General features: G+C 70.2%; 46 protein-coding genes, 8 tRNA genes and 1 pseudogene (1 of these 55 running past the window's edge). 33 read left to right on the forward strand and 22 right to left on the reverse strand.

The annotated features are described in order from the left end of the window. The 5 genes and pseudogenes from ACFWXC_RS41260 to ACFWXC_RS41280 form a co-directional block, all read left to right on the forward strand. Positions 1-749: pseudogene (locus ACFWXC_RS41260) on the forward strand (DNA polymerase III subunit gamma and tau); the annotation flags it as partial. A gap of 122 nt (positions 750-871) precedes the next feature. Beyond that, the gene (gene purD / locus ACFWXC_RS41265) at positions 872-2,143 is read left to right on the forward strand and encodes a phosphoribosylamine--glycine ligase (RefSeq protein ID WP_384487341.1); all 1,272 of its coding nucleotides are present in this window, start codon (positions 872-874) and stop codon (positions 2,141-2,143) included. A gap of 278 nt (positions 2,144-2,421) precedes the next feature. Next, complete coding sequence (locus ACFWXC_RS41270; RefSeq protein WP_384487343.1) at positions 2,422-4,185, forward strand: hypothetical protein; 1,764 nt, start codon at positions 2,422-2,424, stop codon at positions 4,183-4,185. Between the two features lie 327 nt (positions 4,186-4,512). Further along, positions 4,513-6,006 (forward strand): N,N-dimethylformamidase beta subunit family domain-containing protein, encoded by a 1,494-nt coding sequence (locus ACFWXC_RS41275; protein ID WP_384487345.1) that lies wholly within the window; start codon positions 4,513-4,515, stop codon positions 6,004-6,006. A 96-nt stretch (positions 6,007-6,102) separates the two neighbouring features. Next, positions 6,103-7,002 carry a phosphoribosylaminoimidazolesuccinocarboxamide synthase gene (locus tag ACFWXC_RS41280; protein ID WP_384487347.1) on the forward strand — a complete coding sequence of 300 codons (900 nt, stop codon included), beginning with the start codon at positions 6,103-6,105 and terminating at the stop codon, positions 7,000-7,002. 71 nt (positions 7,003-7,073) lie between these two features. Here ACFWXC_RS41280 and ACFWXC_RS41285 read toward each other — a convergent pair. The 8 genes from ACFWXC_RS41285 to ACFWXC_RS41320 form a co-directional block, all read right to left on the reverse strand. Further along, positions 7,074-7,146: transfer RNA gene (locus ACFWXC_RS41285), tRNA-Gly, on the reverse strand. 22 nt (positions 7,147-7,168) lie between these two features. After that, the gene (locus ACFWXC_RS41290) at positions 7,169-7,783 is read right to left on the reverse strand and encodes a response regulator transcription factor (protein ID WP_351744512.1); all 615 of its coding nucleotides are present in this window, start codon (positions 7,781-7,783) and stop codon (positions 7,169-7,171) included. Continuing rightward, entirely contained in the window at positions 7,780-9,036 is a 1,257-nt protein-coding gene (locus ACFWXC_RS41295) for a sensor histidine kinase (RefSeq protein WP_384487349.1), read from the reverse strand. Before ACFWXC_RS41295 ends, ACFWXC_RS41290 begins: the two co-directional genes overlap by 4 nt. Before the next feature lie 32 nt (positions 9,037-9,068). Continuing rightward, positions 9,069-9,893 carry an ABC transporter permease gene (locus ACFWXC_RS41300; RefSeq protein ID WP_384487351.1) on the reverse strand — a complete coding sequence of 275 codons (825 nt, stop codon included), beginning with the start codon at positions 9,891-9,893 and terminating at the stop codon, positions 9,069-9,071. Next, entirely contained in the window at positions 9,890-10,816 is a 927-nt protein-coding gene (locus tag ACFWXC_RS41305) for an ABC transporter ATP-binding protein (protein ID WP_384487445.1), read from the reverse strand. The genes ACFWXC_RS41300 and ACFWXC_RS41305 overlap by 4 nt, the downstream gene beginning before the upstream one ends. Before the next feature lie 138 nt (positions 10,817-10,954). Then, a tRNA-Gly gene (locus ACFWXC_RS41310) sits at positions 10,955-11,030 on the reverse strand. Positions 11,031-11,111: 81 nt separating this feature from the next. Further along, positions 11,112-11,183 (reverse strand) — tRNA-Gly (locus ACFWXC_RS41315). A gap of 136 nt (positions 11,184-11,319) precedes the next feature. Continuing rightward, positions 11,320-11,637 carry an Lsr2 family protein gene (locus tag ACFWXC_RS41320; RefSeq protein WP_351695523.1) on the reverse strand — a complete coding sequence of 106 codons (318 nt, stop codon included), beginning with the start codon at positions 11,635-11,637 and terminating at the stop codon, positions 11,320-11,322. 358 nt (positions 11,638-11,995) lie between these two features. Here ACFWXC_RS41320 and purS point away from each other — a divergent pair, with 358 nt between their 5' ends. The 4 genes from purS (at position 11,996) to ACFWXC_RS41340 (ending at position 15,778) form a co-directional block, all read left to right on the forward strand. Continuing rightward, complete coding sequence (purS, locus tag ACFWXC_RS41325) at positions 11,996-12,259, forward strand: phosphoribosylformylglycinamidine synthase subunit PurS (protein WP_093501106.1); 264 nt, start codon at positions 11,996-11,998, stop codon at positions 12,257-12,259. After that, on the forward strand, positions 12,256-12,936 hold the full coding sequence (gene purQ / locus ACFWXC_RS41330) for a phosphoribosylformylglycinamidine synthase subunit PurQ (RefSeq protein WP_384487353.1): 681 nt from the start codon (positions 12,256-12,258) through the stop codon (positions 12,934-12,936). Before purS ends, purQ begins: the two co-directional genes overlap by 4 nt. Then, positions 12,933-15,191 carry a phosphoribosylformylglycinamidine synthase subunit PurL gene (gene purL / locus ACFWXC_RS41335; RefSeq protein WP_384487355.1) on the forward strand — a complete coding sequence of 753 codons (2,259 nt, stop codon included), beginning with the start codon at positions 12,933-12,935 and terminating at the stop codon, positions 15,189-15,191. Before purQ ends, purL begins: the two co-directional genes overlap by 4 nt. An 89-nt stretch (positions 15,192-15,280) precedes the next feature. Further along, on the forward strand, positions 15,281-15,778 hold the full coding sequence (locus tag ACFWXC_RS41340) for a GNAT family N-acetyltransferase (protein WP_384487357.1): 498 nt from the start codon (positions 15,281-15,283) through the stop codon (positions 15,776-15,778). Positions 15,779-15,784: 6 nt separating this feature from the next. Here the strand turns inward: ACFWXC_RS41340 and ACFWXC_RS41345 are convergent, their stop codons facing one another. After that, entirely contained in the window at positions 15,785-17,239 is a 1,455-nt protein-coding gene (locus ACFWXC_RS41345; protein WP_384487359.1) for an MFS transporter, read from the reverse strand. Between the two features lie 95 nt (positions 17,240-17,334). On the opposite strand from ACFWXC_RS41345, the gene ACFWXC_RS41350 reads away from it, so the two are divergent. The 7 genes from ACFWXC_RS41350 (at position 17,335) to purM (ending at position 24,627) form a co-directional block, all read left to right on the forward strand. Beyond that, positions 17,335-17,973 carry a TetR/AcrR family transcriptional regulator gene (locus tag ACFWXC_RS41350; RefSeq protein ID WP_384487361.1) on the forward strand — a complete coding sequence of 213 codons (639 nt, stop codon included), beginning with the start codon at positions 17,335-17,337 and terminating at the stop codon, positions 17,971-17,973. Positions 17,974-18,074: 101 nt separating this feature from the next. Then, positions 18,075-18,446, forward strand: coding sequence for a hypothetical protein (locus tag ACFWXC_RS41355; RefSeq protein ID WP_384487363.1), 372 nt, complete (start codon positions 18,075-18,077; stop codon positions 18,444-18,446). Next, entirely contained in the window at positions 18,443-20,470 is a 2,028-nt protein-coding gene (locus tag ACFWXC_RS41360) for an esterase-like activity of phytase family protein (protein WP_384487365.1), read from the forward strand. The genes ACFWXC_RS41355 and ACFWXC_RS41360 overlap by 4 nt, the downstream gene beginning before the upstream one ends. A gap of 14 nt (positions 20,471-20,484) precedes the next feature. Then, positions 20,485-21,282: a sterol carrier family protein gene (locus ACFWXC_RS41365; RefSeq protein WP_384487447.1), complete on the forward strand. Its 798-nt coding sequence runs from the start codon at positions 20,485-20,487 to the stop codon at positions 21,280-21,282. 18 nt (positions 21,283-21,300) lie between these two features. Continuing rightward, positions 21,301-21,774 carry an META domain-containing protein gene (locus ACFWXC_RS41370; RefSeq protein ID WP_384487367.1) on the forward strand — a complete coding sequence of 158 codons (474 nt, stop codon included), beginning with the start codon at positions 21,301-21,303 and terminating at the stop codon, positions 21,772-21,774. A gap of 221 nt (positions 21,775-21,995) precedes the next feature. Next, positions 21,996-23,525, forward strand: a complete 1,530-nt coding sequence (gene purF, locus ACFWXC_RS41375) for an amidophosphoribosyltransferase (protein WP_382543162.1) — start codon at positions 21,996-21,998, stop codon at positions 23,523-23,525. Positions 23,526-23,556: 31 nt separating this feature from the next. Continuing rightward, the gene (gene purM / locus ACFWXC_RS41380) at positions 23,557-24,627 is read left to right on the forward strand and encodes a phosphoribosylformylglycinamidine cyclo-ligase (protein ID WP_384487369.1); all 1,071 of its coding nucleotides are present in this window, start codon (positions 23,557-23,559) and stop codon (positions 24,625-24,627) included. Between the two features lie 86 nt (positions 24,628-24,713). Here the strand turns inward: purM and ACFWXC_RS41385 are convergent, their stop codons facing one another. Together ACFWXC_RS41385 and ACFWXC_RS41390 are read right to left on the reverse strand one after the other, a co-directional pair. Further along, positions 24,714-24,974: a DUF3073 domain-containing protein gene (locus tag ACFWXC_RS41385; RefSeq protein WP_384487449.1), complete on the reverse strand. Its 261-nt coding sequence runs from the start codon at positions 24,972-24,974 to the stop codon at positions 24,714-24,716. A gap of 300 nt (positions 24,975-25,274) precedes the next feature. Next, a complete protein-coding gene (locus ACFWXC_RS41390) occupies positions 25,275-26,366 on the reverse strand; it encodes a Leu/Phe/Val dehydrogenase (protein WP_384487371.1) in 1,092 nt (363 codons plus the stop codon). Between the two features lie 247 nt (positions 26,367-26,613). On the opposite strand from ACFWXC_RS41390, the gene ACFWXC_RS41395 reads away from it, so the two are divergent. Then, positions 26,614-27,456 (forward strand): hypothetical protein, encoded by an 843-nt coding sequence (locus ACFWXC_RS41395; RefSeq protein WP_384487373.1) that lies wholly within the window; start codon positions 26,614-26,616, stop codon positions 27,454-27,456. 643 nt (positions 27,457-28,099) lie between these two features. Then, positions 28,100-28,306, forward strand: a complete 207-nt coding sequence (gene bldC, locus ACFWXC_RS41400; RefSeq protein ID WP_003949541.1) for a developmental transcriptional regulator BldC — start codon at positions 28,100-28,102, stop codon at positions 28,304-28,306. Positions 28,307-28,819: 513 nt separating this feature from the next. On the opposite strand, the gene ACFWXC_RS41405 is transcribed toward bldC, so the two are convergent. From ACFWXC_RS41405 to ACFWXC_RS41445, 9 genes are all read right to left on the reverse strand, one after another. After that, positions 28,820-29,011 (reverse strand): DUF6274 family protein, encoded by a 192-nt coding sequence (locus ACFWXC_RS41405; RefSeq protein WP_384487375.1) that lies wholly within the window; start codon positions 29,009-29,011, stop codon positions 28,820-28,822. 392 nt (positions 29,012-29,403) lie between these two features. After that, positions 29,404-29,478, reverse strand: a tRNA-Asp gene (locus tag ACFWXC_RS41410). Between the two features lie 93 nt (positions 29,479-29,571). Continuing rightward, entirely contained in the window at positions 29,572-33,543 is a 3,972-nt protein-coding gene (hrpA, locus tag ACFWXC_RS41415; protein ID WP_384487377.1) for an ATP-dependent RNA helicase HrpA, read from the reverse strand. A gap of 249 nt (positions 33,544-33,792) precedes the next feature. Continuing rightward, positions 33,793-34,176, reverse strand: a complete 384-nt coding sequence (locus ACFWXC_RS41420; RefSeq protein ID WP_384487379.1) for a hypothetical protein — start codon at positions 34,174-34,176, stop codon at positions 33,793-33,795. A gap of 72 nt (positions 34,177-34,248) precedes the next feature. Further along, the gene (locus ACFWXC_RS41425) at positions 34,249-37,107 is read right to left on the reverse strand and encodes a PKD domain-containing protein (RefSeq protein ID WP_384487381.1); all 2,859 of its coding nucleotides are present in this window, start codon (positions 37,105-37,107) and stop codon (positions 34,249-34,251) included. A 396-nt stretch (positions 37,108-37,503) separates the two neighbouring features. Further along, a tRNA-Phe gene (locus ACFWXC_RS41430) sits at positions 37,504-37,577 on the reverse strand. 24 nt (positions 37,578-37,601) lie between these two features. Further along, positions 37,602-37,676 (reverse strand) — tRNA-Asp (locus ACFWXC_RS41435). 36 nt (positions 37,677-37,712) lie between these two features. Further along, positions 37,713-37,785: transfer RNA gene (locus ACFWXC_RS41440), tRNA-Glu, on the reverse strand. Positions 37,786-37,865: 80 nt separating this feature from the next. Further along, positions 37,866-39,410: a metallophosphoesterase gene (locus ACFWXC_RS41445; RefSeq protein WP_384487383.1), complete on the reverse strand. Its 1,545-nt coding sequence runs from the start codon at positions 39,408-39,410 to the stop codon at positions 37,866-37,868. A gap of 104 nt (positions 39,411-39,514) precedes the next feature. Here ACFWXC_RS41445 and ACFWXC_RS41450 point away from each other — a divergent pair, with 104 nt between their 5' ends. The 9 genes from ACFWXC_RS41450 to ACFWXC_RS41490 all read left to right on the forward strand — a co-directional run bounded on the left by ACFWXC_RS41450 (position 39,515) and on the right by ACFWXC_RS41490 (position 51,230). After that, positions 39,515-39,868: a metallopeptidase family protein gene (locus ACFWXC_RS41450; RefSeq protein WP_351744451.1), complete on the forward strand. Its 354-nt coding sequence runs from the start codon at positions 39,515-39,517 to the stop codon at positions 39,866-39,868. 137 nt (positions 39,869-40,005) lie between these two features. Then, entirely contained in the window at positions 40,006-40,530 is a 525-nt protein-coding gene (locus ACFWXC_RS41455; protein WP_384487385.1) for a hypothetical protein, read from the forward strand. Positions 40,531-40,977: 447 nt separating this feature from the next. Next, complete coding sequence (locus tag ACFWXC_RS41460) at positions 40,978-43,167, forward strand: DEAD/DEAH box helicase (protein WP_384487387.1); 2,190 nt, start codon at positions 40,978-40,980, stop codon at positions 43,165-43,167. A 204-nt stretch (positions 43,168-43,371) separates the two neighbouring features. Further along, positions 43,372-46,455 carry an FG-GAP repeat domain-containing protein gene (locus tag ACFWXC_RS41465; RefSeq protein ID WP_384487389.1) on the forward strand — a complete coding sequence of 1,028 codons (3,084 nt, stop codon included), beginning with the start codon at positions 43,372-43,374 and terminating at the stop codon, positions 46,453-46,455. Positions 46,456-46,536: 81 nt separating this feature from the next. Next, positions 46,537-48,051 (forward strand): amino acid permease, encoded by a 1,515-nt coding sequence (locus ACFWXC_RS41470; protein ID WP_384487391.1) that lies wholly within the window; start codon positions 46,537-46,539, stop codon positions 48,049-48,051. Between the two features lie 98 nt (positions 48,052-48,149). Continuing rightward, positions 48,150-48,222, forward strand: a tRNA-Lys gene (locus ACFWXC_RS41475). 370 nt (positions 48,223-48,592) lie between these two features. Next, positions 48,593-49,159, forward strand: a complete 567-nt coding sequence (locus ACFWXC_RS41480; RefSeq protein ID WP_384487393.1) for an NADPH-dependent FMN reductase — start codon at positions 48,593-48,595, stop codon at positions 49,157-49,159. 39 nt (positions 49,160-49,198) lie between these two features. Further along, positions 49,199-49,918 (forward strand): leucine-rich repeat domain-containing protein, encoded by a 720-nt coding sequence (locus ACFWXC_RS41485; RefSeq protein WP_384487395.1) that lies wholly within the window; start codon positions 49,199-49,201, stop codon positions 49,916-49,918. Between the two features lie 139 nt (positions 49,919-50,057). Beyond that, positions 50,058-51,230, forward strand: a complete 1,173-nt coding sequence (locus ACFWXC_RS41490) for a hypothetical protein (protein ID WP_384487397.1) — start codon at positions 50,058-50,060, stop codon at positions 51,228-51,230. Here the strand turns inward: ACFWXC_RS41490 and ACFWXC_RS41495 are convergent, their stop codons facing one another. Further along, on the reverse strand, positions 51,231-51,665 hold the full coding sequence (locus tag ACFWXC_RS41495; protein ID WP_384487399.1) for a peptidoglycan-binding protein: 435 nt from the start codon (positions 51,663-51,665) through the stop codon (positions 51,231-51,233). A 401-nt stretch (positions 51,666-52,066) separates the two neighbouring features. On the opposite strand from ACFWXC_RS41495, the gene ACFWXC_RS41500 reads away from it, so the two are divergent. From ACFWXC_RS41500 to ACFWXC_RS41520, 5 genes are all read left to right on the forward strand, one after another. Then, complete coding sequence (locus tag ACFWXC_RS41500; RefSeq protein ID WP_384487401.1) at positions 52,067-53,362, forward strand: glycosyltransferase 87 family protein; 1,296 nt, start codon at positions 52,067-52,069, stop codon at positions 53,360-53,362. A 213-nt stretch (positions 53,363-53,575) separates the two neighbouring features. Next, positions 53,576-53,923, forward strand: coding sequence for a hypothetical protein (locus ACFWXC_RS41505; RefSeq protein WP_351744430.1), 348 nt, complete (start codon positions 53,576-53,578; stop codon positions 53,921-53,923). A 78-nt stretch (positions 53,924-54,001) separates the two neighbouring features. Further along, positions 54,002-54,754: an ATP-binding cassette domain-containing protein gene (locus ACFWXC_RS41510; RefSeq protein ID WP_351744427.1), complete on the forward strand. Its 753-nt coding sequence runs from the start codon at positions 54,002-54,004 to the stop codon at positions 54,752-54,754. Further along, entirely contained in the window at positions 54,754-56,016 is a 1,263-nt protein-coding gene (locus ACFWXC_RS41515) for an ABC transporter permease (protein ID WP_384487404.1), read from the forward strand. The genes ACFWXC_RS41510 and ACFWXC_RS41515 overlap by 1 nt, the downstream gene beginning before the upstream one ends. After that, positions 56,009-56,647, forward strand: coding sequence for a hypothetical protein (locus ACFWXC_RS41520; RefSeq protein ID WP_384487406.1), 639 nt, complete (start codon positions 56,009-56,011; stop codon positions 56,645-56,647). Before ACFWXC_RS41515 ends, ACFWXC_RS41520 begins: the two co-directional genes overlap by 8 nt. A gap of 122 nt (positions 56,648-56,769) precedes the next feature. On the opposite strand, the gene ACFWXC_RS41525 is transcribed toward ACFWXC_RS41520, so the two are convergent. Beyond that, positions 56,770-57,123, reverse strand: a complete 354-nt coding sequence (locus tag ACFWXC_RS41525; protein WP_351744419.1) for a hypothetical protein — start codon at positions 57,121-57,123, stop codon at positions 56,770-56,772. A 408-nt stretch (positions 57,124-57,531) separates the two neighbouring features. Here ACFWXC_RS41525 and ACFWXC_RS41530 point away from each other — a divergent pair, with 408 nt between their 5' ends. Then, a protein-coding gene (locus ACFWXC_RS41530; protein ID WP_384487408.1) for a MarR family winged helix-turn-helix transcriptional regulator crosses the window boundary here: on the forward strand, positions 57,532-57,671 show its 5' end (the start). 346 nt of this gene lie beyond the right edge of the window; only the first 140 of its 486 coding nucleotides appear in the window; the start codon lies at positions 57,532-57,534; the stop codon falls past the right edge of the window.

The raw sequence follows: 57,671 nt of genomic DNA on the forward strand, positions 1-57,671 counted from the left end.
CCGGCGGCTGGCCCACGGCCTCGGCCGCGGGCGCGGGCACGGCGGCAGCGGGCGGTGCCACGGGCACGGGCACCCCGGCGGCCCAGCCGGCCCAGCCAAGCCCGGCGGCCTCGGCCCCAGCCGCCCCGGCCGCCCCTGCCGGCGGGCTGGACCCCCGTGTTCTCTGGCCGAACATCCTCGAAGCGGTCAAGAACCGCCGGCGCTTCACCTGGATCCTCCTCAGCCAGAACGCCCAGGTCACCGGTTTCGACGGCACCACCCTCCAGCTCGGCTTCGTCAACGCCGGCGCCCGCGACAACTTCGCGAGCAGCGGCAGCGAGGACGTGCTGCGGCAGGCGCTGGCCGAACAGTTCAGCGTGCAGTGGCGGATCGAGGCGATCGTCGACCCGACGGGCGGCGGCGGTTCGGCCCCGGCCGGTCCCGGCTACGGCGGCGGTCAGCCCGGCGGCGGTTTCGGCGGCGCACCCGCGGCGTCGTCCGGTTACGGCGGCTCCGCCCCGGCGGCCCCGGCCCGCCCGGCGGCGTCCCAGCCCGGGCCGACGGCCACGCCCCAGGGCTCCCCGCCGTCCGCCCCGAGGGCAGCGGCTCCGACCCCGCCGCCCGCGGCCCCCGAACCGCCTCCGGTGTCTCCCGAGGACGACATCCCCGAGGAGGACGACCCGGATCTCGACGAGTCGGCCCTCTCCGGCCATGAACTGATCGTGCGGGAGCTGGGGGCGACGGTGGTGGAGGAGTTCCAGAACGAGTGAGGCGCGGCGCGCGCCGACGGTGAGGGAAACGGGAGCCGAGCGTTCTCCGGCCTTGCCCTCCGCTCCACCTTCCACCCCCTTGGAGAATCCTCCAGTCGGTGCACCCGGCTACGCTGACCCCCGTGAAGGTCCTCGTCATCGGCAGCGGCGCCCGCGAACACGCCCTGTGCCGCTCTCTGTCCCTCGATCCCGACGTCACCGCGCTGCACTGCGCCCCCGGCAACGCCGGTATCGGCGAGGTCGCCGAACTGCACCCGGTCGACGCCCTGGACGGCGCTGCCGTCACCGCCCTGGCCCGGGAGACCGGCGCCGATCTCGTGATCGTCGGCCCGGAGGCCCCGCTCGTCGCCGGGGTCGCCGACGCCGTGCGCGAGGCGGGCATCCCGGTCTTCGGCCCCTCCGGGGAGGCCGCGCAGATCGAGGGGTCCAAGGCGTTCGCCAAGGCCGTGATGGCGGCGGCCGGCGTGCCCACCGCCCGTTCGTACGTTTGCACAGACGCCGATGAGGTCGCCGAGGCCCTCGACGCCTTCGGGGCACCGTACGTCGTCAAGGACGACGGGCTCGCCGCCGGCAAGGGCGTCGTCGTCACCGACGACCTGGCGGCCGCCACGGCGCACGCCGCCGAGTGCGACCGCGTCGTCATCGAGGAGTTCCTCGACGGCCCCGAGGTCTCCCTCTTCGCGATCACCGACGGTGTGACGGTCCTCCCGCTCCAGCCCGCCCAGGACTTCAAGCGCGCCCTGGACGGGGACCAGGGGCCGAACACCGGCGGCATGGGGGCGTACACCCCGTTGCCCTGGGCCGACCCCAAGCTGGTCGACGAGGTCATGGAGACCGTTCTCCAGCCGACCGTCGACGAGATGCGGCGGCGCGGCACCCCGTTCTCCGGTCTCCTCTACGCCGGCCTCGCGATCACCTCGCGCGGTGTCCGGGTGATCGAGTTCAACGCCCGCTTCGGCGACCCCGAGACCCAGGTGGTCCTCGCCCGCCTGAAGACCCCGCTGGCCGGCGTCCTGCTCGCCGCCGCGAACGGCACCCTCGACGACCTCCCGCCGCTGCGCTGGCGCGACGACGCCGCGGTCACCGTGGTCGTCGCCTCCCACAACTACCCGGGCACCCCGCGCACCGGCGACCCCATCACCGGCCTCGACACGGTGGCCGCCGAGGACGCCCCGCACGCCTACGTCCTGCACGCGGGGACGAAGCGGGACGGCGAGGCGGTCGTCAGCGCCGGCGGCCGGGTTCTCTCCGTGACCGCGACCGGTCAGGATCTGACCCAGGCGCGTGAGCGGGCGTACGCGGCCGTGGCGCGGATCGGGCTCGACGGCTCCCAGCACCGTACGGACATCGCGGCGAAGGCGGCGGCCGAGGCGGCTGAGGCGGCCGAGGCCTGAGCGGCCTCCATGCGTGCACCGCTCCTGGTCAGGCCCCGGACCCCGAAAATCCGGGGCCTGATCGTTGCTGTCTGTCGATCACCTCTGACCAAAGCCATTCCATCGAGTGACCGATGCCCCATCCGGCTGACGGGGGCCGAGGCCCCAACTAGGGTGCGGCGCAAGCGTTCCGGCACTTGGCCCACCGGCATTGCGATGTCAGTGGCGGGTGCCACAGTGGGGGAGTGAGCAACAGCCAGGACGGCACCAGGACAGCAGGGAGGGGGTGAGGTCCGGACGTGACCAGTACCGGTATCGGTGTGGAGGCGGGAGCGCAGGCAGCGCGTACCCGGGCCCTCGCTGTGCTGCGTATCCGCGGCCGGGCCCTGGCCGTGGCGCTGCTGCCCGCGGCGGCCACGGTGATCCTGCTGACCGGCGGTTCCACCGGTCACTTCGTCGGCCGGGGCTGGGACACGGCCCGCTGGATCGTCGGTGTGCTCGCCGTCGTCGTGCTGCTGGCCGCCGCCGGCATCGCCCTGGTCGTGGCCCGCGCCCGGCCGGCCGTGAGCCCCACGGTCCCGATCCTGGAGGAGTCCGCCCCGGACCTGTACCGCATGGTGCGCGACCTCGCCGACCGCCTCGACGTCCCGGTGCCCTCCGCCATAGCGCTCACCCCGGACTGCGACAGCTGGCTGGAGGACCGCACCCACCCGGCGCACGGCCCGCCCGCGCCCAAGGGCGGCGACGAGCTCGGCAACCCCGGCCCGCACCGCCGTACCCCGGCCGCCCCCGTGCTCGTCATCGGCTCCCCGTTCCTGTGGTGGATGCGCGTCGGCGAGCTGCGCGCGGTCCTCGCCCCGGTCGTCGCCGGTACGGGACCCTCGGCGCACCCGGACATAGCGGCCGCCCGCCGCTTCGTGCGCGGGCTGGACGCGGCGGTCGCCGTCTCCTCGACGAGCGGCCGATGTCCGGCGACCCGGCTGGTGTGCGCGGGCTTCGGCTGGGTGGCCCGGGTGCTGCTGCGGGGCTGCCGTGAGCACGCCACGCTGATGGAGCGCGGGGTCGCCGCCGCGGCCGCCGAGCGCGCACAGGCCGTGGACTACGGACTGCGGATCGTCGCCCAGGAGCAGGTCGGCCTCGCCTACGCCGGCTGGGACCGTCTTCTCACCCGGGTCGCGCTGCCCGCCTGGCGGATGGGCCGCTGGCCGTCCCGGCTGGACGCGGGCGTGGTCGCGGCGCTCACCGAGCTGTCCCGGCGCGACCGGCTGGCCGAGGGCTTCGCCTCCCGGCTCGGCGAGCGGCCCGCCTGCGACCTGCTGGAGGAGCCGGGCCTGGTGGACGAGGCCGCCTCGCTGCTCGCCGCCCGTCTCTTCCACGGCGGCCCCGCCGAGCCGGGCCCGGACTGGTCGCCGGTGGCCTGGCAGGAGTATCCGGACGAGGTCGTCGACCGCACCTGGCGTACCGAGGCGGCCCGGCTGCACCGTGTCCTGGACTCCTTCGGCGTCCGTGCCACCCTCGACCCCGCCGCCCCCGACCCCGGCGGCCCCACCCTGGCCCGGGTCCTGGACCACCTGACCGACCCGGCCGCCCACAGCAGGCCGAAGGCGCCCCCGGCCTACGACGAGGACGCCGAGGAAGCCACCGGCACCGAGCGCAGCGCCGCCCTGGCCGCAGGGCTCACCGCGGCCCTCGCCCGCGAGGAGGCCGCCGCCGTCATCCCCGGACCCGACGCGCGCGCACCCGCGCCCGCCGGGCAGGGCCCCGACAGCGCCCTCTGGGACGACTGCGCGCTGCCCCTCTTCCCCCTCCAGCCCCCGCGTACCGCCCGCGAGCTGCTCGCCGACCACGTCACGGCGATGGTGTGCTGCGCGGCCGTGGACACCGCCGGAGCCACCCCCGGCCTGGACTGGCTCGACGGCCCGTCCCTGCTGGTCGACGGCGAGCGGGCCGCCGACCTGACGCCCAGAGTCCTCAGCCTCGTGGAGGAGGGAGACCCGGCCCCGCTGCGGGCCTGGCTGGTCGAGTCCGGGATACGTCCCGAGAAGCCCGTACGGCTGGTCTGACCTCGGCGTTTCGACGCTTTAGCGGAGCGAACTGTTCCACTTCAGGCAAATTCGCAACGAACCGTGACCGGACGCGTGCGTTATGTGATGTGCTGGGACCGTTCGGTGGAATGGCAAGCGCATCCGACATAAGGCAGACGGCACAATCACGGCCCGCGGAGCCCGCACAGCACCACGGGCGAAACCGGAAACAGGCACGAACCAGGCACGAACCGGGCGCGAACCAGGCCCGACCGGAACAGCACAAGCTCGGCCACGTAATCCCGTACCACCACACAACGACTCGTATCAGCACACCTCACGGGGGCACGAGGGAGGGGAGCCACCATGGCATCGGACCACATCCGCCGCTGGGAGTCGGGAGCACTCGCGCACGCCGTCACGGACCCCTTCGGCCAGGGTCCCGTCCCCTGGCTGCGCGGCAGCGAGACCTATTTCGACGACACCGGTCATGTCGTCCCCTGGTACGTCGACCCGAGCCGGCCACAGCCCACCGGCGAGAACCCGCGGATCCCGGCACCCCGTAGTGCGGTCGGCCCCCGCTCGGCGGACGACGTGCACCGGCAGATCAAAGGATTCGCCTCGACCGGCGCGGTCTCCCCCGGCGAGGCCGTCGACTTCCACATCACCGTCGACCCGCCGCAGCAATTCAGCGTCGACATCTACCGCATCGGCCACTACGGCGGCGACGGCGCCGCCAAGATCACCACCAGCCCGCGGCTGTCCGGCATCGTGCAGCCCCCGCCGCTGGCCGCCGACCGTACGGTCTCCTGCCACCACTGGTGGCTGTCCTGGCGGTTGCAGGTCCCGTCGTACTGGAGCGTCGGCGCGTATGTCGCCGTGCTCACCACGGCCGACGGCTACCGCTCCCACGTGCCCTTCACGATCCGCGACAACCACCCCGCCGACCTGCTCCTGCTGCTGCCGGACATCACCTGGCAGGCGTACAACCTCTACCCCGAGGACGGCCGTACCGGCGCCAGCCTCTACCACGCCTGGGACGAGCGGGGCCGGCTGCTCGGCGAGGGTGACGCGGCGACCACCGTCTCCTTCGACCGGCCGTACGCGGGCGCGGGCCTGCCCCTGCACGTCGGCCACGCCTACGACTTCATCCGCTGGGCCGAGCGCTACGGCTACGACCTCGCCTACGCCGACGCCCGCGACCTGCACGCCGGCCGTGTCGACCCCACCCGTTACCGGGGCCTGGTCTTCCCTGGCCACGACGAGTACTGGTCGCCGCGGATGCGCCGCACGGTCGATCTGGCCCGGGACAGCGGCACCTCGCTGGTCTTCCTCTCCGCCAACACCATGTACTGGCAGGTGGAGTTGGGGCCGTCCCCGTCCGGGGTCGCGGACCGTCTGCTCACCTGCCGAAAGCGCAAGGGTCCGGGCAGGCCCGTGCTCTGGCGCGAGATCGACCGGCCCGAGCAGCAGACGGTCGGCATCCAGTACGCGGGCCGGGTGCCCGAGCCGTACCCCCTGATCGTGCGCAACGCCGGCCACTGGCTCTGGGAGGCCACCGGCGCGCAGGAGGGCGACGAACTGCCGGGTCTGGTGGCCGGGGAGGCCGACCGTTACTTCCCGCGCACCGCGCTGCCCGAGCACGAGGAGCGCATCCTGCTCGCCCACTCCCCCTACGCCGACAACGACGGCGCCCTGCGCCACCAGGAGACCTCGCTCTACCGCGCCCCTTCCGGCGCCCTGGTCTTCGCGTCCGGTACCTTCGCCTGGTCCCCGGCCCTGGACCGCCCCGGCCATATCGACCCCCGCGTCCAGCGCGCCACCGCCAACCTCCTGGACCGCATCTGCAAACGGGACTGACCGTCCCTGAGGACAACAGGTCCGAACCCCGTGTCCGGCGGCACTCCGGCATACGGGAGAATCGGGGGCACCTGTACAGAACCACGGGGAGGAACCGTGTCCGGATTCGTCGAAAAGCCCGAGCCCGTCGAGGTGCCGGGTCTGGTGCATCTGCACACCGGCAAGGTGCGCGAGCTGTACCAGAACGCGGCCGGGGACCTCGTGATGGTCGCCAGCGACCGCATCTCCGCCTACGACTGGGTGCTGCCGACCGAGATCCCCGACAAGGGCCGGGTGCTCACCCAGCTCTCCCTGTGGTGGTTCGACAAGCTCGCCGACCTCGCCCCCAACCACGTCATCAGCACCGAGCTGCCCGAGGGCGCCCCCGCCGACTGGGCGGGCCGCACCCTGGTCTGCAAGTCCCTGAAGATGCTCCCGGTCGAGTGCGTGGCGCGCGGCTATCTCACCGGCTCGGGCCTCGCCGAGTACCAGGAGTCCCGTACGGTGTGCGGGCTCGCCCTCCCCGAGGGCCTGGTCGACGGCTCCGAGCTGCCTGCCCCGATCTTCACCCCGGCCACCAAGGCGGAGGTCGGCGAGCACGATGAGAACGTGTCGTACGAGGAGGTCGCCCGGCAGGTCGGTGCCGAGACCGCCGCCCAGCTGCGCCAGGCCACCCTCGCGGTGTACGGGCGGGCCCGGGACATCGCCCGAGACCGGGGCATCGTCCTGGCCGACACCAAGTTCGAGTTCGGCTTCGAGGGCGAGACCCTGGTGCTCGCCGACGAGGTCCTCACCCCGGACTCCTCCCGCTTCTGGCCGGCCGACGAGTGGGAGCCGGGCCGGGCCCAGCCCTCGTTCGACAAGCAGTACGTGCGCGACTGGCTGACCTCGGCCGAGTCCGGCTGGGACCGCAGGAGCGAGCAGCCCCCGCCGCCGCTGCCGCAGCGGGTGGTCGAGGCGACCCGGGCGAAGTACGTCGAGGCGTACGAGCGGCTGACGGGCAACACCTGGTCGTGACGCAGGCACCCCCGGGCCCCGGCCCGGGAACGCCGAAGGCCCCCGGCGGAAACCGGGGGCCTTCTTTTCTGAGCGGACGACGAGGCTCGAACTCGCGACCTCAACCTTGGCAAGGTTGCGCTCTACCAACTGAGCTACGTCCGCATGCGCCGTGGCGCGAGAGCAACTATACCCAACCTCGCTCCCGCGCGAGACGTACTGCCGTATGGCGGTTCTCCGCGCCGAGCTTGGTGACGGCCGAGGAGAGGTAGTTCCGTACGGTTCCCGGCGACAGCGCGGCCCGCTCGGCGATCTCCGCGACCGGCGCCCCGTCGGCCGCCAGTTCCAGCACCTCGGCCTCCCGCGCGGTCAGCGGCGAGTCCCCGGCGGAGATCGCGTCGGCGGCCAACTCCGGGTCGACGTAGCGGTTTCCCGCGTGCACGGTACGGATGATCTCCGCGAGCCGCTGCGCGCTGACCGTCTTCGGGACGAATCCGCGCACACCGGCGGCCAGGGCCCGTTTCAGATGTCCGGGGCGGCCGTGGCCGGTCACGATCAGCACCTGGCAGCCGGGCAGTTCGGCGCGCAGGGATGTGGCGACCTTCACACCGTCAGCCCCCGGCATCTGCAGATCCAGTACCGCCACGTCGGGCCGATGGGCCCGTGCCATGGCGAGCGCCTCCGGCCCGGTGGCCGCCTCCGCGACCACGACGAGGTCGTCCTCGAGGCCGAGCAGCGCGGCGAGCGCACCCCGGATCAGATGCTCGTCGTCGGCGAGCAACAGCCGTACCGGAGAGGTCATGAGGTGACTCCGCTCACCTTCGCACCGGCCGTACGACCGGCCAGCGGCACCGAAGCCACCACCCGGAACCCGTCCGCCCCCACCGGCCCCGCCTCCAGCGTCCCCTCCACCACCGCGAGCCGCTCCCGCAACCCGGCGATCCCCGACCCGCCACCCCCGCCGACGCCCCCGGCACCGCGGCCCCGCACAGCGACCCCGTCGTTCTCCACCGTCAGTACCACGTGCCCCTCCAGTACCCGCAGACTCACCGTGCACCGTCCCGCGTCCCCGTGCCGGAGGACATTGGTGGTCGCCTCCCGGACCACCCAGCCGAGTGCCGACTGCACCTCGGCGGGCAGCCCGGCGGTGTCGCCGGTCACCGCGCAGTCGATGCCGGCCGCGGTCAACACGCCCTGCGCGCCCGCGAGTTCGGCCGCGAGGTCGGCGTCCCTGTAGCCCCGTACGACGGCCCGTACCTCCCGCTGCGACTCCTGGGCGATCCGCTGCACCTCGATCATCTGCTCCACGGCCTCGGGCCGTTCGCGGCGGGCGAGCTGGACGGCCAGTTCGCTCTTGAGGGCGATGACGGCGAGGTTGCGGCCGAGCACGTCGTGCAGATCGCGGCCGAACCGCAGCCGTTCCTCGGCGACGGCGAGCCGGGCACGGGTCTCCCGGGCCTCGTCGAGTTCGTAGACGGCGTTCAGCAGCCAGAGGGAGAAGACCGAGGTGGCGGCGAGGAAGCCGCCGGCCAAGAACACCGCGAACGCCGTGACCAGCACGGCGGTCCCGGGCCAGGCCAGCGGGAAGGAGACCAGGCCCGCCCCGAACGCGAAGCCCGCGATCAACGCCACCGCCCGCAGCCGGTTGCGGACCCCGAGTGCCGTGGTGCCGGCCCCGAAGGCCATGATCCCCACGAAGACGGTGGCCGCCGCGCTGTCCATGTCGTCGCCCGGCCCGCCGTGCTTGCGCAGCACCAGGGCGGTGACGGCGAAGACGTAGGTGGCCGCGCCGAGCACCCACAGCAGCCGCACCGGCTGCTCCCGGCGGCCCCGCGTCCAGTCCAGCGCCCGGGAGGCGGCCAGCGCGCAGAGCACCGCGTGGACGACGACCATCGCGACCATCCAGCCCGAGACCGCCGACCTCGTCTCCCCGAGCACCGGGAGTCCGATCGCGGTGACCTCGACCACCGCGAAGAAGTGGAACGACCAGCGTGTGTACGTCTCGACCTTGGCGGGCGTGGTCTTCGCCCGCCACCAGCCAGCTGCCCCGCTCATCCCGGTCCCGTCCCGTCCTGTCCCGTCTCCACTCAGCGCCGGGGTTCCCAGCGGAACCACCGCCGTACAGCAAACACCGCGACCACGGTCCAGGCCAGCGCGGTGAGGACGGTGCCCATCACCTCGTAGCCGCCGAGCTCGCCGGTCCAGCCCGCGCGGACCAGCCGGACGGCCGGGGAGAGCGGGAGGAGTTCACAGACCGAGGCGACCCGGTCGGGCAGGACGTCCGTGGGCACGGCGATGCCCGAGCCCAGCATCGAGACGAAGACCAGCGGCAGCGCGGTGACCTGGGCGCTCTCGGTGGTCCGGGTGACCACCGAGGTGAGCGCGGCGAGCGCGGCGCTGAGCAGCAGGCCCAGGAGCAGCCCGAGCACGGTGAGATACGGCGCCTTGGGCGCGCCCGCGTCGAGCAGCACCGCGCAGCCGACGGTGAGCACCAGTGCCTGGGCCAGGCCGAGGCAGAGGGCGGGCAGGGCGGTGCCGGCCAGGATCTCCGCGTCGGCCGGTTCGCCGGTGCGCAGCCGTTTGAGGACGAGCTCCTCCCGGCGGGCCACGTACGCGCTCACCAGGGACGTGTACACGGCGAAGAGGAAGGAGAACCCGGTCGCGGCGGTCAGCATCAGCGTGCCGACGTTCAGCCCCTGGGTCTTCAGGTCGATCTGGTCGATGGCGGGCCGCACGCTGAACGGCAGGGCGAGCGGCACCAGCAGCGCGGTGAGCACCGCACCGCGATTGCGGCCGAGGAGCAGCAGCTCGGCGCGGGCGAGCGCACCCAGCCGGCGCCGGGACGCGGCGCGCACCGCCCGGCGCCCGCCGAGCTCCACCGTGCTCGTACGGCCGCCGTCCACCGTGCTCATACGACCGCCTCCTTCGCGATCCCCAGGAACGCCTCCTCCAGCGAGGCCGACCGCACCTCCAGCCGGTCCAGCTCGACCCCGGCCCGCTGGGCCCAGGCCAGCACCCCGGTGGCGGTCCGCTGCACCTCGCGGGTCCGCAGCCGTACGGCCCGGCCGGCGGTCTCGTGCCCGCACACGCCCAGGGCGGCGAGCGGCGGCAGGTCGCCCACGAAGTACCCGAGGGGCAGCTCGAAGGAGATCCGTGCGGGCCGGTCCGCGGTCACCTCGCCCGGTGTTCCGGTGGCCGCGATGCGCCCCTCGTGCAGGATCGCGAGCCGGTCGGCGAGGTCCTCGGCCTCTTCCAGATAGTGCGTGGTGAGCAGGACGGTGGTCCCGGCGTCGCGCAGGGACCGCACCAACTCCCAGGTGTCCCGGCGCCCTTCGGCGTCCAGGCCGGTGGTCGGCTCGTCCAGGAACAGAACCTCGGGCCGGCCGAGCAGCGCGAGTGCCAGGTCGAGGCGGCGCCGCTCACCGCCGGAGAGCTGCTTGACCCGGACGTCCGCCTTGCCGGCGAGTCCGACCAGGCCGAGTGCCTCGGCCGTCGGCCGGGCTCCGGTCGTACAGCCGGCCCACATCCGGGTCGTCTCGCCGACGGTCAGCTCGGACGGGAAGCCGCCCTCCTGGAGCATCACGCCGGTGCGTGGCCGTACGGCGGCCCGTTCCCGGTGCGGATCGTGGCCCAGCACCCGCACCCGGCCCCCGCTCGGCGGGGCGAGGCCCTCCAGCAGCTCGACCGTGGACGTTTTTCCGGCGCCGTTGGTGCCGAGGAGCGCGAAGATCTGCCCGCGGCTCACGGAGAAGGTGACTCCGCGGACCGCCTCGAACCCGCCCCCGTAGACACGACGAAGGTCTGTGACCTCAATCACGTGTTCGTTGTCTTCCATGGCTTCCATGGAACGAGCGTCCCCGGAGACCGGGCCCGGCAGCAGTGCGCGGTGTCATCACTCGCCATGACAAATGTCAGGACCCGTTCTGGTGCATGAAAAAACCCCAGTCATATGACTGGGGTTTCTCCTACGAGCTGGAGCGGACGACGAGGCTCGAACTCGCGACCTCAACCTTGGCAAGGTTGCGCTCTACCAACTGAGCTACGTCCGCACTGCTCCCGACCGGCTCCCACCGATCGGTGCGAGCACCAGCCTACCTGATCCACAAGCATGACCAGGACCGGCGGTGCAGAGCGGGTGACAGGAATTGCACACTGCGCCTTCCCCCTGGAAGGGGGATGTTCTGCTACTGAACTACACCCGCATGTACTCCGTGGGTTCCGGCCTTTCGGCCGCGCCCCTCGGCGTGCTCCAGACATTAGCTGATCAGCAGGGGGGTAGCGCAAGTCGGCTGTCCTCGGGGGCCGGTGACGGTCCCTGAGGACAGCCCGAGCCGCGTCTCACTGCGCGGCGCTGAACGCCTCGTAGACCTTCTTCGGGATACGGCCGCGCGCCGGGACATCCATCTTGTTCGCCTGCGCCCAGGCGCGGACGGCCGCTGGGTCGGGGGCGACCTCCGTCTGCTTGTACGCCTTGCCCGACTTCGACCGCTTGCGGCCGGCCGTCACGTACGGCTCCAGGGCCTTACGCAGTTCCTTGGCGTTGGCTTGATTCAGATCGATCTCGTACGACTTGCCGTCGAGTCCGAAGGCGATCGTTTCCGCCGCTTCCGAGCCGTCGATGTCGTCAAAGAGAGTGACCACGACCTTCTGCGCCACGAATATCGGTCCCTTCGTGTGGCACGTCTATACAGCTCATCGGCGATGACGCGATGGCGGAGATGACGTGCCGAGTATCGGCTATTGCCAATTCATTTGTACAGTGCCTGGCAATACAAAGTGAAGCCCGACTAAATCCGCCCGCGTGTCCCGGGCGCAATAGATGTCATGGGCGAACCCGGGGAACTTTCCCAGAACTTTTCGTGCGGATCCCCCGCTGTCACCCGATCGTGATGCGGCTCACGTAGTTTCCTACAACTCTACTCGCGTAGAAATTTTGTGCGGGTAGTCTGAAGACACCTGTCGGAGCCCCGGCAGCGCCTGCTCAGCAGCCAGCACCACAACACCGGGAGTGCCAGTGGCACGCGTCGTAGTCGACGTCATGCTCAAGCCGGAGATCCTCGACCCCCAGGGCCAGGCGGTCCAGCGTGCGCTGCCACGCCTGGGTTTCGAAGGCATCTCCGATGTCCGTCAGGGAAAGCGATTCGAACTGGAAGTTGACGGGCCGGTCGACGAGGCCGCGCTCGCCCGCATCCACGATCTTGCGGAATCCTTCCTCGCCAACACCGTGATCGAGGACTTCACCGTTCGGGTGGATGAAGTCGCGGAGGCGGCCAAGTGACCGCTCGTATTGGCGTCGTCACTTTCCCGGGAAGTCTCGACGACCGGGACACCCAGCGCGCGATCCGGCTCGCGGGTGCCGAACCGGTGGCCCTCTGGCACAAGGACAAGGACCTCCACCAGGTCGACGCGGTGGTCCTCCCCGGCGGTTTCTCCTACGGCGACTATCTGCGGGCCGGCGCCATCTCGCGTTTCTCGCCGGTGATGGAGACCGTCATCGAGCAGGCGAAGGCCGGTCTCCCGGTCCTCGGTATCTGCAACGGCTTCCAGATCCTCACCGAGGCCCATCTGCTCCCGGGCGCGATGCTCGGCAACAACCACCTCCACTTCATCTGCCGCGACCAGAAGCTGCGGGTGGAGAACGCGGGGACCGCCTGGACCGGTGACTACCGCGAGGGCCAGGAGATCCACGTCCCGCTGAAGAACATGGACGGCCGGTACGTCGCCGACGAGTACACGCTCGACAAGCTGGAGGCCGAGGGCCGGGTGGTCTTCCGCTATCTCGACCTCAATCCCAACGGCAGCCTCCGCGACATCGCCGGCATCACCAACGAGGCCGGGAATGTCGTAGGCCTCATGCCGCACCCGGAGCACGCCGTCGAGCCGCTCATCGGCTCCGGCCGCACCGACGGTCTGCCGTTCTTCACCTCGATCCTCAAGAAGCTGGTCAACGCATGAGCCGGACGCCTCTGGACACGGTCGAGCACGCGGCCGCGACCCCCGACGTCGAGCTGCCCTGGGCCGAACTCGGCCTGAAGAAGGACGAGTACGAGCGGGTGGTGGAGATCCTCGGCCGCCGCCCGACCGGCGCCGAACTCGCCATGTACTCGGTGATGTGGTCCGAGCACTGCTCGTACAAGTCCTCCAAGGTGCACCTCCGCCAGTTCGGCGAGAAGGCCCCGCAGAGCGACGCGCTCCTGGTGGGCATCGGCGAGAACGCGGGTGTCGTCGACGTCGGCCAGGGTTACGCCGTGACCTTCAAGGTCGAGTCGCACAACCACCCGTCGTACGTCGAGCCGTACCAGGGCGCCGCGACCGGTGTCGGCGGCATCGTCCGCGACATCATCGCGATGGGCGCCCGCCCGGTCGCCGTGGTCGACCCGCTGCGCTTCGGCGCCGCCGACCACCCGGACACCAAGCGCGTCCTGCCCGGCGTCGTCGCCGGCATCGGCGGCTACGGCAACTGCCTGGGCCTGCCCAACATCGGCGGCGAGGTCGTCTTCGACGCCTGCTACCAGGGCAACCCGCTGGTCAACGCCGGTGCCATCGGTGTCATGCGGCACGAGGACATCCACCTCGCCAAGGCCTCCGGCGCGGGCAACCAGGTCATCCTGTACGGCGCCCGGACCGGCGGCGACGGCATCGGCGGCGCGTCGATCCTGGCGAGCGAGACCTTCGACGACGCGAAGCCCTCCAAGCGCCCCGCCGTCCAGGTCGGCGACCCGTTCCAGGAGAAGCTCCTGATCGAGTGCACGCTCGAGGCCTTCGCCGAGAAGCTGGTCGTCGGCATCCAGGACCTGGGCGCGGCCGGTCTGTCCTGCGCGACCAGCGAACTGGCGTCGAACGGCTCCGGCGGGATGACCGTCGTACTCGACGACGTGCCCCTGCGCGACTCGACCCTCTCGCCCGAGGAAATCCTCATGAGCGAGTCGCAGGAACGCATGTGCGCGGTGGTCGAGCCGGCCAAGGTCGACCGCTTCCTGGAGATCTGCGCCAAGTGGGACGTCATCGCGACGGTCATCGGTGAAGTGACCGACGGCGATCGCCTTGAGATCTTCTGGCACGGCGAGAAGATCGTGGACGTCGACCCGCGCACGGTCGCGCACGACGGCCCGGTCTACGAGCGCCCCTACGCCCGCCCGTCCTGGCAGGACGCCCTCCAGGCGGACGACGCGAACAAGCTGGCCCGGCCGGCCACCGCCGAGGAGCTGAAGGACCAGGTCCTGAAGCTGGTCGGCTCCCCCAACCAGGCCTCCAAGAAGTGGATCACCTCGCAGTACGACCACTTCGTGCAGGGCAACACCGTCCTCGCCCAGCCGGAGGACTCCGGCATGATCCGCGTGGACGAGGAGACCGGCCTCGGTGTCGCCATCGCGACGGACGGCAACGGCCGCTTCGCCAAGCTGGACCCGTACGCGGGCGCGCAGCTGGCGCTGGCCGAGGCCTACCGGAACGTGGCGACGACCGGCGCCAAGCCCCTCGCCGTCTCCGACTGCCTGAACTTCGGTTCGCCGGAGGACCCGGCGGTGATGTGGCAGTTCGCCGAGGCCGTGCGCGGTCTGGCGGACGGCTGTCTGCAGCTGGGCACCCCGGTGACCGGCGGCAACGTCTCGCTCTACAACCAGACGGGCGAGGCGGCCATCCACCCCACCCCGGTCGTGGCGGTCCTCGGCGTGATCGACGACGTCGCCCGCCGCACGCCGGTTGCCTTCCAGGAGGAGGGCCAGCTGCTCTACCTCCTCGGCGACACCCGCGAGGAGTTCGGCGGTTCGGCCTGGTCCCAGGTCGTCCACGACCACCTGGGCGGCCTGCCTCCGAAGGTCGACCTGGAGCGCGAACGCCTCCTGGCCGAGATCCTGATCTCCGCCTCCCGCGACGGCATGATCGACTCGGCGCACGACCTGTCCGACGGCGGTCTGATCCAGGCGGTCGTGGAGTCGGCGCTGCTGGGTGGGAAGGGCGCGCGTCTCGTCGTACCGGACGGGCTCGACGCGTTCACGTTCCTCCTCTCCGAGTCGGCCGGGCGCGCGATCGTCGCGGTGCCGCGCTCCGAGGAGGTCCGCTTCAACGACATGTGCGGCGCGCGGGGCCTGCCGGTGACGCGCATCGGTGTCGTGGACGGCGACTCGGTGGAGATCCAGGGCGAGTTCGAACTCTCCCTGACCGAACTCCGTGAAGCCCACGAGGGCACGATCGAGGCGCTGCTCGCGTAGTCGGTCCTGCGGTCACGAAGGCCCCGCCCGGATTCCTGTTTCCGGCCGGGGCCTTTTCGCGCCCGGGCCGGACACCCCATCCTGCTGGCATGCACTTGCGAAACGTCACCCAGGACGACGTGGACGCCTATGTCCGTATGCGCTGTGACCCCGTGATGATGAAGGAACTCGGCGGTCCGCTGCCCGTCGAGGGCATCGCGGACAAAGTGCGCCGGGACGCCGAGGCCGCGGCGGCCGACACCTCCTGGATCAAGATGATCGTCCCTGATCCGGGTGCCCCCGAGGTCGTCGCGGGAAATGTGTGCGTCTGGGCGCACGACGAGGACGGGAAGCCGTTCTCGGAGATCGGGTGGATGGTCCTGCCCGAGTTCCAGGGACGTGGCCTCGGCAAGCTTGCCACCCGCACCCTTCTCCGGCAGGCCCGGGACGAGGACCGCTGGGGTGACATCCACGCGTTCCCGGCGACGGGCAACGGCCCCTCGAACGGCATCTGCCGGTCCCTCGGCTTCCGCCTCCTCGGCGAGGTCGACGTCGACTTCGCCGACCGGGTCATCCACAGCAACCACTGGGTCATCACGCCCCGCTGACCGCCCTTACGCGGGTACGGCCTCCCGCACCCGCGTCTTCGGCAGCCGTGACGCCAGCAGCACGCACAGCGCCATGACCGCCGCCGCGCACAGGAACACCGTGTCGGTGGCGGAGACGTACGCCTCGATGCCGGCCGTCCTGGCCGTACCCGTGAGGTGCGGTACCGCGTCCGGGGTGCCGCCCGGGCCGTCGTAGAGGCGGATGACGATCGTGCCGAAGAGGGACGCGCCGACGGCCGTGCCGAGGGTCTGGAAGAAGCGGATGGCGGTGGTGGCCACACCCAGCTGGTGACGGGGGGCCGCGTCCTGCACCAGCTGGATGAGCTGGCCGAGGAGCTGGCCGAAGCCGACGCCCATCAGCACCAGTGCGGCGCGCAGCTGCCACAGGGAGGTGTGCGGGTCCGTGGTGGACAGCAGCAGGAAGGCCGCGCAGGAGACCGCCGCGCCGCTGATCGCGAACGTCCGCGCGGACCAGCCGCGGTCGGCCAGCCGGCCCGTGGCGATGCCGACGGCGGTCATGCCCACGGCGAGGGGAAGCAGGTACAGCCCGGCCGAGGAGCTGGGCACGCCCCGGGCGATCTGGACATAGAGCAGGACGTAGTAGATCGCGCCCGTCATGGCCGCGCCCATCAGTGCCTGGACGGCGAAACCCCAGCGGAGTTCGGGTATCCGGAACATCGAGAGCGGCAGGATCGGTTCGGCCGCGGTGCGCTGGCGGTGCAGGAAGAGCACGAGGGCCGCCACGCCGGTCACCAGCAGACCGGCGATCTCCGGTGAGGACCAGGCGTACTTCTTTCCGCCCCAGTCGGTGACCAGCAGGAGCGCGGTGGAGAAGGCGGCGGCCAGGGCCGCGCCCAGGTAGTCGATCGCGTGCTTCACCTCCTGCCGGGGGAGCTTCAGGACCAGGGCGCCCACCGCCAGCACGAGCAGGCCGAGCGGCAGGTTGATGTAGAAGACCCAGCGCCAGTCGGCGTGGTCGGCGAGGAGGCCGCCGATCCAGGGGCCCAGGGCCATGCCGCCGCCGGCCACCACCCCGCCCATCCCGGCGTTCCTGCCGCCGCGGCTCTTCTCCCCGGGGTCGTTGAGCTGGGCGAGCACCACCATCGTCACGCTCATCAGCCCGCCCGCGCCGAGGCCCTGTACCGCCCGGGCCGCGATCAGTTCCCCGATCGTCCGGGCCGCGCCGCACAGCGCCGAGCCGGCCAGGAAGGTGGCGATGGCGCCGAGCAGGACCCGCTTGGCGCCGAAGGCGTCGCACAGCCTGCCGTAGAGCGGGAGCACCGCCGCCGATGCGAGGGCGTACGCGCTGACCAGCCAGGGGATCTTGCCGATGCCGTGCTCGGGGTCGAGGTCCCGGACGATCGGGACGGTCGCCGCGGACACGATCTGCGTGTCGAGCACGGCCAGGACGATCGTCACAAGGCAGACGAACAGGCCTATTCTGCGCTGAGTCTCGGTCATGGCAGCACCATGCCCGATGGTTGTGTACCCGGTCAATCTTTCATCCTGGATTAGATTTCATCCGGGGCTAAATTTCGCCTTGGTACGGTGCTCTCATGGGTGAGGCGATGGGGCTGCGCGAGCGCAAGAAGCAGCAGACGGCGCAGCGGATCCTGCACACCGCGATCGCCCTCTTCGTCGAGCGCGGCTTCGACGCCGTCTCCGTGCAGGAGATCGCCGACGCGGCCGAAGTCTCCAAGATGACCGTCTTCAACTACTTCGGTACGAAAGAGGACCTGGTCTTCGCCCCGGTGGAGGAGCACTTCGGCGACGCGGCCCGCGCGGTACGGGAGCGGCGGCCCGGGCAGTCCGCGGTGGACGCCGTACGAGAGCAGTTCCTGGAGATGGTCGAGACCCGCGACCCCTCGATCGGCCTGAACGCCGATCCGATCTCCCACCAGCTGCGCAGACTCGTCCTGGAGACGCCCGCCCTGACGGAGCGCGTCTTCCTCACCATGCAGAAGGCCGCCCGGGAGATGGCCGCCCTGCTGGCCGAGGAGACCGGCGACCTGACGCTCGCCACCATCGCCGCCGCCACGCTGAGCAACGCCCGCAACGCCCTCATCGAGGAGCACCAGCGCAGGCTCGCCGAGGGCGAGGACATCGACACCATCGCCGCCGACGCCCCGGAACGCGCCCGCGCCGCCTTCGGCCTGGTCGAAAAGGGGCTCCGGGGATATGCCGTGAAGGAGTAGGGCCACCTCTTCGGGCACAGGAGTTTCACCGCTACCCTCCGGGAAAAAGTGACTTGCCAACTACCGATGTCCATGGGGTAGTTGGACAGTCGGACACATCCGTGAGCGAGCTGGGGAGCGGCCGGATGGAGATCAGGTTCGAGGCTGCGGGTACTACTCGCGAGGAAGAACTGCGGTCCCTGTACGACTGGTTGGCGGCCGACCGTGCCCTGCGCGGCCAGATCCGGGTGACCCGGGTCGCCGAAGCCGACGCCGACGCCGGCCGGATGGGCCCCGGCCTGGACGCCGTTCTCGCGGTGCTGACCGCCGTGAGCAGCGTGGGCCAGCTCCACCTGTCGTATCTGGCGTGGCGGCGGAGTCACCGGCCCCGGTCCCGGGTCAGCATCGACATCACCGCAGCCGACCCCGACCAGGTGGCGGAACTGCTGCGCAGGTTCGGGGAGACCGACGACTCGGACGGGGAGCCGGGGTGACGGGCACCGCACAGACGCCCATGGTCGGGAGTCTGGGCCGGATCGACCCGGAGCGCTCCGCATGTGTGCTGATCGGAGTGGACAACTACGCCCACCTGGACCCGCTGCGCAGCGTCAAGCACAACCTGACGGACCTGCGGGCCGCGCTCACGGACCCGGACGTCTGGGGCATCCCCGACGACCAGAAGCGGATCCGCTCGGTCCCCAACCCGACCTCCCCGGCCGACCTGGTCCGCCCGATCCGGCAGGCGGCCGAGCTCGCCGAGGACACCCTGATCGTCTACTACGCAGGTCACGGGCTCATCGACCGCCACGAACGGCAGTTGCTGCTCACCCTGCCCGATTCGGTCGAGGACCAGCCGGACACCTGTGTCCGCTCCAGCGACGTCCGCCGCGCCATCCGCGACACGGGCTCCGCGCTGCGCCGGGTCCTGATCCTCGACTGCTGCTTCAGCGGCCAGGTCCTGACGGAGATGACGGACGGCCACCGCCAGGACGTCGAGACGGCCCTGCGGACCCTGCACGACGTCGAGGGCGCCTACGTCATGACCTCCGCGCCACGCGACCGGCCCTCCCACGCCCCCGACCCCAAACGCTGCACCCTGTTCACCGGCGCCCTGGTCGACGTCATGCGCCAGGGGCTGGCCGACGGGCCGGAGATGCTGAGTCTGCGCGACCTCTTCCAGGAGGTCAGAAAACGCATCGTCGCCATCAGGCCCGAGGTGCCGCAGGAACCACAGGACGAAGACCACAACGGCGTCGGCGGACTCGGCTTCGTCCACAATGCCGCGGTATCGCCCCGGCGGATCATGGGTCCCCCGCCCTCCCCTCCCACACGCTGGCAGCGCATCCGCACCCCCGTCCTGTCCGTGACCGCGGGCGCCCTCGGTCTCGTCCTCGGCCTGGGCACCCAGCCACTCGTCCACTGGTGGCACGACACCCACCCGGCGGCCGCCGGCGGTCCCTGCGCGGTCCCCTCGCCGTCCGACGCCGCCGCGCCCCGCGCCGTACTGCTCGATCATTCCGACAAGCTGAACAAGGCGAACGTCGACTACGAGAAGATCTACGGGCTGTCCGCCCTCGCCCTGGTCTCGCAGGGCAAGGACGTCAAGGCCCTCGCGCTCGCCGACAACTCCCCGGGCCGGGTCTGGCCGCTCACTCTGGGGTCCCCCCTCGATCTCAGCCCCGGCGCCGACACCGCGGTGCCCCTGCGCCACGCCGATGGCAAGCTGTTCGACAACTGGTACGACGGCGAGGCCATGGTCATCGAAAGGGGCGGCAGAACCGACGGCAGGACGATGCTGATCGCCGCCGAGACCGGACCGGCCATCCGCCGCTTCGACATCGCCACCGGCCGGCAGATCGGCAAGGACTTCCCCATCCGCAAGGAACTGCGCTACTGGCCGCAGGGCTCCGCGCAGACCGGCCGCAGCATCGAGTCCCTGACCGCCTCCCCGGACGGCCGCCATCTCTACGCGGGCTGGGAGGCCCCGCTCGCCGAGGACGGCGACCAGCGCGGCCGGGGCATCATCCGTATCCAGCGCTACGCGGGAACGTCCGGCGGCAGCTACACCCCGGACTGGCAGTACGCCTTCCTGGCCGACGACGGCATGTACCTGTCCGAGCTGACCGCCATCGACGACGACGGGCATCTCCTCGCCCTGGAACGCCAGTACACCGCAGGCCTCGGCACGGCCATCCGGATCGTGCAGCTCTCCGTCGCCGACGCGGCGGACGTGACCGGCATGACCTCCCTCTGGCACCAGCCGGCCAAGATCCTCGCCGGTACCGAACTGGTCGTCGACCTGTCGACCTGCCCCGTCGGCGGCCCCGGCCAGATCGCCGTCCCGTCCTCCTCCCCGCAGAACCCGCTCGTCGACAACGCGGAGGGCATGGCCATCGGCACCCCCTGGACCTCCGGCCGGTACAAGGGCTGGCGCCCGCTCTACCTGGTCTCCGACGACAACGACAGCGGGGACCAGATCACCCGCCTCTACTCGTTCGCCGTGAAGCTGCGCCCATGAATAGGCTCACCGCCATGCCCCAGGCCAAGAAGCGTGCCCGCAGTTACGACCCGGCCAAGACCCGCGCCGCGGTCCTCGCCCAGTTCGGCAACGTGAGGGCGGCCGTCGAGGGCCTCACCCCCGAGCAGCTCGCGCTCCCCACCCGGCTCGGCGAGTGGACCGTACGGGACCTCGTCGCCCACATCGGCATGGCCGTGACCGCCGTCCAGCGGGCCCTGGACCAGCCCGAGCCGGCGAAGGCCGACGCGGTCCTCCTCGACTGGCCGTTCGGGACCTCCGGCAACTCCGCCGCCATCGCCAACTTCACCCGGACGCTCGCCGACGGCCACCCCGACCTCGACGCCTACCTCGCCGACGCCGACGGCAGCCTCCGCGACCTCCTCGCCGCACACCCCGGCACCCGGCTGCTCGCCACCAGCGCCGGCGCGATGTCCCTGGACGACTACCTGGTCACCCGGACCGTCGAGCTGGTCGTCCACACCGACGACCTCAACGCGGCCGTCGCGGGAGCCGAGGCGCCGTTCGACCGGCAGGCCCTGGCCGCCTGCACCCGGCTGCTCGCCGACGCGCTCGCGGTCAAGGCGCCCGGCGGCTCCACCGAGGTGCGGGTGCCGCCGTACGCCGTGGTGCAGTGCGTCGAAGGCCCCCGGCACACCCGGGGCACCCCGCCGAACGTCGTCGAGACCGATCCGCTCACCTGGATCCGGCTGGCCACCGGACGGCTGGAGTGGACGGAGGCCCTGGCGGACGCCAAGGTCAGCGCCAGCGGGGAGCGGGCGGACCTCGGGGCCCTGCTGCCCCTCATGAGCTGAGGGAACCGATCAACCGGGGTGTTCCGTCGAACCGGCATGTACGGGTACAAGCAGCGCACGCAGCGCAGGACCCTGACCATGACGGCGGCCGCCGTTCTCGTCCCCCTCGCGGTGGCCTGCGGCGGTGAGAAAGCCGGCGTCTCGGTGGGGACCCAGCCACCGGTGACCGGGATCGAGTGGACCGTCGACAGCGTGACCGTGGACGGCACCACCCGGCGCGCCCCGGCACATGCCCACGTGAAGATCGACGACGGCAGGGCCATCGGCAACTACGGGTGCAACCAGTTCAGCGCCACGGCGAAGGTCACGGACGACCGGATCCGGCTGAGCAACGCCCGCACCACCCGCATGGCCTGCGACAACACCCGCATGACCTTCGAACGCGCCCTCGCCGGCACCCTCACCGCGGGGCCGCTCACCACCCGGGTGGACGGCAGGAAACTCACCCTCACCACCGCCGGCGGCGACCGGGTCGAGCTGTCCAGGAAGTGACCTCCGGTGCCCCGAATGATGTGCGACACCTCACTCAGAGATACGGTGTGAGGGGGTTGCGCGGGTGCCGGTCCGCACGAACGTGCCTCGGCTGGAGAATCCTCCCACCGCGTTGACCAGCGGAAATGTAGAAAGCCACCAACGCGTCCGCGGTCGTAGATCCATTACGGCCGGGTATCCCCAATTCGGACCAGTGGTCGATCTCGCCTACACTCGGTGCCGTGCCACGTGGTGACGGTCTCCTCAATCACGATCTGCTCCCCGGTGAGAAAGGCCCCCAGGACGCTTGCGGCGTCTTCGGTGTCTGGGCCCCCGGTGAAGAGGTCGCCAAGCTCACGTACTTCGGGCTGTACGCCCTCCAGCATCGGGGCCAGGAATCCGCGGGTATCGCGGTCAGCAACGGCTCCCAGATCCTCGTCTTCAAGGACATGGGGCTGGTCTCCCAGGTCTTCGACGAGACCTCCCTCAGCTCGCTCCAGGGTCATATCGCGGTCGGTCACGCCCGCTACTCGACCACCGGCGCCTCCGTCTGGGAGAACGCCCAGCCGACGTTCCGTGCCACCGCGCACGGCTCGATCGCACTCGGCCACAACGGCAACCTCGTCAACACGGCGCAGCTCGCCGAGATGGTCGCCGACCTCCCGAAGGACACCCACGGCCGGTCCACCCGGGTCGCCGCCACCAACGACACCGACCTGCTCACCGCGCTCCTCGCGGCCCAGGTCGACACCGACGGCAAGCCGCTGACCATCGAGGAGGCCGCGCACGCGGTCCTGCCGAAGGTCCGGGGCGCCTTCTCCCTCGTCTTCATGGACGAGCACACCCTCTACGCCGCCCGTGACCCGCAGGGCATCCGCCCGCTGGTCCTCGGCCGCCTCGAGCGCGGCTGGGTCATCGCCTCCGAGTCCGCCGCCCTCGACATCTGCGGCGCCAGCTACGTGCGCGAGATCGAGCCGGGCGAGTTCGTCGCCATCGACGAGAACGGCCTGCGCACCTCACGATTCGCGGATGCGAAGCCCAAGGGCTGTGTCTTCGAGTATGTGTACCTGGCCCGCCCCGACACCGACATCGCCGGCCGGAACGTCTACCTCTCCCGCGTGGAGATGGGCCGGAAGCTGGCCAAGGAAGCCCCGGTCGACGCCGATCTGGTGATAGCGACCCCGGAGTCCGGCACTCCCGCGGCCGTCGGCTACGCGGAGGCCTCCGGCATCCCGTTCGGCAACGGTCTGGTCAAGAACGCCTACGTCGGCCGGACCTTCATCCAGCCCTCGCAGACCATCCGGCAGCTCGGCATCCGGCTGAAGCTGAACCCGCTGAAGGAAGTCATCAGGGGCAAGCGGCTGGTCGTCGTCGACGACTCGATCGTGCGCGGCAACACCCAGCGGGCGCTGGTGCGCATGCTCCGCGAGGCGGGCGCGGCCGAGGTCCACATCCGGATCTCCTCGCCGCCCGTGAAGTGGCCCTGCTTCTTCGGCATCGACTTCGCCACCCGCGCCGAGCTCATCGCCAACGGCATGACCATCGAGGAGATCGGCACCTCGCTCGGCGCCGACTCCCTGGCGTACATCTCCATCGACGGCATGATCGAGGCGACCACCATCGCCAAGCCGAACCTCTGCCGTGCCTGCTTCGACGGCGAGTACCCGATGGAGCTCCCGGACCCCGAGCTGCTGGGCAAGCAGCTCCTGGAGACCGAACTGGCCGCCGGTCCGGCAGCCACGGCCGCGGCCGACGCGATCCGTCGCCCGTAAGCCCCGTCACCAACCCGAAAGATCCCAGGCAATGTCTGAGACCACGTCCTCCGGTGCCTCCTACGCGGCTGCCGGCGTCGACATCGAAGCGGGCGACCGCGCCGTCGAGTTGATGAAGGAGTGGGTGAAGAAGACGCAGCGTCCCGAGGTCCTCGGCGGCCTCGGCGGCTTCGCCGGCCTCTTCGACGCCTCCGCCCTGAAGCACTACGAGCGCCCGCTGCTCGCCTCGGCCACGGACGGCGTGGGCACCAAGGTCGACATCGCCCGGCAGCTGGGCGTGTACGACACGATCGGCCATGACCTGGTCGCCATGGTCATGGACGACATCGTGGTGTGCGGCGCCGAGCCGCTCTTCATGACCGACTACATCTGCGTCGGCAAGGTCCACCCCGAGCGGGTCGCCGCGATCGTCAAGGGCATCGCCGAGGGCTGTGTGCTGGCCGGCTGCGCCCTGGTGGGCGGCGAGACCGCTGAACACCCGGGCCTGCTCGGCGCGGACGACTTCGACGTGGCCGGCGCCGGTACGGGCGTGGTGGAGGCCGACCGGCTGCTCGGCGCGGATCGTATCCGTACGGGTGACGCGGTGATCGCCATGGCGTCCTCCGGGCTTCACTCCAACGGGTACTCCCTGGTCCGGCATGTTCTGCTGAACCAGGCCGGACTCGCGCTCGACGCGCACGTCGAGGAGCTCGGCCGCACCCTCGGCGAGGAACTCCTGGAGCCGACCAAGATCTACTCGCTGGACTGCCTGGCCCTGATCCGCACCGCCGAGGTGCACGCGTTCAGCCATGTGACCGGCGGTGGACTCGCCGCGAACCTGGCCCGGGTCATCCCGGACCACCTGCACGCGACCGTCGACCGGGCCACCTGGACGCCGGGTGCGATCTTCGACCTGGTCGGCCGGACCGGCAACGTCGAGCGGCTCGAACTGGAGAAGACGCTCAACATGGGCGTCGGCATGATCGCGATGGTCCCGCAGGAATCGGTGGATGTGGCGCTGGCCACACTGGCCGACCGCGGGGTCGACGCATGGGTGGCCGGCGAGATCACCGAGCGCGGCGAGCACACCACGGGTGCGGAGCTGGTCGGCGACTACGCATAGGCCGACCGGCCGCGAGGCCAGCACAAAACCCGGTCCGGCGGCAGAACCCCGGACCGGGTCAGTGAACGGCTAAGCAGCCGCGGGCATTACGCACCGCGACGATGTTGAGACTGGGGACCGGACTGGTCGTCCTCGTCCTCGTCGTCATCGTCGTTGTAGAGATCCGCGTACTGGGCGTACGGGTCGTCGTCCTCGTCGTCGTCCTCGAACGGCTCGCCATTCGGCGGCTGGTCCGAAGTCGAAGCGCCCAGTTCGCTGGCCAGACGTGACAGGTCAGTCCCACCGCTGTTGTACTTCAGCTGGCGGGCGACCTTCGTCTGCTTGGCCTTGGCCCGGCCGCGCCCCATGGCTCGACCCCCTCGGTGACGGGGCTCGATGGCCCCAGAGTCTGACACGCGTTCATGATCCGGAACGGACTCTCCTCGGAGAGACCGGTCCGTAGGGCTTCCACGGTACCTGAGCCCGCGCCCATACGGTACGTCGCCCGCACCACGCGCCTGGCTGCACGACCCGCGAGGCGCCCTGTCCCCGCTGGTCAACGACGATTTTAACCACTTCCTGGCGGGCGACCCGCCGACGAACGTGAGAGTTCTCTCCAACTGCCCGCCGGCGGGTACCGGAAATCCGTGCGGAAACCCGGCGTTCGGTCAGCGTCCACCCGCCGTTGCCGCATCGTGCATCCGCTGTTCGGCGATCCGGTCGGCCGCCGCGGCAGGCGGAATTCCGTCGTCCTTCGCACGAGCGAATATGGCCAGCGTGGTGTCGAAGATCTTCGCCGCCTTCGCCTTGCACCGGTCGAAGTCGAACCCGTGCAGCTCGTCGGCGACCTGGATGACCCCGCCGGCGTTCACCACGTAGTCCGGCGCGTAGAGGATCCCGCGGTCGGCGAGGTCCTTCTCGACGCCGGGGTGGGCGAGCTGGTTGTTGGCCGCCCCGCACACCACCTTGGCGGTCAGCGCCGGCACCGACGCGTCGCTGAGGGCGCCGCCGAGCGCGCAGGGCGCGTAGATGTCGAGGCCCTCGACGCGGATCAGCGCCTCGGTGTCGGCGGCGACCTGGACCTGCGGGTGCCGGTCGGAGATCCGGCCGACGGCCTCCCGGCGCACGTCGGTGATCACCACCCGGGCGCCCTCCTCCAGCAGGTGCTCCACCAGGTGGTGGCCGACCTTGCCGACACCGGCGATGCCGACGGTACGGCCGCGCAGCGACGGGTCGCCCCACAGGTGCTGGGCGCTGGCCCGCATGCCCTGGTAGACGCCGTACGCGGTGAGCACGGAGGAGTCGCCGGCGCCGCCGTTCTCCGGGGAACGGCCGGTGGTCCAGCGGCACTCGCGGGCCACGACGTCCATGTCGGCGACATACGTGCCGACATCGCAGGCGGTGACGTACCGGCCGCCGAGCGAGGCCACGAACCGCCCGTAGGCGAGCAGCAGCTCCTCGGTCTTGTCGCGCTCGGGGTCCCCGATGATCACGGCCTTGCCGCCGCCGTGGTCCAGACCGGCCATGGCGTTCTTGTACGACATCCCGCGCGCGAGGTTGAGGGCGTCGGCGACGGCCTCCTCCTCGTTCGCGTACGGGTAGAAGCGGGTGCCGCCGAGGGCGGGGCCCAGTGCGGTGGAGTGGATGGCGATGACGGCCTTGAGGCCGCTCTTGCGGTCCTGGCAGAGCACGACCTGCTCGTGACCGCCCTGGTCCGAGTGGAACAGGGTGTGCAGGACGCCGGTGGAAACGTCGGTCACTGTGGTGACTCCCGGTTGTGTTCGCGGCGGGTGGAGACGGGGGGCCTCCGTACGGGTGGCGGGGGCTTGGCATGAGCGTAGAGCTATTGCCTGCCCACCATCCGCGCCGTGTTCAGGATCACTCTCCCGCGTCGTATGTGCACGTATGAGCGTGGGACGATTTGCTGTGGTTTTCGCGGCTGACTGCGGATGGCACCGCAGTGGGTTCCGCTGGTTTCGAGCCCGGTCCGATGGGGAGGGAGCAGGCGTGCCCAAGGTGTCCTCGGTGGTCGTCCCCTACGCGACCTACCTGCGTGTGTACGAGCCGCTGGCCGCCTTCCCGGAGCCCGAGCGCGGCCACTGGACGCGCTACGCCCGCCGCCCCGACCGGCCCTCCTACCAGGACGAACTCCGGCGCGCGCTGGCCGACTTGCTGCCCACCCCGCCGATTCCGGTGCCGGTGCAGGAGAGCGCCGACGCCTTCGTCCTGGAGGTCGACGGTGTCGTGTGCGTGTGCCCGTGGCGGACCCGGCTGCGTGGCTGGCAGGCCCTGCAGGAGCTGTCCGACGAGCTGCCGAACACGGTCCTGGACGCGATGCTGCCCCCGATGGTCCGGCGGCAGGCCACGATGGACTACGAGCGGTGGCTGGTCCGCAACCCCGACTCCCGGCCCTGGATCCGTACCGCGACCTGGCAGGTGCCGCTGAACTGGTTCGTGCTGGTCTCCGACGAGGAGCGCCGGTACGACAAGGGCACCGGCGAGATCCCGCCGATGCTGCGCTACCGCACGCCGATGGTGCAGGCCCGGCGCCGGGTGGCCCGGGCGCTGCGCACGCTCAAGGACGCGATCGACGAAGGGCCGCTGATCGACGGCCTGGTGGACGTCGGCCGCTGGCTGGAGGAGTTCCATCCGCGTTCGCTGGTCGAGCTGGACTACGGCGGCCTGGTGCACGCCGTGCCGGCCGGTGATCTGGAGGACGACCATTCGGCGGCCGACGTGGCGGCCGGCATCGAGGCGCTGCGGCAGGGCGACGGGGCCGCGGCCGGGGCGGCGTACGGGCGGCTGGTGGAGCGGTGGCGGGCGGTGCGGGACCGGCGGTCCGCGAACTGATCACCGGTTTGATCATCGATTTGATCAGCGGTCTGAGTACCGATGCCGACTGATCCGTACTGAGTGTCAGGTCATGTGATGGTGTGACAGTCGGATGACACCTCGGTGACGTATGAGTGCTGAGTGATGTACGTCACGGCCTAGATGCCATGAAACAACGTACGTTGACGGCACTTCAGTGAACGCACGGGACGTAGGTCCCGATCCGGGCTTTTGCGTCAAGGGTGACGGACCGCACTTACACGGCTCTTGCGCCTCTTGCCACTCCTCGTGCCAAAATAGGACAAGGAGTCCGGGGAGGGCTCCTTCCGTCCACTTGTGGTGCACTGTGGGCGGAATCTCAGCATTGCACTCGCTTTGGGGGGTCTGACGACTCCTGATCGCCATGTGACTGATCGTCACAGTGGCGTGACTGTCCGCTATGGCATGGTCCATCGGCTTCCGCGGCTGATGACTACCTGGGAGGGCAATTCCATCGGTTTGGCCGACGCGGCTGGACGGATGGTGTAGTTGTAGTGCCGAGGACAAGCCGTTCGTCCTATAACCGACTCGACTCGCGTCCGCCATTTCGGGCAACGCGGGTCAAGGTGCAGAATTTAGAGGAAAGAACCGAGAAGGTTCGGTTCTCCCGAGGAGGCCGCTCATGACCGCTCGCACCCCTGATGCCGAGCCGCTGCTGACCCCGGCTGAGGTCGCCACGATGTTCCGCGTCGACCCCAAGACGGTCACGCGGTGGGCGAAGGCCGGCAAGCTCACGTCGATCCGCACGCTGGGCGGACACCGACGCTACCGCGAGGCTGAGGTCCGCGCCCTGCTCGCGGGTATCCCGCAGCAGCGCAGCGAGGCCTGACCAACTGAATAGCGGGCAAACCGACCGGTCCCCCAACTGGCCGAGACGCCCGAAACCCTAGCTCCGAGCGACGCGGGCCCTGCCCCAACGGGACCCACGCCCAGGCCGACAGAACTTCTCAGGCAGCGACACAGGGTGCGTCGTAGATCGCGCTGGACTCCGCCGGGTCCAGCGCGATCTTTTTTGTGCGTCCATGGGGCTTGATCGACCGTGACCGACGGGTCTGTGAGCAGCCTTGTCGGAGTCTGGGGAGGCCTGTCGGATCTGCTGTGGATGTGTCCGGAGAGGGGCCGGGGGGAGGTCGCGAGCGGGCCGCGGGAGGTGTCCCAGGGTGGTGCAATTGCACATATTAAATTGACTTGTTGTAGGCGGGGTGTAAGTACCGTTGTTTCAGGAACTCATGCGGTGACTCCCGTCACATACCGCACGTGTTGTTTGTACTGGGGCGGGTGCGCTAAGGGAGCCGGAGGCTCCACCGCCCCACGCAGGAACGGCCGTTGGGCCCGGCGCCGCTCACGCGCCGACGGGACCCTCGTCCTCCGCGGCATCCTCGGGGGCCTCTGCGGAGTACGGGGCGGAGTCCATGGCCAGCCGCAGCAGCCGGTGGCAGACCGGGCAGTGACGGGTCAGGTGCCGGTACGACGAGGCGGCCGCCAGATGGGCCCGCAGCAGGGCTCGCGTCTCATGCCGCACCGAAGCCGCCATGCGCCACCTCCAGAAGGGGGGCCGAGGGGAAGCGAGCCCTGTCTTCTGGGTACCGACCGAATGTGACCCCGTCAAGAGCCGACCCCCGCTACCCGGCCAAGAGCCGGTGGACCCGGCACCGCCGGCCCGGCGTCGTCGTGGTGGCTCGCCGTCGCGGCGGAGGTGGAGGTGGAGGTGGAGGTGCCCCCTGAGGCCGTGGGGTGCGGAAAGGGCCCGCTTCCCTCGCGGGGCGCGGGCCTCTTCGTTGTGCGGTCCTGACGGGATTCGCCGCATCCGATCGCGGCTGCGCCGCGGGCGCGGCCTCCGCCTCGGCGGGGTGGCGGGCGGCGGGGTCGTCGGGGGTGACATGCGAAAGGCCCGCTCCCCTAAGGGATGCGGGCCTCGGCATTATGCGGTCCTGACGGGATTTGAACCCGCGGCCTCCACCTTGACAGGGTGGCGAGCACTCCAAACTGCTCCACAGGACCAGGTTTTGCGGCACTTTGTCTGCGCTGTGCTGCGAGAAGGACTGTACAGGAGGGTGAGGGTCCTGGTCGAACTCACGCAGCGTGCGCGGTCGGTTACGGTACTGCCGAGTCGATCGCCTTCACGATCCGCTTGTCGGAGATCGGATACGCCGTGCCCAGCGCGTGCGCGAAGTAGCTGACCCGGAGCTCCTCCAGCATCCAGCGGATGTCCAGCACCTGCTGCGGCACCGGCCGCCCCTTGGGGAGCTGTTCCAGGAGCCAGGCGTACTCGTCCTGCATCTCGTGGACCTTCTCCATCCGGGTGGTGTCCCGCTGGACGTTGGTCGGCATCTGCTGGAGGCGCCGGTCGGCGGCCACCAGATAGCGCATGAGGTCGGGAAGCCGTCGTATACCGGCCCACGTCACGAAGCCCGGCTTCACCAGGGCGTCCAGCTGCTTGCGGACGTCCGTCAGGTTTGCCAGCAGCGCAGGGCTGCTCACGGCCTTCAGACGGCGCTCACAGGCCTGCCAGGCGGCCAGCACCTGCTGCACCTGCCCGACCGTACGGACCGTCGTGTCGACGATCTCCGCGCGCACCTTGTCGTACAGCTTCCGGTACGACTCCTCGTCCCACGCCGGCCCCCCGAAGTCCCCGATCAGCTTGTCCGCCGCCGCCATCGCGCAGTCGTCGAACAGGGCCTGGATCGTGCCGTGCGGGTTGGCGGACAGCGCCAGCTTCTGCGCGTTGGTGAGCTTGTCCGAGGCGAACTTCGCGGGATTGACCGGGATGTTGCGCAGGATCAGCCTGCGCGTGCCCTTCCACATCGCCTCGGCCTGCTCCTCCTCGGTGTCGAAGAGGCGGACCGAGACCGTGTCGCCGTCGTCGACGAGCGCCGGATACGCCTTCACCGGCTGGCCGGCCCGGCGGGTCTCGAAGACGCGGGTGAGCGCGCCGATCGACCAGTCCGTGAGGCCCTTGCGCTCCAGCGACTCGCCGCCCTCGCGCTCCGCGGTGGCCGCGGCGGCCTGCGAGATGGCCTGACGGGCCTTCGGCTTCAGCCGGAGCTTCAGCGCCTCCAGGTCCTTGTCCTCGGCCAGCTTCCGGCGCCGTTCGTCGACGATCCGGAAGGTGATCTTCAGATGGTCCGGCAGCTTCGCCCAGTCGAAGTCCTCGGCCTCGAAGGGCACCCCGACCATCCGCTTCAGCTCGCGGGCCATGGTCGTGGTCAGGGGCTCCTGGAGAGACTCTGTCCGATTGCGCCCCTCCGGGGACGACGCCGTGTCCAGGAAGCGCTTGGCGAAGTTCGGCGCCGGGACGTAGTTGCGGCGGATCGGCTTGGGCAGGGACCGGATCAGCTCCGTGACGACCTCTTCCCTGAGGCCCGGGATCTGCCAGTCGAAGCCCTCGTCCCTGACCTGGTTGAGGACCTGGAGCGGGATGTGCAGGGTCACACCGTCGGCATCCGCGCCCGGCTCGAACTGGTACGTCACCCGGAACGTGAGCTGCCCCTGCCGCCAGGAGTCCGGGTAGTCGGCCTTGGTGACCGCCTCCGCCGACTCCCGGATCAGCATCTCCCGCTCGAAGTCGAGGAACTCCGGCTGCTCCTGCCGCTTGTGCTTCCACCAGGAGTCGAAGTGGGCGCCGGAGACGACGTGTTCGGGCACCCGCTGCTCGTAGAAGTCGAAGAGCGTGTCGTCGTCCACGACGATGTCCCGGCGCCGGGCCCGGTGCTCCAGCTCCTCGACCTCGCTGAGGAGTCTGCGGTTGTCGGCGAAGAACTTGTGGTGGGTCCGCCAGTCGCCCTCGACCAGTGCGTTGCGAATGAAAAGCTCGCGGCTGGTCTCCGGGTCGATCCGGCCGTAGTTGACCTTCCGCTGGGCGACGATCGGCACGCCGTACAGCGTGACCTTCTCGTACGCCAGCACGGCCGCCTGGTCCTTCTCCCAGTGCGGTTCGCTGTACGTCCGCTTCAGGAGGTGCTCGGCGAGGGGTTCCACCCACTCCGGCTCGATCTTCGCGTTGACCCGGGCCCAGAGACGGGAGGTCTCGACGAGCTCCGCCGACATCACGAACCGGGGAGTCTTCTTGAACAGCGCCGAGCCGGGGAAGATCGCGAACTTGGCGCTGCGGGCGCCGAGGTACTCGTTCTTCGCGCCGTCCTTCACGTCCTTCATGCCGATGTGCGACAGCAGCCCGGCGAGGAGTGAGACGTGCACGCGGTCGCCGGGGGCGTCCTCCTCGTTGAGGTGGATGCCCATCTGCTTGGCGACCGTGCGCAGCTGCGTGTAGATGTCCTGCCACTCCCGGATGCGCAGGAAGTTCAGGTACTCCTGCTTGCACATCCGCCGGAACGAACTGGAGCCGCGCTCCTTCTGCTGCTCCCTGACGTACTTCCACAGGTTGAGGAAGGCGAGGAAGTCGCTGGTCTCGTCGCGGAAGCGGGCGTGCTGCTGGTCGGCCTGGGTCTGCTTGTCGGCCGGGCGTTCACGCGGGTCCTGGATGGAGAGCGCGGCGGCGATGACCATGACCTCGCGGACACAGCCGTTCTTGTCGGCCTCCAGGACCATGCGCGCCAGACGCGGGTCGACGGGCAGCTGGGCGAGCTTGCGGCCGGAGTCGGTGAGCCGCTTGCGGGCGTCCTTCTCGTCCGGGTTCAGGGCGCCCAGTTCCTGGAGCAGCTGCACACCGTCGCGGATGTTGCGGTGGTCCGGCGGGTCGATGAAGGGGAACTTCTCGATGTCGCCGAGGCCGGCCGCGGTCATCTGCAGGATGACGGAGGCGAGGTTGGTCCGCAGGATCTCGGCGTCGGTGAACTCCGGGCGGGCGAGGAAGTCGTCCTCGTCGTACAGCCGGATGCAGACACCGTCGCTGGTACGGCCGCAGCGGCCCTTGCGCTGGTTGGCGCTGGCCTGGCTGATCGGTTCGATGGGCAGCCGCTGCACCTTGGTGCGGTGGCTGTAGCGGCTGATCCGGGCGAAGCCGGGGTCGATGACGTACTTGATCCCGGGGACGGTCAGCGAGGTCTCGGCGACGTTGGTGGCCAGAACGATCCTGCGACCGGTGTGCTGCTGGAAGACGCGGTGCTGCTCGGCGTGCGAGAGCCGGGCGTACAGCGGCAGCACCTCGGTGAAGCGGTAGTTCTTCTTCTCCAGCGCGTCCGCGGTGTCCCGGATCTCCCGCTCTCCCGAGAGGAAGACGAGGATGTCGCCCTTGCCCTCGGTTTGGAGCTCCTCGACCGCGTCGCAGATGGCGGTGATCTGGTCGCGGTCGGCGTCCTCGGCGTCCTCTTCGAGGAGGGGCCGGTACCGCACCTCCACGGGGTACGTCCGGCCGCTGACCTCGACGATCGGGGCGTCCCCGAAGTGCCGGGAGAACCGATCGGGGTCGATGGTCGCGGAGGTGATGACGACCTTCAGGTCCGGCCGCTTGGGCAGCAGCTGGGCCAGGTAGCCGAGCAGGAAGTCGATGTTGAGGGACCGCTCGTGGGCCTCGTCGATGATGATCGTGTCGTAGGCGCGCAGCTCGCGGTCGGTCTGGATCTCGGCGAGCAGGATGCCGTCCGTCATCAGCTTGACGAAGGTGGCGTCCGGGTTCACCTGGTCGGTGAAGCGGACCTTCCAGCCGACGGCCTCCCCGAGGGGCGTGTGCAGCTCCTCGGCGACCCGCTCGGCGACGGTGCGGGCGGCGATCCGGCGGGGCTGGGTGTGCCCGATCATTCCCCGGACACCGCGCCCGAGCTCCAGACAGATCTTCGGGATCTGCGTGGTCTTGCCGGAACCGGTCTCGCCGGCGACGATCACGACCTGGTGATCGCGTATCGCCTCGGCGATCTCGTCCTTCTTCTGACTGACGGGCAGCTGCTCGGGGTACGAGACGGCGGGCACGACGGCGCGTCGGCCGGCCATCCGTTCCTCGGCCCTGGCCACCTCGGCCTCGATCTCCGCGAGGACGGCGGCCCGGGCCTCCGGTTTACGGATCTTGCGTGCACCTTCCAGCCTGCGCCCGAGCCGGTGCGCGTCGCGCAGCGAAAGCTCGGTCAGGCGGGGGGCGAGAGCGCCGAGGGCGGGGGCGGGATGCGTAGACATACGCGGTCCAGGATCTCACCTCGGGGAAATTCGTGGCGAACGCTTTTGCCTCCGGCGGTTCGGCCGGGGTTGGCCCACTGGCTCCACCGGCCCTGCCGGGCGGGCGGGGTGGCAGCGGAGGGGCCCCGGAGGGGCCGACGTCGGGGCGGTGAGGCGGTGCGGAGGCGGGGTCGTGGTCGGGGCGGCGAGGCGCTGCGGAGGCGGTCGTGGTCGGGGTGGAGGCGGGGGGTTCGGGGTGCTTGTGGGCGGCTACTGGGCGCGCTGCGTGGGAGGGGTGGCCGTGGCGGTGGGCTCGGTGGCAGCGGGCTCGGTGGTGGCAGCGGTGGGCGCGGTGGGGGTGGGGGCGACCGGAGTCGGTGGGGCGGTGGGGGTGGTGTGGGCGGTGGGGGCCGAGGCGGCGGCCATTGACTTTGCCGTGTTGGACACCGCCTTGATCCCCAGGTAGGCCGTGGTCATGCTGCTCACGGCGGTGAAGGCGGCGGAGAGCACGCCGATGATCACCGACGTGTCGCCGCTCAGCCGCCAGACTCCGAAGACCGCGACTCCGGCGATCGCGAGGTTGCTGATGACGACGGCGAGCATGCCGTATCTCGCGCGGACCTTCTCCAGCTGTATGTCCTGGTCCCGGCTCATCTTCCCCACCCTGACGACGTCTTGACCCGCCAGAACCTAGCGCCGAGCGGCCCCGCCGCCAAGGAGATCAGGTCAGCCCGCCGGGAAGAGGTCGTAGTCGCCCAGTAGGTCGGCACAGACGTCCACCGGGCCGGTGCCGGCGTTGTAGAGGTCGATCACGCCGTCGGTGCCGACCTTGACCAGCGCGCGGTTGGCCGCGGTGTGTCCCTTGGTGAAGTTCAGGGAGTACACGCCGGGGCGCGGGGTGCCGTCGGCGTAGGCGACGAGGTAGCCGTTGCCGGACGGGGAGGGCACCGTGAGGTTCAGGTCGGCGGCGGTCACTCCGGTCGCCGGGACGCCGTGGGCGCCGGTGACCTTGAGCTTGAGGGTGGCGTGGGCGGCGATCCTGGCGACCTTGCCGGTGCCGGTTCCGGTACGGGTGTTGAGGATGCGGGCGGGAGTGGTGGGCAGGAACTCCGAGCCGCCCGCGGTGGTGCCGTACCAGCCGACGAGGTCCGCGACGAGGTGCGCCGACCCCTTGCCGGCGTTGCGCAGGACGACCTTGCCGTCCCTCAGGGGGAGCACGATCTGGGCGGAGGCGGTCTGCCCGATGGTCCAGTACGGGCCGGTCAGGCTGGAGTCGGTGGTGCCGTGCGTGGAGAGGACGAGGCTGCCGGACGACTTGGTGGTGGTCGCGGTGACGTCGAGGACCACCGCCTGCGCTCCCGCCGGGACGCCGTGGGCGCCGGCGACCGTGAGCGTGACCGAGTGGTTGCCGGCCACCGGACCGGTGACGCCGCCGGTGTGGTTGCGGGTGTCGAGCAGACGGACCGGTGTGGCCGGGTGGTAGGTGGCGGCGTACTGGGCGTGCGTCTGGAGGCCGACGGTCGCGACATTGACCGTCACCGCGCCGGAACTGTTGTTGTAGACGTCGACCGCACCGGTCGGGGTGACCTTCACGGTCGCCTCGTTGAGGGCCGTCCTGCCCTTCTCGAAGGCGATGGTGGAGGTGCCGGGTCGGGTGGTGCCGGCGGTGTAGAGGGTGAGCGAGCCGTTCGCCTTGGCGCCGGTGGTGACGATCTGGAGCTGGGCGGCGTCGACCCCGTTGGAGTCGGCGCGCAGGGTGGCCGCCGACAGCTTCAGGACCCCGTGGGCGGCGATCGTCTTCTCGGTGTCGTACGCCGGGTCCGTCGCGACGAAGGTGTCCGCGGCGTGGAAGGTCGTTCTGGCGGTGGTGGTGCGGCCGAACCGGTCGGTTTGCGTGAGGGTGGCGGTGTAGGTGCCGGGGGCCGGGTACTGGTGGAGCGGCTGCTCGGTGTTGACGGCCAGGTTCTGCTGAGTGCCGTCGCCGAAACTCAGGGTGCGCGAGGCGATCTCCCACGAGTCCACCGGCTCTGGGGCGGTGAACTGCGCGGATCCCGCGTTGACCGACCCGGTCGCGGTGTCGGGGGCCATGGACAGGGAGGCGGGCGGCGGGGCGGTCGTACCCGCCACCACCCAGCCGTACGACGTGCTCCGGCTGTTCCCGTCGGTGTCGGTGAACGTGAAGAGGGGGGTGTGCAGACCCGGCGTGGTGTAGGTGTGGGTGATCGGGGTGCCCGCGGGGCCGTGGGCCGGGGCGCTGCCGTCCCCGAAGTCGATCGAGTAGGTGAGGGCCTCGCCCCAGGAAGTGGTGGCGTCGGTCTTCATCGAGGTGTCGAACGGAGCGATGCCCTGCGTGGGCGAGGGGTCGTCGGCGGACGGGATGTCGATGGTGTCCTGCCGCTCGATGGCGCCCCGGTCCGGGTGGGTCGTGGTGCCGGTGTCGGTGACCAGCCGGTCGTCGACCCGCGGGCGGCCCACGTAGTCGGTGGTGAGTTCGCCGGGCGCGGTGGCGTCGGCCGAGTCGATGAGGGGGGAGTGCTCCACGGGCGTCCCGAGGTATGCGCTGACCCTGTCGATGTCGTGCGTGCCCTGCCCGGTGGCGTCCCGGAACGCCGCGCTGGTGGCGTAGGAGGTGCCGGCCCAGGAGTACTCGGTGCGTGCGGGGGCGGAAGGAGCCGCGTCGTTCGCCGCCACGTTGTAGTCGCTGGTGACCTGGCCGGCGGAGTCGGGCGACACGGTGTACAGCGGAGCCGTCGGAGCCGGGCACGTGCTGCTCTGCGGCGACCCCGTGGAGACGGCCACGTTGTTCTCCACCACCCCGGAGCTTCCGCCGTCCATCGAGATTCCGGTGGCACACGGCGCCCATACCGTGTTGCTCGTCACGTCCGCGCCGGTCGCGCCCGTCACCGCGATCCCGCCCTGCCGCATGGTGGTGATCACGTCGGTCGTCACGGTGACCTGGCTCGCTCCGGCCCGCACACGCACGCCGTACGCGCTGCCGGGACCGATCCAGTTCCGTGACACGGTCACGTTCGAGGAGGTGCCGTCCACGTCGACCGCGCTCCCCGTGGCGGGGGCCGACGGCGCGGGGCGGTTGATCACGAGCCGGTCGAGGGTCACGTGGTCGGACCCGGTCACCGCCACCGCGTCCGCGCCCTCGTCGCTGAGGGGCAGCGATTCGACGCGTACGTCGTGCACGCCCTTCAGTGTCAGCGCAGGTGCGGAGGCGGACCCGGTGAGCGACGCTTGCGGACCGTTCGGGAGGAGAGGTTCCCCTGTGAACGTGATCGGCGCGTCGCTGGTCCCCGACCGGGTGAGGGTCACCTCCGGGTACGGGTCGTTGGCGAATCCCAGGATCCGGACCGTGTCGCCCGGCTCGACCACATCGGCGGCGGCCTGCACCGAACAGAAGGGCCGGCTCTCCGTTCCCGCGCCGCTGTCGCTGCACGCCTGGCTGTTGTGGTTCACGTACAGCGTCCCGCCCGACCCCGGATCGGCCACGGCCGGCCCGGTCCCCCAGCCGCTCATCACCCCCGCCACGGCGATCACGGCGAGGGACAGCCCGACGGCGGGGCGGGGTCTGTGCATGAGGTCTCCACGGAGCGTTCGCGGGTGCGGTCACGAGAACGCCGGAGGGGGGTGAACAGCCAGGGGAATACGACCGGTTGGGGCCCCGGAACGGTTCAGCTCAGCGTTGGCATGCAGCCGTCATGATCTCAGTCCGACCTCAAAGGAACGCCATGTTCCGCTCTGATCTTGCCCAAACCGGAGCCGGTCGGCAGAGCGCTGTCAGGCTGCACACATGAGCGGGAGGGTCTTTCGGTACATGGTGCCGCTGTGGCTGGTGCTGGGACTGATACCGACCGTGCTGTTCGTAGTGCTGGCCGGCATGTCGACGGGGCCATGCGGCATGAAAGCCGTGCGGTATGAAAGCCGTGGGGCATGAAAACAGCCCCTCCGGAGATCCGGAAGGGCTGTTTGTTGTGGCTGGGGCCGGGGTCGAACCGGCGACCTATCGCTTTTCAGGCGATCGCTCGTACCAACTGAGCTACCCAGCCACGAGGTTTCACGTGAAACCCCAGCGGTCCTGACGGGATTTGAACCCGCGGCCTCCACCTTGACAGGGTGGCGAGCACTCCAAACTGCTCCACAGGACCAAGCTTGCGTGCAACAGTGTCGCACACGATCTTGCGTGCCCCCAACGGGATTCGAACCCGTGCTACCGCCTTGAAAGGGCGGCGTCCTAGGCCGCTAGACGATGAGGGCTATCGGCCCGCCTGGGCGCTTCTCAGCGCGTCGGGGACGTGAGAAGCATATGGGATGGCGGGGAGTATCGCCAAAACGGTTTACGACCCCGAGGGCGACGGCGTTTCCGGTGTGCCTCCTGAGGGTGACGGGCTCTCCGAGGGGGAGGGGGCGGCTCCCGGCAACGCGTCTTCCGGTAGGTGGCGGCTGACCTCGGCCGTCGTCTCGCCCAGACCGCCCAGCCTGATCTCGTCCCAGGCCTGGAGCCGGCGGGTGCCGCGGTCGAAGTAGAGGATCGAGGCCTCGATGGGGTCCGGGTACTTGCCCTCGACCGCGCGCAGACCGCTGCCGCCCGTGGAGCCCTCCACCCGAAGGCGGGTGCCGTGCGGCAGGATCTCGGTCTGTTCGTGATGGAGATGGCCCGCCAGGACCAGGGGCACCTCGCCGTCCGTCATCCGGGCGGCCGTCGGCTCATGGACGATGGCCACATCCACCGGAGTGTCGGCCGCCCGCTGCTCCCGCAGGGCCGTGGCCAGACGGTCCCCGGCCTGTTCCTCGGCCGCGTCCCCGCCCGGCACGCCCGAGCGGTCGGGCGTGAACTGGGGATCACCGATCCCGGCGAAGCGCAGCCCGGCGATCGTCTCGGCACGGCCGTCGTCCAGGACGTGCACGTTCTTGATCCGGGACAGATAGCGCTGGGTGATGCCCGAGTCGTGGTTGCCCCGGACCCAGACGTACGGCACGCCCAGATCGGCGATCGGGTCCAGGAAGCCGTTCTCGGCCGCCGTGCCGTGGTCCATGGTGTCGCCGGAGTCCACGATCACGTTCACCTTGTACTGCTCCACCAGCGAGGCGATGATCTTCCAGCTCGCCGGGTTGAGGTGGATGTCGGAGACGTGCAGGACGCGCAGGGTGCTCGGGTCCGGCGCGTAGGCGGGGAGCGTGGAGGTGGCGTCGTACAGCTTCGTCACATTGGTCACCAGTCGGGCCAACTCCTTCTGGTAGACATCGAATTCGGTGACGATGCTGCGTGCGTTGCCGACCAGGGCGGGGGCGGAGGAGAGCAGGCCGGAGAACCTCGGTTCCAGGACCGACTTGGGGTTCCAGGTGGCGTACGCGGTCACGCCGGAGGCGGCCAGCAGGGCGAGGGCGAGACCGCCGGCGGTCAGGGCGCGGCGCGGGCGGCGGTAGACGGCCAGGCCGAGGGCGGTGGCGCCGCAGACGACGGCCACGCAGGAGCGTACGGCCAGGTCGACGGTGCCGTGCGCGACGTCCAGGGCGACCTCGTCCTGGAGGCCGGAGAGGCGCTCGGGGTGGTCGACCAGCGCCTGGGAGCGGACCGGGTCGAGCTGGTCGACGTTGACGTCCAGGCGGACGGGTGCGGTGTGGGTGTCCAGGTAGAGGGCGCCCAGCGGGGAGACGTTGATCTTCGTGCCGCCGTGCAGGGACGGGCGCAGGGTCATCGTCGTGTCCATCGGGCCGACCTGGGCCCGGACGTTCCCGACGACCAGCAGGCCGAGCCAGGCGCCGACGAGCACGACGGTTATCAGGCCGAGGATGCGGATCCAGACGGGCGGTGCGTGCGCATCGGGGGCGAGTTCCAGGTCGGGCAGGCGGGCATGGGCTCGGGCTCGGACGCGGGCCATTGGTGCCGTATGCCCAGGATTGCGGGCGCGTATGCGACGGTGCGCCGCCCGTATGTCGGGGCTCGCGACTCTCGTACGGGCGTTCCGTACCGGACAATGGGTCTGTGCTGGAGATGACGCGCGAGGAGTTCGAGGAACTGGTCGCCGAGTCGCTCGACCGGATCCCGCCGGAGCTGACCCGGCTGATGGACAACGTGGCGGTGTTCGTCGAGGACGAGCCCGACGATCCGTCCGACCCCGAGCTGCTCGGGCTCTACGAGGGGACTCCGCTGACCGACCGCGGGGAGTGGTACGCGGGCGTGCTGCCGGACCGGATCACCATCTACCGCGGGCCGACGCTGCGGATGTGCGCGTCGCGTGAGGAGGTCGTCGCGGAGACCGAGGTGACCGTGGTGCACGAGATCGCCCATCACTTCGGCATCGACGACGCGCGGCTGCATGCGCTGGGGTACGGGTGACGGGAGCGGCGGGTCCGGCGTGCGCCCCGGGGCGCGGGTGATGCCCCGGTGTGGGTGACGCCTCGGTTGCGTGTCCTCTTGTGGGCGGCGGGAGTTGGGGAGGTTGACTCCTTTCTTCGCCCCCGGAGGTGGCCGCCGTGCGCCCCTTGTACGTACCCGTCCGTCTGGCCGTCACCGTGATGGCCGTCGCGGCCGCCGCCGGCTGTGTGAACGTCGGGGACGACGCGGGGAAGGCCAAGCCGTCGCACTCCGCCGGGCACCGGGACGGTGGCGAGGCCGACGGAGGTTCCGGGGCGGCCGGCGAGGGCGGTGCGGGGTACGGCGGTGCGGTGGGCGACGGGAAGCGGGGGCACGGGGGGAAGCCGAAGCCGGGGGAGTCCGGGTCGGCGTCCGCCAAGCCGACGAAGGGCGCGAGTGCGGGGCCGACGGTGCCGGTGAAGCCGGGGCAGAGTGCGGCGCCGGGGGTGCCGGCCGGGCCGACGGGGGCGCCGGCGTCGCCCACGCCGCCGGCGGCCTCCCCCACGCCACCGCCGGACTCGCCGACACCGCCACCGCCGGTCACGGACCCGCCGTCCGCCGAGCCGTCCTCCTCGGCCCACGAGGACACGGGGCCGCAGCTGGTGCAACGAGAACCGGCGCCGGAGGCGGGAACGCCGGCGTAGGTTGCCGCCGGCCTTCAGCGCAACGGTGGGTTCGCCACGACGAGCGACGGTTTGGCCTTCGCCACGACGAGCGCGGGCGGGTCCGGCGCGACGGGCGAGGGTGGGTCCGGCACCGCCGGAGAGCGCCGTGGGGGCCGAGCGCCGTCGCGGCGGTCAAAAAATGGGGCGACGGCGGAGGAAGAGCTGAGGGAGAAGCGGCCGGGGGAAGAGGGGTGAGGGGTGGGGGATGGGGTGTGTGAGCTGCGGGTTTAGGGGGCGGTTTGCCTTGAGGGGTGTTGGGTGCGTATGGTGGTAGATCGTTTGATCCCATTTGCCCGGCGCCACCGCAGAGCGCGCCGTGTGGCGCGTACTCTCCCTTGCCGTGGCGGACCGCATTGAGGCGGTCGTGAGCGAATCACGGAGTTGACGGGCGCGTGCCGAAGAGACTCCGGAAGGTTTCGCATTCGCATGTCCGTGTCCAGTACTGATCAGTTCGTCGTGTCCGAGAACAACGAGGACAACGAACTGGTGACCTTGGTCTCCGAGGAGACCGCTGACACCACCGACACCACCACCGACACCCCTCAGGTCACCTTCGCCGACCTCGGTCTCCCCGAGGGCGTCGTGCGCAAGCTCGCGCAGAACGGTGTGACCACCCCCTTCCCGATCCAGGCCGCGACCATCCCGGACGCCCTGCTCGGCAAGGACATCCTCGGCCGTGGCCGCACCGGCTCCGGCAAGACCCTCTCCTTCGGTCTGCCCACCCTGGCCACGCTGGCCGGCGGCCGTACCGAGAAGAAGCGGCCCCGCGCCGTCATCCTCACCCCGACCCGTGAGCTGGCCATGCAGGTCGCGGACGCCCTTCAGCCGTACGGCGACGTCCTCGGCCTGAAGATGAAGGTCGTCTGCGGCGGTACGTCCATGGGCAACCAGATCTACGCCCTGGAGCGCGGCGTCGACATCCTCGTCGCCACCCCCGGCCGTCTCCGCGACATCATCAACCGCGGCGCCTGCTCCCTCGAGGACGTGCAGATCGCCGTCCTCGACGAGGCCGACCAGATGTCCGACCTGGGCTTCCTGCCCGAGGTCACGGAGCTGCTCGACCAGGTCCCGGCCGGCGGCCAGCGCATGCTGTTCTCGGCCACGATGGAGAACGAGATCTCCACGCTGGTCAAGCGCTACCTGACCGACCCGGTCACCCACGAGGTCGACAGCGCCCAGGGCAACGTCACGACGATGTCCCACCACATCCTCATCGTGAAGCCCAAGGACAAGGCGCCGGTCACCGCCGCGATCGCCTCCCGCAAGGGCCGCACGATCATCTTCGTCCGCACCCAGCTGGGCGCCGACCGCATCGCCGAGCAGCTGCGCGACGCCGGTGTGAAGGCCGACGCGCTGCACGGCGGCATGACGCAGGGCGCCCGTACGCGGACGCTGGCGGACTTCAAGGAGGGTTACGTCAACGCGCTCGTCGCGACCGACGTGGCCGCCCGCGGTATCCACGTCGACGGCATCGACCTGGTCCTGAACGTGGACCCGGCCGGCGACCACAAGGACTACCTGCACCGCGCGGGCCGTACGGCGCGTGCCGGCCGTACCGGAACCGTCGTCTCCCTCTCCCTGCCGCACCAGCGCCGGCAGATCTTCCGGCTGATGGAGGACGCGGGCGTCGACGCCGGCCGTCACATCATCAACTCCGGTACGGCCTTCGAGCCCGAGGTCGCCGAGATCACCGGCGCCCGTTCGATGACCGAGGTCCAGGCCGAGTCCGCGGGCAACGCGGCGCAGCAGGCCGAGCGTGAGGTCACTCAGCTCACCAAGGAGCTGGAGCGGGCCACCCGCCGTGCGGCCGAGCTGCGCGAGGAGGCCGACCGTCTGGTCGCCCGTGCCGCCCGCGAGCGTGGCGAGGACCCGGAGACCGCGGTGGCCGAGGCCGCTGCCGTGGCCGAGGCCGTTGCCGAGGCCGAGGTGGCGGAGCAGCCGGCCGTCGAGACGCCGGCCCGCCAGGAGTCCTCCTCGTACGAGCGTCCGCGTCAGCAGCGCGACGAGCGGGGCAACTACGAGCGCCGTGACCGTCGTGACGAGCGTCCTTCCGGTGGCTTCCGCCGTGACGACCGTCGTGACGGTGACCGTGGTGGCCGTTCCTTCGAGCGTCGTGACGACCGTCCGTCGGGTGGTTTCCGCCGGGACGACCGTCGTGACGGCGGCGACCGTGGCGGCTTCCGCCGCGACGACCGTCCGTCGGGCGGCTTCCGCCGGGATGACCGCCGTGACGACCGCGGTGCCCGTTCCTTCGACCGTCGTGACGAGCGTCCCTCCGGTGGCTTCCGCCGGGACGACCGCCGTGACGACCGTCGTGACGGTGACCGTGGTGGCCGTTCCTTCGAGCGTCGTGACGACCGTCCGTCGGGTGGTTTCCGCCAGGACGACCGTCGTGACGGCGGCGACCGTGGCGGCTTCCGCCGCGACGACCGTCCGTCCGGCCACCGGGGCAGCGACCGCCCCTTCAACCGCGACCACCGCGACGACCGTCCGGGCTTCCGCAGCGGCGGCCACGACCGCCCCTACGGACGCCGTGACGACCACCGCGGCACCGGCTCCGGCTCCGGTTCCTTCGGCCGCCGCGACGACAAGCCGCGCTGGAAGCGCAACGGCTGACACCGAGTGAGCTGAGGAAGGGCCCGTACGACGACCTGTCGTACGGGCCCTTCGCTGTGACGCGTCCGGAAGGGCGGGGCGCGAACCTGTCAAGCGACTGTAAGATCAGCGCACTTATGTGACGGGTGAGCAGGCCGGGGGGCCGAGGGCGCCGGAGTGAGCGGCGTCGAACCCGTCTCCATCCCTGGGGAGGGACTCTTCGTGGTGCGTCATGCCCCTGCACGCCTGCGCCTCATCGCCGCGACCGCCGTACTGGCGGCAGCCCTGAGCCCACTGCTGCCGACCGCGTCGGCGACGGCCGACACCGCGCAGGAGACGGTCGTACCGCCGACGCTGCGCGGCACGTACACGTCCGGGGCGCTCTACGGGAAGTCGACGTACGGCGGCCACGACGGCGCCGGTGACCAGGGCGTGTTCCACAGTCTGGAGGGCGCGGGGCTGGTCTGGACGCGCTACTCCACCGGCGTCTCGGTGCCGGTGGTCCACCCGGCCGGCTACACCGGTTACTCGACCGCCGGCGGTGACGTCCTCGCGTACAGGTACGCCGACGGCCGGGTCGGCCTCTGGAACGCGGCCGACGGCTCCACCCGGACGATCCGCACGCCCGAGGGGCTTTCGCTGCTCACGGCCTACGCCGACCTGGCGGTCGCCTACCGGCAGGTGCCGGACGGGAACGGCTCGGCGACCCGCGAGATGCATCTGCTGCTTCCGCAGGACGACGGCAGCACGCGGGACGTGCCGGTGACCGGGGTGCCCGACGGATACGTCCTCGGTCAGCCCAAGGGCGGTGACGCGGACGGGCTGCTCTTCCTCGCCGGACGGGCGGGCGGCGGCTCGTACACCGCGGTCATGGTCGACCGGCACACGGGCCAGGTGCGGGCCTGGACCCCGCCCGCCGCCAAGGTCTACCTCAACGCGCAGGTCACCCCCGACCATGTCGTCCTCTTCAACACGAACGACCCGACGGTCCAGGTCTACTCCCGCACCGACCTGTCCGCCGCCCCGGTCGCGGTGACGCTGGCCGGCGGCGGCACGCTGCCCGCGACGGGCCTCGCGGTCGTCGGTGACTGGCTGCTGACCCAGCCCGGTACGGCGGTGATCGCCCAGCCGATCGCCGGCGGCCCCGCGAGGACCCTGCTGCCCGCGTCGAACGGCGGCATCGCCGCCGCCTCCGACGGCGGTGCCCTGGCGGTGGGCCGCACCGGAGCCGCCGCGGACGACTGGGGGGTCCAGCGCATCCAGCCGGGTCCGGACGGCGAGCCGACGGTGACCCAGGTCAAGGCGCTGCCCAAGCCGCCGTACAAGATCCAGGGGCTGTCCCTGGACCAGGGGACGCTGGTCGACGGCGACGCGAGTGTCCTCGAAGTCCGGGACGCCTTCGCCCGGACCGTCGCCGCGACCGGGACGCCGACGTTCGGGGCGCGCACCTCGCTCGACGGGATCACCACCCGGCTGGGCACCTGCGCGGAGACGGACCTCGGCTGCTCGCAGCTGTTCGGCATGCCGGGCGGGCGGGTCGCGTCGCTCCAGCGCGGTGCGAGCGGGTCGGACCGGATCACGGTCGCCGAAGCCCGTCACAACTGGGAGACCCAGGTCCCGGCCGGCGGACGGATCACCGACGCCTCCGGCACCTACCTGATCCACACGACGTCCCAGAAGCAGTCCGTCTACGGGATCGTCGGCGACAGCCTCACCCCGGTCCTCACCCGCACCGCCGGCCCCGCCGCCCTCTCCGGGGACACGCTGTGGACGCCGGGCGCGACCCCCGGCACCGTCACCGCGTACGACCTGACGCAGCGGAAGACGGTCGGGACCGTCACCACCGACGCCGGCTGCGCACCCACCGAACTCCAGGCCCTGGGCCGCTGGCTGTACTGGAACTGCGGCGACAGGGCCGGGGTGTACGACCGTACGGCGAAGAAGTCCGTGTCCGTCCCGGCCGACGAGGCCAAGCTCGGCGACGGGTACGTCGTCACGCACGACAAGGCGGCCGGCAAGCTGGTGCTGACGGCCGTCGCCGACGGGACCCCCGTCAGCCGGGTGATCGGCGAGCTGCCCGACACCGGGGTCTCGCAGCGGGACGTGCGCTGGACGGTCGACGAGTCCGGCGCCAACGCGGCTTATGTGGACGCCAGGGAGCAGGTGCGCCTCGTGCCGTCCGGGGTGGCCCAGCAGCCGCTGCGGCTGCTCTCGTCCGCGCCGAGCGCGACGATCGTCGCCCCGCGCACGGCCGACACGACGCCGGACACGCTGACGAGCGTGCTGTTGTCGAAGCCGGCGTCCGGCTGGAAGCTCACCGTGCGTTCCAAGGCGACCGGCGAGGTCGTCGACGCGGCGGACGGCGGTGAGACGCGAGGCGCGCTGACGGTGGGCTGGTCCGCGATGGACCGTAAGGCGCCCGGGGATGTGCCGGTGGCGAACGGGGCGTACGAGTGGACGCTGTCCGTCACCCCCGCCGACGGCGCCGGGGCGCCGCTCCAGATGACCGGCTCGGTGCGGGTCAAGATGGGGACTGTGGTGCGGCACGACCACGTGGGCGCCGATGGCTTCGGTGATCTGCTCACGCTCAACTCCTCGGGCACGATGACCTTCCAGAAGGGGACGGGCAAGGGCGGTTTCGCCGGGAAGGTCTCCGGGAACGGCTGGTCGACGAAAACGGTCGCCGTGCCGTTCGGTGACCTGAGCGGGGACCGCTGCGACGATGTACTGGTGCGCCTGCCCAGCGGTGAGCTGCGCGCCTATTTGCCCGACTGCGGCGCGGCACTCACCCCGTCGACGGGGTCCTGGAGCCTCGGCACGAGCGGCTGGAACCAGTACGACGTCCTCACCTCGCCCGGCGACCTGAACAAGGACGGCCGCCCCGACCTGATCGCCCGCAACTCCGCGACCGGCGCGGTGTACCTGTACAAGACGACGAGCACGGCCAAGCTCTCCGCCCGCGTGAAGCTGTACGACAACTGGAAGACGTACAAGAAGGTCGTCGGCGCCGGGGACCTCAACGGTGACGGGGTCGGGGACCTGGTCGCGCAGGACAAGGCGAACAACCTGTACCGGTACTACGGCACCGGCAAGGGCGGCTTCGGCGGCCGGGTGAAGATCGCCACCGGGTGGGGCTCGTCGTACAACGCGGTCGTGGGCGTCGGCGACATCACCGGGGACGGCAAGAACGACCTGGTCATGCGGGACACCGCGGGCAACCTGTACCGGCAGACCGGGTCCGGCAAGGGGACGTTCGCGGCCCGGGTGAAGATCGGGACGGGCTGGCAGGGCTACAAGGGCCTCTTCTAGACCTGTTTCCGGCGGGTTCCAGCGCGTTTTCAGCCATGCTGTGACGCATGTCACGCCCCTGGCGGGGGAATCGCTGGGGGCATGACAGATGACGCGATAGGCAAAGCGACCTCCGACGAGGAGCGGCTGGCCCAGCTCGGCTACACCCAGGTCCTGGCCCGCCGTATGTCGGCCTTCTCGAACTACGCGGTCTCCTTCACGATCATCTCGGTCCTCTCCGGCTGCCTCACCCTCTACCTCTTCGGCATGATCACCGGCGGTCCCGCGGTGATCACCTGGGGCTGGGTGGCCGTGGGCCTGATGACCCTCTTCGTAGGCCTCTCCATGGCCGAGATCTGCTCCGCCTATCCCACCTCGGCGGGCCTCTACTTCTGGGCCCACCGCCTGGCCCCGCCGCGCAGCGCGGCCGCCTGGGCGTGGTTCACGGGCTGGTTCAACGTGCTCGGCCAGGTGGCGGTGACCGCGGGCATCGACTTCGGCGCCGCGTCCTTCCTGGGCGCCTACCTGAACCTGCAGTTCGACTTCACCGTCACCCCCGGCCGCACGATCCTCCTCTTCGCCGCGATCCTGCTCCTGCACGGCCTGCTGAACACCTTCGGCGTCCGCATCGTCGCCCTGCTCAACAGCGTGAGCGTGTGGTGGCACGTCGTCGGTGTCGCGGTCATCGTCGGCGCGCTGACCTTCGTCCCCGACCACCACCAGTCGGCGTCCTTCGTCTTCACGAAGTTCGTCAACGGGACGGGCTGGAGCAGCGGCCCCTACGTCGTCCTGCTCGGCCTTCTGATGGCCCAGTACACCTTCACCGGGTACGACGCCTCGGCGCACATGACGGAGGAGACGCACGACGCGTCGACGGCGGGCCCGCGGGGCATCGTCCGTTCGATCTGGACGTCGTGGATCGCCGGCTTCGTCCTGCTCCTCGGCTTCACCTTCGCCATCCAGTCGTACGACAAGGAACTGAGCTCCCCGACGGGGGCACCGCCGGCGCAGATCCTGCTGGACGCGCTCGGCGCGACGACCGGCAAGCTCCTGCTCCTCGTCGTCATCGGCGCCCAACTCTTCTGCGGAATGGCGTCGGTCACGGCCAACAGCCGCATGATCTACGCGTTCTCCCGCGACGGCGCGCTCCCCTTCTCCCGTATCTGGCACACGGTCAGCCCGCGCACCCGCACCCCCGTCGCGGCGGTCTGGCTCGCGGCCCTCGCCGCGCTCGCCCTGGGCCTCCCGTACCTGATCAACTACACGGCCTACGCCGCCGTGACGTCGATCGCGGTGATCGGGCTGTACGTGGCGTACGTGATCCCGACGCTGCTGCGGATCAGGAAGGGCGCCGCGTTCGAACGCGGGCCGTGGCATCTGGGCCGCTGGTCGGGGGTGATCGGCGTGGTCTCGGTGGCCTGGGTCGGTGTCATCACCGTCCTTTTCATGCTCCCGCAGGTCTCCCCGGTCACCTGGAAGTCCTTCAACTACGCCCCGGTGGCCGTCCTCGCGGTGCTCGGCTTCGCCGCGATCTGGTGGCAGGTCTCGGCCCGGCACTGGTTCCTCCACCCGGACAGAGCACGCCACGAGGACACCGCCAAACTGGTCGATCTCTGACGCTCCGGGCCACTTCTGCCTCATGACGCGGCCGCGACCCCGATACCCGATCGGCGACACGGCTCCGTCCGGCTATGCTCGGGGAGGCAACATCGCCTGGGCCGTTAGCTCAATTGGCAGAGCAGTGGACTTTTAATCCATTGGTTGTGGGTTCGAGTCCCACACGGCCTACGGGTGGTGGGCGGGGGATATGGCCCCTGACCTGCTGTGCAGCGCCTGAGTCGACTTCGGTCGGGTCGGGCGCTGCTGCGTTGTCGGGTGCCATCGTGCGCGACGCGGAGACGTGGCGCAGGTCCCGCAGGGTAATGCTGTTCTCGCTGCTGTTCGCTGTGTCGAGCTCGGCTCCGTGGGTCACCCTGGCGGTGCCCGCTCTGGTGACGGTTCCCGGCATGCTGGCCCTTGCTCCGCGCCTGCCGAAGTCCTGTGGCGGGCGTTCGGCCCCGGGGCAGGTTTCGGCGCAAGTACAGAGTGGCTTCGCCGGTGAGGGGCAGCGATCCGTCGTACACCTCCGATGGGAAAGCCAGGGAGGTAGGTTGAGCAGATGTCCGCTGTGCCCGTGATTCTGTTGCTGTCGGGGAGCCTGCGCGCCGGTTCCACCAATGAGGCCGTGCTGCGCACCGCGCAGGTCGTGGCGCCGTCGGTGCGGGCGTGTGCCGTCATGTACGACGGTCTGGCGGAGCTTCCGCACTTCAACCCGGATGACAACACCGACCCGTTGCCGCCCCCTGTGGCGCGGCTGCGGGCGGCGATCGAGGGGGCGCACGGAATCCTGATCTGCACCCCGGAGTACGCCGGAACCCTGCCGGGTTCGTTCAAGAACCTGCTGGACTGGACGGTCGGTGGTACCGAGATCTGCGACAAGCCGGTGGCCTGGGTCAACGCGGCGGCGCCCGGCCGCGGCCAGGGCGCGGAGGCCACGCTACGAGCGGTTCTGGGCTACACCGGCGCCGACATCGTGGAGTCGGCCTGCGTGAAGGCCCCGGTGGACCGGCGGACGGTCGGCGCGGACGGCCTCATCGACGACGCGGAGGTCCGCCGTCAACTCGGCGACGCGTTGAACCTGTTGGCGGCGACCGGCGAACAGGCCCCAGTGGCAGACCTGGCGTGACTCCTGGTCTTGGTCAGGCTTCCGAGGAAGGACCACGCCGTGCCGCACACGCTGAACCTGTGGCGTCGGCAGCTCGGAAAAGTACCCGCGTCGGTCTGGCAGGACCCCGACCTCCAGGTGCTGATCCTCGCGGACAACGGGCTCACCGACCTCCCGCCCGAGATCGGACGACTGCACCGGCTGGCCACCCTGGACCTCGGCCACAACCACCTCACCTCGGTGCCCGCCGAACTGGGTGATCTGGCCGACCTCACAGGTTTCCTCTACCTGCACGACAACAAGCTGTCGGAGATCCCGGACGCATTGGGAAGCCTGACTCGGCTGCGCTACCTCAATATCGGCGAGAACGTCCTCACCGCCCTGCCCGAGGCCATCGGCCGTATGGCCGCCCTGATCGAACTCCGGGCACAGCACAACCGACTCACCTCGCTGCCTGACAGCGTCGGAGACCTACGCAACCTGCGCGAACTCTGGCTGCGGGGCAACGCGGTCGAAAGCCTGCCGCCATCCATGGCCGACCTCCGCGAACTGCGCCATCTCGACCTGCGGGAGAACACCCTCACCGAACTCCCGGAGGTGCTGGCCGGCCTGTCCCGACTGCGCCAACTCGACGTACGCAGCAACCACCTCACGCGGCTGCCGGACTGGGTCGCCGACATGCCCGCGCTGGAGAAGCTGGACTTGCGGTGGAACGACTGTGAGCCGCTTCCGTCGCTGCTGACCGAACTGGAGCGGCGGGGGTGCGTCGTCCTCTTGTAGAGCGAAAGCCACTGGCGGAGGGTGGGAAAGCCGGCGGCGGGTTGAGGGCGACGCACCACCGTTCGGGGCAATCGCCGTCGGCGCGTGGCTGGATGCGGACCATGGGCCCATGGGTCTTGGTCGGTGGGTTCGCGGAAGGGTGCCGGGGCGATACCCGGAGTGGTACCGCGAGCGGCGCTCCTGGGAACTCGGTGAGGACGCCCGTGCCACGGTCCGTAAACTCCGGGCCCTGGTCAGCGAGCGCAGGCACGTGGTGGAGGCGTCCGGCAGGCCGGACGGCCAGGCGATTCTGGGTGCGGCCGACGAGGAGATCGACTGCGCGGAGCAGACCCTGACCTTCGACGAGCATCGCCGGGCTCCGCTCGGGTCACATGTCACCGCGGCGCAGCTCCACTTGAACACCGCACGCCTGCTCTGGTTGAAGTCGTTCCTCTCGTCCCCCGCCGAGGTGGCTCCCTATCTTCCGGGACTCCTCGCCGTGGTCAGAGAACACCTGGCACGCGACGACCCACGCAGGGTTGCCACGGAAGTCGTGATGGAGAAGTACGCCCACCGGCGGGCCATCGACGAGACGGATCTGGTCGTCGTCCTCGAAGCCGTGGATGTCGCGTACAGCGTGACCTTGCGTGAGAAGCTCCGTGCGGGCAGTTTCGTGCGCATCGTCTGTGGGGTGGCCGCCTTTCTGTTCGTCCTGGCGGCAGGGGTGGCAGTACTGACGGCTTTCTTCCCGGACTCCGTTCCGCTGTGCTTCAACCCCTCACGGCAGAGTGCTCAGCCTGCCACTGATTCGAAGGTCCCTTATGTGATCGTCTGCCCCACGGCCAGTCAGGGCTCTCTCGACTCCACCGAACTCGACCAGAACTTCGCTGCCGTCACGTCATGGGGCGACTACGTCGTCGTGGAGATCGTCGGCCTGGTCGCCGCCGGAGTCGCGGCCGCGTCAGCGCTGCGGAATATCAGGGGTACCTCGACTACCTATCCGGTGCCGGTCGCCCTCGCGGCCTTGAAGCTCCCCGCGGGTGCCCTCACCGCCGTGCTCGGCCTTCTCCTCATGCGGGGCGGCTTCGTGCCGGGGCTCACCGCGCTGGATTCCTCGGCCCAGATCATCGCCTGGGCCGTCATCTTCGGATACTCCCAGGAACTCTTCACCAAATGGGTCGACCGGCAGGGCCAAAGGGTCCTGGAGTCGGTACGTGGTCCCCTGGATCCTCCGACCGCCGCCGGCCGCACGACCGTCGTCCCCGCAGCAGGGCCTGCACCCCGTGCCGGACCAGCAGGGTCCCGCTCGGCCGACGAAGAGGCCGAAGGGTGATCACTCGGTCAGAACGGCGGGTACGTGGAGTTTGTCCCAGGAATTCCTGCCCGGAATGCCGTCCGCGTCCTTGCCCGAGAATCCCAGCTTCTGCTGCCACTTGACGTAGGAGGCCCGGTCGGCGTCGCTCCAATGATCGTCGGGGCCGCCGGGGTAGGCCGAGCAGTGCTCCTCGATGAGGCGGTTGCCCATGGCCTCGATGATCGGGCTGGCCGTGTCCGGCACGAAGAAGTCGGCACCCGGGAAGGGCTGGTACTCGCCGGAGGACTCCGGTGCGGAGACGCGGACCCGCTGGCCTATCTGAATCACGTTCGGATTGGTGATCTCCGGATTCCACTTCAGGATCTGGTCCAGCGTCAGACCGTATGTGGCGGCAATCTTGTTCAGGTTGTCGCCTTTCTTTACTACGTAGAATTTCGTTGCTGTCTCACTCATATGGCCCACTTTAATAGGGCCTTGATGATGCGCAAATGCAGAGTCATTTGGGATTCAGCTATTTACGCATCAACTGCTCGGCGGGGTTCGATGCCGGGGCGGTAGTCGCAGCTGTCTGCACAGTTTCGCGCATGGTCGGCTGCCGGCGGATGTGGTGATGGTCTGCGGATCGGGCGGCTGTCGGACGGAACCCGGGGACGGGTTTCGCCCTCTTCGAGGTCGGCTGCCTCGCGTCGTACAGCTGACGCCGACGGGATGGTCGTGACGTGTACACATCAAATGTATAGTCCCTCCATGATCGACAACCCCCCTCCACTCGGCCTCCACAGACCCGGTACGCGTCAACGGCGGCATCGTGCGGCGGACCTCGGCGTCCGCATCCGGCGAAATGCCGGTGCCTGATGTCGACTGCCCTTCACCCGGGAGAGTCGGGCGCCACGACCACCGGCAAGTCGCCGCGCGTCGGGCGACGGTGGGACTGGCCCTTGCTGGTGGTCTGCGCCGTGTCCGCACTCGTGGTGGGTCTGTTGTCGCCCGCCGACACCTCGCAGGAGGCATGGGGCCTGGCCGCCGCACTTGGTTACGGATGTGCCGCACTGGTCGCGGCGAGGTCGTCCGCGCCGTGGGCACCGGCCCCCGCCGTGGTCGCGGTCGTCGGTGCGGTCGTCGTGCCCCTGCTGTACCTGACGGTGATCAGCAAGGAGCAGATGGAGGTCGGCGTCGTGGAACGGGCGGCCGACCTGCTGTTCACCTCCGGAAGCCCGTACCGCTCCACACCGCACGTGGTGCGGGACTTCAATCCCTACCTCCCCGGCATGGCGCTCTTCGGCATACCGCACATGCTGTTCGGTGACACGCCGTTCACCAGCGCCCGGTTGTGGTTCCTCGTCGGTTTCCTGGCGGCCGTAGCGGGCGCGGTACGGGTGCTGACCAACGGCCGGGACGCGGACGCCGGCCGGGCCGGCACCGCGCGCGGGGTCGCCGGCAGGACGGGCGTGCTGTGGCTGATCGCCTGTCCCGTCGTCGCGCTGCCGCTCACCATCGGTGGTGTGGACCCGCCGGTCATCGGACTGCTCTGCCTGGCCCTGGCCTTCACCCAGCGAGGCGATGCCGGCCGGGCCGGGCTGGCCCTGGGCGCGGCGGCCGCGCTGAAGTGGACCGCCTGGCCTGCTATTCCGGTGCTCGTCGTCGTGCTGGCGGTGCGCGGCGGGCGGCGTGCTGCGCTCAGGTGCGCGGCGGGAGCGGTGGGGATCGCGCTGTGCACCGCCCTGCCCGTGGCCCTGGCGAACAGCGGTGCCTTCTACCGCAACGTCGTTCTCTACCCGTTGGGTTTCGGCCCCGTCGCATCGTCCGCGCAGAGCCCGTTGCTGGGGCATCTGATCGTTGTCCTGGTCCCGCACGGCGAGGCGGTCACGGTGGCGCTCATCGCGCTGAGCGCCGCGGGTGTGGGCCTCTCGCTCCTGATCCGCCCGCCGCGAGGCGCCGTGGCCGGTGCCGACCGGCTGGCACTCGGTCTGGCCCTGGCGATAGTGCTGTCCCCGGCGACCCGTATCGGCTACGCCATCTATCCGGTCGTCCTGCTGACCTGGCCCCGCTTCGCCGCCGCCCTGTCGGCGGGCGTGCCCGACGGGCGGCCGCACGGGCCGGACCGAGCGGCCGGCCAGCGGGTCCGGCCCGCCCCGTCAAGCGGAAGCTGAAGAAGATCCAGCACCGGAACCGGGGCGGAATGCTGCCCTCCGTGTAACGCCGTTGCAAGATCCAAAAAATGGTGTGATCATGACAATCGCGGGGGCGCTTTATCAAGCCTTCGCAGTCAACTATCGGTGGCGGGACAGCATGGTTGGGGCCGCAGCGGGGCAACGCTGCGGCCCCACCCCCGTCATCGCTCTGCACATCAGGAGGAGACAGTGATGACGGAGCACACTCAGCCCGCAAGACGGACGCGGAACACCATAGCGCGCGTCGTCGCGCTCACGGGCGTGGCGATCGCGGCCGTCGCCCTGGCCGCGCCGTCTGCGTTGGCGAGCGGCACGAGCGCCAAACTCAACGGTTGTTACTCCACCTGGGGGAGCACCGGATCGGTGGGGCACTGCGTCTCCGTGACGAAGACCGGCCAGTACAAGAACCGCGGCGTGTGCACCTTCGGCAACGAGGACTCGCTCTGGACGTACTTCGGGGCCGGGGAGTCGAACTCGAAGTGGGGCGGGGTCGAGTGCACGTTTGACATCGAATCGTCCTACATCATGTACACGTCCTGACATACCTCGGCAGGCAGAGGTGATGTGACCGGGTGCCGCCCTCTGGCGGCACCCGGTCGCGCACGTGAAAGGAACGACGTGGAACCGATCGCTTCGCTGTCGGGAATCGCGCAGGGCTACGGCCGGCACCAGGTGATCAGCGGACTCGACTGGGAACTCCCCGTGGGGGTCTACGGACTTCTGGGTCCCAACGGTGCGGGAAAGACAACGCTTCTCCGCACTCTCGCCACGGTCGCGCCTCCTCAGGAGGGGACTCTGGAGATCTGCGGCAGAAAGGTGCACTCCGAGCGGTCGGCCAGGGCGGCTCGCCCTGCGATCGGCTACCTGCCCCAGGAATTCGGATATTACCCGTCCTTTTCGGTCTACGATTTCGTCAGATACAGCGCGTGGCTGCGTGGGGTTCCCAACGGTGAGGCCCACGGCGCGGCTCTGAAGGCAATCGCGTCCGTCCTGCTCGACGGACGGGCGCAGGCCCAGATGAAATCTCTCTCGGGTGGCATGCTGCGGCGCGCAGGCATTGCCGCGGCAATCGTCGGCTCGCCGCGACTGCTGCTCCTGGACGAGCCGACCGTCGGCCTGGACCCGGCACAGCGCCTGGAGTTCCGCGAGCTGATCAGATCGTTGACGGATGCGGCGATCGTCCTGAGCACACATCTCGTCGAGGACGTGGCGGCAGTCTGCGACCAGGTCGTCGTCATGCAGTCCGGAAGGTTCCTCTTCCGCGGCACCCCCGACGCCCTTGCGGAGAACGCCCGATCGGGAGTGGCCGGCGACAGCCCGTTGGAACGCGGATACATGGCGGCCTTGTCGGGGCAGGGGGCGCTTTCCTGATGCGCGTCCTCTTGACGGAGTTGCGGCGCTCTCCCCTGCGCTGGTGGTTCCCCGTCCTCGTCGCCCTGGACGTGGCGGTTCTCTTCGGCCGCGCCCAATGGTGGATCGGCGTCTGGCCGCAGGCCAGTGCGGCGGCCCAGGTACCCGCCTTCTATCTCGGCCCGTTCCTGGCGGCCTACGCCGCTTGGGCCTCCGGCCGAATCCATCGACTCGGCTTCGAGGACCAGCACACCGCGGGTACCCGGCCCAGGTGGCAGGTCGAGGGAGTGCACATCGCGGCGGTCGCCGTCTACGGCGGCGGCGCCTACGCCGTGGGTGCCGCGGTTGCGGTGGCGGTCAGTTACGACGACGCCGGACCCGGATTCCTGTGGCCCAGTTACCTGCTGCTGGGGGCGGCACTCATCGTCCTGTGCATCGCCGTCGGCCACATCGCGGGGCGGTGGTTCCCGTCCGCTTTCGCCACCCCGGTCATCTGCGGGCTGGCCTGCTTCGTGGTGGTGACGATGAACGGCGGCCCCATGAAGGCCGGCCTGTTCGTACTCTCCGGCGGTCCTGCCGTGGAAGTGACTCCGGAGCGTCTTGCCGTTCGATGGGGTCTGGCGCTCTCCGCGGTGGTCGTCGCCGTTCTCACGCCACGGACGTTGCCCGGCTACACCGGCGGACGGGGGAAGGTGATCGCCAGGCTGCCGGCCATCGGCAGTTCCGTGCTGGCCGTCGCATGCCTGGCTGGCGTGGTCACGGCAGGACCGGTGCAGACGGCGCGAGCGAATCCGAGCGGTCAGATGTGCACGCGTACCGAGCCGAAGATCTGCGTATGGCCCGAAGAGCGTATGTACATGCCGCGGCTTGAGGCGATGGCAGAGCGCGTGTCCGGACTTCCTTCCGTCATCAAATCCCCCTCGGTGTTCTACGAGGAAGGGCTGAGGGGCGGCAAGGGCCAGGACACCGACTTCTCGATCTTCGAGGGATCCATGTGGGAGGTGGCCGACAGCATGTCCATCGCCGTCTCCCGGGAGTCCACTCCGCGCTATTGCCAGGCGGCGACCAGCGCCGCCGAAGACCGCCGCACGATGGCGTACTTCGAGCTCGACTCGTGGCTCGCAGCCCGGATCTCGGGTGCCGGGCAGCCGTCCGACATCCACGGCGGGCCGCCCGGGGTCGACCAGAAGGCGATCGCAAGGCTGATCAAGCAGTCCGGGCCGGCACAGGAGGCCTGGGCGAAGAAGCGGATCAAGGTGATCGAGGGTACGCGCTGTGCTTGATCTCCGTGAGTCCTGGACCCGCTACCTGCAGGCTCATCGCTTCCGCGGAATCGTCGTGGGCTGGGCTGTGGTGATCGCCTGCGATGTGGCGTTCGGGTCGGCCCGGCTCGATTTCCCCTTCAGCGGCAGCGGATCCTCCGCGACCCCGCTGCGGCATGAGGTTCCCCTCGCCCTGGCTGTGCTCGCCGTAGGCGGCCTCGGCAGTGCCATGGACTCCCTGGAGGAGGCGGCGGCGAGGGGGTTCCGGCGGGTCGAGATCTCCTTCCTGGTCGGGGCCGTCTCGGTGGCGGCGGTGCTGCTCGTCGCGGCAGAGGCGTTCGTGAGCCCCGTGGAGACGGTTCTGCTGCTCCTGAGAGGCCTGCTGATCTGGGCCGGGCTCGCCCTGCTGTCCGGGCGGGCATGGGGATGGCGATTTTCCTGGATCCTTCCGCTGGCCACTCTGTTCCCCCTGACGTACTGGCAGGTCGACGGCCTGGGACGGTTCCGATGGTGGGACTGGACCGATCAGCCCGGATACTCGATTCCCTGCTGGGGCATCGCGATCGGCAGCCTGCTGGTGGGCGGGGGCGCGATGGCGCTGACTCCCTGGCGCGTCAGCCGGTTGTGGCGCCTATTCCAGCGGAGCGGCTAGCCGGCAGGGGAATTACCTGCGTTGTACGTGATTCTCGAATTGTGCATGCGTCCGCTCAATGGACACACTGCAGGGGTGCCCCGAGTCGGGACACCCCTGCGGTGCTTATCTCGTGTTGCTTCTTATGAGTCGACCTTGAAGTTGATCCAGGACCGGTTGGCGGAGAACGTGCACTCCGCGTAGCCCCAAGTGTCGTGGGAGGAGCCGGAGTGGAACAGGTACCAGATCGACGAGTCTCCGCCGAAGCTGCAGTCGACCTCGTTCTGGAAGTCACCGGTACGCGTCACCGACTGGCAGTGTCCGTTGGACCCCGTGTTGCCCCAGGTGGAGTAACAGCCGTACGTAGTGGGGCTCGTGCCGCTGGCCAGCGCTGTCGGGGCGGCCACGGTGACGGCCGCCACGGCCAGGCCCGCCATCGCGAACGCTCGCGCCATCGTCTTGCGTGCCCGCGTCGCGGATTGAGTGAGCTCCGCCATATTCGTTTCTCCTGATGTGTGGGCCGACGGCGGGGCGGGATAGCGGCGTTGCCCCGCCGTAACCCCAACCGGTATTCCGCTGCCGGTGGTTGACTGAAAGGCGTGAGCGGTGGAACGCTCGCGCCAACTGTCATGATCGCATCAAGGTATTCCATTGCGCAACGACCATGGTGCGAAGCATCCGGATATCGATCCGGAACGGTAGGTGTTCTGGCCGCCGATCTCGGTGCGAGTTCCTTTACGGCGAGACATCATCACGACAAAGCACGTCAGCCGGAATGGGGCGTTCCGCGAACCTGGTCGTGCCCTTGTCTGAGCGGAGCAGACCCGTTGTGCGGCGCCCGGGTGCCGCGCCGCTACCGCATTTAGTTTCAGGCGATACCGTATTGGTTGAAGTAGTCTGGCCCCATGGCCGCCGACCTTCCTGCCCGAACCACCGCCTCGCGTGCGACGGATCGCCCCGGGGACACCTCGCCGTTCGCTCTCGGCCTGCTTCTGCGCCGGGCGCACTGGCACGCGGCCGCGGTGATGGGGGAGGCGCTGCGGCC

The organism is Streptomyces sp. NPDC058683 (genome assembly GCF_042716195.1).
Classification (GTDB): domain Bacteria; phylum Actinomycetota; class Actinomycetes; order Streptomycetales; family Streptomycetaceae; genus Streptomyces.

Bases quoted from the DNA above. Each gene is read 5' to 3' on its own strand.
- ACFWXC_RS41480 (WP_384487393.1), top strand. From the start codon at position 48,593: ATGTCCGCTGTGCCCGTGATTCTGTTGCTGTCGGGGAGCCTGCGCGCC.
- ACFWXC_RS41515 (WP_384487404.1), top strand. From the start codon at position 54,754: ATGCGCGTCCTCTTGACGGAGTTGCGGCGCTCTCCCCTGCGCTGGTGG.
- ACFWXC_RS41305 (WP_384487445.1), bottom strand. From the start codon at position 10,816: ATGGAAGACAACGAACACGTGATTGAGGTCACAGACCTTCGTCGTGTC.
- ACFWXC_RS41300 (WP_384487351.1), bottom strand. From the start codon at position 9,893: ATGAGCACGGTGGACGGCGGCCGTACGAGCACGGTGGAGCTCGGCGGG.
- ACFWXC_RS41470 (WP_384487391.1), top strand. From the start codon at position 46,537: ATGACAGATGACGCGATAGGCAAAGCGACCTCCGACGAGGAGCGGCTG.
- ACFWXC_RS41295 (WP_384487349.1), bottom strand. From the start codon at position 9,036: ATGAGCGGGGCAGCTGGCTGGTGGCGGGCGAAGACCACGCCCGCCAAG.
- ACFWXC_RS41405 (WP_384487375.1), bottom strand. From the start codon at position 29,011: ATGGCGGCTTCGGTGCGGCATGAGACGCGAGCCCTGCTGCGGGCCCAT.
- ACFWXC_RS41525 (WP_351744419.1), bottom strand. From the start codon at position 57,123: ATGGCGGAGCTCACTCAATCCGCGACGCGGGCACGCAAGACGATGGCG.
- ACFWXC_RS41420 (WP_384487379.1), bottom strand. From the start codon at position 34,176: ATGAGCCGGGACCAGGACATACAGCTGGAGAAGGTCCGCGCGAGATAC.
- ACFWXC_RS41495 (WP_384487399.1), bottom strand. From the start codon at position 51,665: ATGAGTGAGACAGCAACGAAATTCTACGTAGTAAAGAAAGGCGACAAC.
- bldC (WP_003949541.1), top strand. From the start codon at position 28,100: ATGACCGCTCGCACCCCTGATGCCGAGCCGCTGCTGACCCCGGCTGAG.
- ACFWXC_RS41460 (WP_384487387.1), top strand. From the start codon at position 40,978: ATGTCCGTGTCCAGTACTGATCAGTTCGTCGTGTCCGAGAACAACGAG.
- ACFWXC_RS41500 (WP_384487401.1), top strand. From the start codon at position 52,067: ATGTCGACTGCCCTTCACCCGGGAGAGTCGGGCGCCACGACCACCGGC.
- ACFWXC_RS41365 (WP_384487447.1), top strand. From the start codon at position 20,485: ATGCCCCAGGCCAAGAAGCGTGCCCGCAGTTACGACCCGGCCAAGACC.
- ACFWXC_RS41505 (WP_351744430.1), top strand. From the start codon at position 53,576: ATGACGGAGCACACTCAGCCCGCAAGACGGACGCGGAACACCATAGCG.
- ACFWXC_RS41385 (WP_384487449.1), bottom strand. From the start codon at position 24,974: ATGGGGCGCGGCCGGGCCAAGGCCAAGCAGACGAAGGTCGCCCGCCAG.
- ACFWXC_RS41425 (WP_384487381.1), bottom strand. From the start codon at position 37,107: ATGCACAGACCCCGCCCCGCCGTCGGGCTGTCCCTCGCCGTGATCGCC.
- purL (WP_384487355.1), top strand. From the start codon at position 12,933: ATGAGCCGGACGCCTCTGGACACGGTCGAGCACGCGGCCGCGACCCCC.
- ACFWXC_RS41275 (WP_384487345.1), top strand. From the start codon at position 4,513: ATGGCATCGGACCACATCCGCCGCTGGGAGTCGGGAGCACTCGCGCAC.
- ACFWXC_RS41345 (WP_384487359.1), bottom strand. From the start codon at position 17,239: ATGACCGAGACTCAGCGCAGAATAGGCCTGTTCGTCTGCCTTGTGACG.
- ACFWXC_RS41290 (WP_351744512.1), bottom strand. From the start codon at position 7,783: ATGACCTCTCCGGTACGGCTGTTGCTCGCCGACGACGAGCATCTGATC.
- hrpA (WP_384487377.1), bottom strand. From the start codon at position 33,543: ATGTCTACGCATCCCGCCCCCGCCCTCGGCGCTCTCGCCCCCCGCCTG.
- purM (WP_384487369.1), top strand. From the start codon at position 23,557: ATGTCTGAGACCACGTCCTCCGGTGCCTCCTACGCGGCTGCCGGCGTC.
- ACFWXC_RS41350 (WP_384487361.1), top strand. From the start codon at position 17,335: ATGGGTGAGGCGATGGGGCTGCGCGAGCGCAAGAAGCAGCAGACGGCG.
- ACFWXC_RS41445 (WP_384487383.1), bottom strand. From the start codon at position 39,410: ATGGCCCGCGTCCGAGCCCGAGCCCATGCCCGCCTGCCCGACCTGGAA.
- ACFWXC_RS41340 (WP_384487357.1), top strand. From the start codon at position 15,281: ATGCACTTGCGAAACGTCACCCAGGACGACGTGGACGCCTATGTCCGT.